General features: G+C 44.2%; 51 protein-coding genes (2 of these 51 cut by a window edge). 14 read left to right on the top strand and 37 right to left on the bottom strand.

The genetic code is table 11. The features are described from left to right. A protein-coding gene (locus ACUUJN_RS22760; protein WP_341063832.1) for an FAD-dependent monooxygenase crosses the window boundary here: on the bottom strand, positions 1 to 559 show its 5' portion. Its footprint begins 548 nt before the window's first position; only the first 559 of its 1,107 coding nucleotides appear in the window; the start codon lies at positions 557 to 559; the stop codon falls past the left edge of the window. Positions 560 to 827: 268 nt separating this feature from the next. Here ACUUJN_RS22760 and ACUUJN_RS22765 point away from each other — a divergent pair, with 268 nt between their 5' ends. Further along, on the top strand, positions 828 to 1,163 hold the full coding sequence (locus ACUUJN_RS22765) for a winged helix-turn-helix transcriptional regulator (RefSeq protein WP_023990392.1): 336 nt from the start codon (positions 828 to 830) through the stop codon (positions 1,161 to 1,163). Between the two features lie 170 nt (positions 1,164 to 1,333). On the opposite strand, the gene ACUUJN_RS22770 is transcribed toward ACUUJN_RS22765, so the two are convergent. Then, positions 1,334 to 1,726: a winged helix-turn-helix transcriptional regulator gene (locus ACUUJN_RS22770; protein ID WP_013312050.1), complete on the bottom strand. Its 393-nt coding sequence runs from the start codon at positions 1,724 to 1,726 to the stop codon at positions 1,334 to 1,336. 149 nt (positions 1,727 to 1,875) lie between these two features. Here ACUUJN_RS22770 and ACUUJN_RS22775 point away from each other — a divergent pair, with 149 nt between their 5' ends. Further along, entirely contained in the window at positions 1,876 to 2,394 is a 519-nt protein-coding gene (locus ACUUJN_RS22775) for a DJ-1/PfpI family protein (protein WP_075154781.1), read from the top strand. Between the two features lie 194 nt (positions 2,395 to 2,588). Next, complete coding sequence (locus ACUUJN_RS22780; RefSeq protein WP_075154782.1) at positions 2,589 to 3,290, top strand: YoaK family protein; 702 nt, start codon at positions 2,589 to 2,591, stop codon at positions 3,288 to 3,290. Positions 3,291 to 3,302: 12 nt separating this feature from the next. On the opposite strand, the gene ACUUJN_RS22785 is transcribed toward ACUUJN_RS22780, so the two are convergent. From ACUUJN_RS22785 to ACUUJN_RS22800, 4 genes are all read right to left on the bottom strand, one after another. Then, positions 3,303 to 4,478: an alanyl-tRNA editing protein gene (locus ACUUJN_RS22785; protein WP_053326139.1), complete on the bottom strand. Its 1,176-nt coding sequence runs from the start codon at positions 4,476 to 4,478 to the stop codon at positions 3,303 to 3,305. 331 nt (positions 4,479 to 4,809) lie between these two features. Then, the gene (locus ACUUJN_RS22790; protein ID WP_484668957.1) at positions 4,810 to 5,241 is read right to left on the bottom strand and encodes a universal stress protein; all 432 of its coding nucleotides are present in this window, start codon (positions 5,239 to 5,241) and stop codon (positions 4,810 to 4,812) included. Between the two features lie 2 nt (positions 5,242 to 5,243). Then, a complete protein-coding gene (locus ACUUJN_RS22795; protein WP_484668958.1) occupies positions 5,244 to 6,479 on the bottom strand; it encodes a CynX/NimT family MFS transporter in 1,236 nt (411 codons plus the stop codon). Positions 6,480 to 6,730: 251 nt separating this feature from the next. Then, entirely contained in the window at positions 6,731 to 7,297 is a 567-nt protein-coding gene (locus ACUUJN_RS22800) for a helix-turn-helix domain-containing protein (RefSeq protein WP_075154785.1), read from the bottom strand. Positions 7,298 to 7,632: 335 nt separating this feature from the next. Between ACUUJN_RS22800 and ACUUJN_RS22805 the strand changes: the two genes are divergently transcribed. The 3 genes from ACUUJN_RS22805 (at position 7,633) to ACUUJN_RS22815 (ending at position 10,854) form a co-directional block, all read left to right on the top strand. After that, on the top strand, positions 7,633 to 8,166 hold the full coding sequence (locus ACUUJN_RS22805) for a MarR family winged helix-turn-helix transcriptional regulator (RefSeq protein ID WP_075154786.1): 534 nt from the start codon (positions 7,633 to 7,635) through the stop codon (positions 8,164 to 8,166). Positions 8,167 to 8,300: 134 nt separating this feature from the next. Then, positions 8,301 to 9,620, top strand: a complete 1,320-nt coding sequence (locus ACUUJN_RS22810; RefSeq protein ID WP_023990400.1) for an HlyD family secretion protein — start codon at positions 8,301 to 8,303, stop codon at positions 9,618 to 9,620. Then, a complete protein-coding gene (locus tag ACUUJN_RS22815) occupies positions 9,604 to 10,854 on the top strand; it encodes an ABC transporter permease (RefSeq protein WP_023990401.1) in 1,251 nt (416 codons plus the stop codon). The genes ACUUJN_RS22810 and ACUUJN_RS22815 overlap by 17 nt, the downstream gene beginning before the upstream one ends. A 122-nt stretch (positions 10,855 to 10,976) precedes the next feature. On the opposite strand, the gene ACUUJN_RS22820 is transcribed toward ACUUJN_RS22815, so the two are convergent. Next, positions 10,977 to 11,537 carry an NAD(P)H oxidoreductase gene (locus ACUUJN_RS22820; protein WP_028541776.1) on the bottom strand — a complete coding sequence of 187 codons (561 nt, stop codon included), beginning with the start codon at positions 11,535 to 11,537 and terminating at the stop codon, positions 10,977 to 10,979. Positions 11,538 to 11,696: 159 nt separating this feature from the next. Between ACUUJN_RS22820 and ACUUJN_RS22825 the strand changes: the two genes are divergently transcribed. Then, the gene (locus ACUUJN_RS22825; protein WP_023990403.1) at positions 11,697 to 12,092 is read left to right on the top strand and encodes a winged helix-turn-helix transcriptional regulator; all 396 of its coding nucleotides are present in this window, start codon (positions 11,697 to 11,699) and stop codon (positions 12,090 to 12,092) included. 59 nt (positions 12,093 to 12,151) lie between these two features. Here the strand turns inward: ACUUJN_RS22825 and arsC are convergent, their stop codons facing one another. The 4 genes from arsC to ACUUJN_RS22845 all read right to left on the bottom strand — a co-directional run bounded on the left by arsC (position 12,152) and on the right by ACUUJN_RS22845 (position 16,002). Next, complete coding sequence (arsC, locus tag ACUUJN_RS22830) at positions 12,152 to 12,571, bottom strand: arsenate reductase (thioredoxin) (protein ID WP_430179677.1); 420 nt, start codon at positions 12,569 to 12,571, stop codon at positions 12,152 to 12,154. 25 nt (positions 12,572 to 12,596) lie between these two features. Beyond that, positions 12,597 to 13,886, bottom strand: coding sequence for an arsenical efflux pump membrane protein ArsB (locus ACUUJN_RS22835; protein ID WP_023990404.1), 1,290 nt, complete (start codon positions 13,884 to 13,886; stop codon positions 12,597 to 12,599). Between the two features lie 88 nt (positions 13,887 to 13,974). Then, positions 13,975 to 14,328 carry an ArsR/SmtB family transcription factor gene (locus ACUUJN_RS22840; protein ID WP_023990405.1) on the bottom strand — a complete coding sequence of 118 codons (354 nt, stop codon included), beginning with the start codon at positions 14,326 to 14,328 and terminating at the stop codon, positions 13,975 to 13,977. Positions 14,329 to 14,409: 81 nt separating this feature from the next. Further along, complete coding sequence (locus tag ACUUJN_RS22845) at positions 14,410 to 16,002, bottom strand: alkaline phosphatase family protein (RefSeq protein ID WP_484668959.1); 1,593 nt, start codon at positions 16,000 to 16,002, stop codon at positions 14,410 to 14,412. 185 nt (positions 16,003 to 16,187) lie between these two features. Here ACUUJN_RS22845 and ACUUJN_RS22850 point away from each other — a divergent pair, with 185 nt between their 5' ends. Both ACUUJN_RS22850 and ACUUJN_RS22855 read left to right on the top strand, forming a co-directional pair. Then, positions 16,188 to 16,961 carry an alpha/beta fold hydrolase gene (locus ACUUJN_RS22850; RefSeq protein WP_028541773.1) on the top strand — a complete coding sequence of 258 codons (774 nt, stop codon included), beginning with the start codon at positions 16,188 to 16,190 and terminating at the stop codon, positions 16,959 to 16,961. A 430-nt stretch (positions 16,962 to 17,391) separates the two neighbouring features. After that, a complete protein-coding gene (locus ACUUJN_RS22855) occupies positions 17,392 to 18,897 on the top strand; it encodes an alpha/beta hydrolase family protein (RefSeq protein WP_023990408.1) in 1,506 nt (501 codons plus the stop codon). Positions 18,898 to 19,093: 196 nt separating this feature from the next. Here ACUUJN_RS22855 and tnpB read toward each other — a convergent pair whose 3' ends face one another. Together tnpB and tnpA are read right to left on the bottom strand one after the other, a co-directional pair. After that, entirely contained in the window at positions 19,094 to 19,345 is a 252-nt protein-coding gene (gene tnpB / locus ACUUJN_RS22860; protein WP_071558214.1) for an IS66 family insertion sequence element accessory protein TnpB, read from the bottom strand. A gap of 215 nt (positions 19,346 to 19,560) precedes the next feature. Further along, a complete protein-coding gene (gene tnpA, locus ACUUJN_RS22865) occupies positions 19,561 to 19,698 on the bottom strand; it encodes an IS66 family insertion sequence element accessory protein TnpA (protein ID WP_397344732.1) in 138 nt (45 codons plus the stop codon). A gap of 244 nt (positions 19,699 to 19,942) precedes the next feature. Between tnpA and ACUUJN_RS22870 the strand changes: the two genes are divergently transcribed. Continuing rightward, positions 19,943 to 21,169, top strand: coding sequence for a sugar efflux transporter (locus ACUUJN_RS22870; RefSeq protein WP_484669770.1), 1,227 nt, complete (start codon positions 19,943 to 19,945; stop codon positions 21,167 to 21,169). Positions 21,170 to 21,176: 7 nt separating this feature from the next. Here the strand turns inward: ACUUJN_RS22870 and ACUUJN_RS22875 are convergent, their stop codons facing one another. Next, entirely contained in the window at positions 21,177 to 22,394 is a 1,218-nt protein-coding gene (locus tag ACUUJN_RS22875; RefSeq protein WP_023990410.1) for a macrolide family glycosyltransferase, read from the bottom strand. A gap of 189 nt (positions 22,395 to 22,583) precedes the next feature. Then, complete coding sequence (locus tag ACUUJN_RS22880; protein WP_341063828.1) at positions 22,584 to 25,892, bottom strand: pectinesterase family protein; 3,309 nt, start codon at positions 25,890 to 25,892, stop codon at positions 22,584 to 22,586. A gap of 188 nt (positions 25,893 to 26,080) precedes the next feature. Between ACUUJN_RS22880 and ACUUJN_RS22885 the strand changes: the two genes are divergently transcribed. Then, entirely contained in the window at positions 26,081 to 26,920 is an 840-nt protein-coding gene (locus ACUUJN_RS22885; RefSeq protein WP_023990412.1) for a helix-turn-helix transcriptional regulator, read from the top strand. A 223-nt stretch (positions 26,921 to 27,143) separates the two neighbouring features. Here ACUUJN_RS22885 and ACUUJN_RS22890 read toward each other — a convergent pair whose 3' ends face one another. The 17 genes from ACUUJN_RS22890 to ACUUJN_RS22970 form a co-directional block, all read right to left on the bottom strand. Next, a complete protein-coding gene (locus ACUUJN_RS22890; protein WP_028541770.1) occupies positions 27,144 to 28,181 on the bottom strand; it encodes a threonine aldolase family protein in 1,038 nt (345 codons plus the stop codon). Beyond that, a complete protein-coding gene (locus tag ACUUJN_RS22895; RefSeq protein ID WP_028541769.1) occupies positions 28,168 to 28,629 on the bottom strand; it encodes a MarR family winged helix-turn-helix transcriptional regulator in 462 nt (153 codons plus the stop codon). The genes ACUUJN_RS22890 and ACUUJN_RS22895 overlap by 14 nt, the downstream gene beginning before the upstream one ends. A gap of 167 nt (positions 28,630 to 28,796) precedes the next feature. Beyond that, the gene (locus ACUUJN_RS22900) at positions 28,797 to 31,907 is read right to left on the bottom strand and encodes an efflux RND transporter permease subunit (RefSeq protein ID WP_023990415.1); all 3,111 of its coding nucleotides are present in this window, start codon (positions 31,905 to 31,907) and stop codon (positions 28,797 to 28,799) included. Further along, complete coding sequence (locus ACUUJN_RS22905; RefSeq protein ID WP_034095099.1) at positions 31,904 to 33,295, bottom strand: efflux RND transporter periplasmic adaptor subunit; 1,392 nt, start codon at positions 33,293 to 33,295, stop codon at positions 31,904 to 31,906. The genes ACUUJN_RS22900 and ACUUJN_RS22905 overlap by 4 nt, the downstream gene beginning before the upstream one ends. Before the next feature lie 201 nt (positions 33,296 to 33,496). Next, positions 33,497 to 34,147, bottom strand: coding sequence for a response regulator (locus ACUUJN_RS22910; RefSeq protein WP_023990417.1), 651 nt, complete (start codon positions 34,145 to 34,147; stop codon positions 33,497 to 33,499). After that, positions 34,144 to 35,382, bottom strand: a complete 1,239-nt coding sequence (locus tag ACUUJN_RS22915; protein WP_028541767.1) for a sensor histidine kinase — start codon at positions 35,380 to 35,382, stop codon at positions 34,144 to 34,146. Before ACUUJN_RS22915 ends, ACUUJN_RS22910 begins: the two co-directional genes overlap by 4 nt. A 186-nt stretch (positions 35,383 to 35,568) precedes the next feature. Beyond that, on the bottom strand, positions 35,569 to 36,036 hold the full coding sequence (locus tag ACUUJN_RS22920; protein WP_028541766.1) for a hypothetical protein: 468 nt from the start codon (positions 36,034 to 36,036) through the stop codon (positions 35,569 to 35,571). Further along, the gene (locus ACUUJN_RS22925; protein WP_028541765.1) at positions 36,029 to 38,053 is read right to left on the bottom strand and encodes a S9 family peptidase; all 2,025 of its coding nucleotides are present in this window, start codon (positions 38,051 to 38,053) and stop codon (positions 36,029 to 36,031) included. Before ACUUJN_RS22925 ends, ACUUJN_RS22920 begins: the two co-directional genes overlap by 8 nt. Positions 38,054 to 38,098: 45 nt before the next feature. Next, a complete protein-coding gene (locus ACUUJN_RS22930) occupies positions 38,099 to 39,103 on the bottom strand; it encodes an ABC transporter ATP-binding protein (RefSeq protein WP_053326145.1) in 1,005 nt (334 codons plus the stop codon). Then, positions 39,100 to 40,077, bottom strand: a complete 978-nt coding sequence (locus tag ACUUJN_RS22935; RefSeq protein WP_484668960.1) for an ABC transporter ATP-binding protein — start codon at positions 40,075 to 40,077, stop codon at positions 39,100 to 39,102. The genes ACUUJN_RS22930 and ACUUJN_RS22935 overlap by 4 nt, the downstream gene beginning before the upstream one ends. 23 nt (positions 40,078 to 40,100) lie before the next feature. Next, positions 40,101 to 41,033: an ABC transporter permease gene (locus tag ACUUJN_RS22940; RefSeq protein WP_023990422.1), complete on the bottom strand. Its 933-nt coding sequence runs from the start codon at positions 41,031 to 41,033 to the stop codon at positions 40,101 to 40,103. Positions 41,034 to 41,050: 17 nt separating this feature from the next. Then, positions 41,051 to 41,968: an ABC transporter permease gene (locus ACUUJN_RS22945; RefSeq protein ID WP_023990423.1), complete on the bottom strand. Its 918-nt coding sequence runs from the start codon at positions 41,966 to 41,968 to the stop codon at positions 41,051 to 41,053. Between the two features lie 85 nt (positions 41,969 to 42,053). Further along, the gene (locus ACUUJN_RS22950; protein ID WP_023990424.1) at positions 42,054 to 43,601 is read right to left on the bottom strand and encodes an ABC transporter substrate-binding protein; all 1,548 of its coding nucleotides are present in this window, start codon (positions 43,599 to 43,601) and stop codon (positions 42,054 to 42,056) included. A 69-nt stretch (positions 43,602 to 43,670) separates the two neighbouring features. Continuing rightward, complete coding sequence (locus ACUUJN_RS22955) at positions 43,671 to 44,855, bottom strand: M20 metallopeptidase family protein (protein ID WP_023990425.1); 1,185 nt, start codon at positions 44,853 to 44,855, stop codon at positions 43,671 to 43,673. A 48-nt stretch (positions 44,856 to 44,903) separates the two neighbouring features. Next, entirely contained in the window at positions 44,904 to 45,629 is a 726-nt protein-coding gene (locus tag ACUUJN_RS22960) for a FadR/GntR family transcriptional regulator (RefSeq protein WP_023990426.1), read from the bottom strand. 247 nt (positions 45,630 to 45,876) lie between these two features. Then, a complete protein-coding gene (locus ACUUJN_RS22965; RefSeq protein ID WP_007432293.1) occupies positions 45,877 to 46,047 on the bottom strand; it encodes a hypothetical protein in 171 nt (56 codons plus the stop codon). Between the two features lie 19 nt (positions 46,048 to 46,066). Continuing rightward, positions 46,067 to 46,261: an H-type small acid-soluble spore protein gene (locus ACUUJN_RS22970; RefSeq protein ID WP_484668961.1), complete on the bottom strand. Its 195-nt coding sequence runs from the start codon at positions 46,259 to 46,261 to the stop codon at positions 46,067 to 46,069. 199 nt (positions 46,262 to 46,460) lie between these two features. Here ACUUJN_RS22970 and ACUUJN_RS22975 point away from each other — a divergent pair, with 199 nt between their 5' ends. After that, on the top strand, positions 46,461 to 47,648 hold the full coding sequence (locus ACUUJN_RS22975; protein ID WP_484668962.1) for a macrolide family glycosyltransferase: 1,188 nt from the start codon (positions 46,461 to 46,463) through the stop codon (positions 47,646 to 47,648). 75 nt (positions 47,649 to 47,723) lie between these two features. Here the strand turns inward: ACUUJN_RS22975 and ACUUJN_RS22980 are convergent, their stop codons facing one another. The 5 genes from ACUUJN_RS22980 to ACUUJN_RS23000 form a co-directional block, all read right to left on the bottom strand. After that, positions 47,724 to 49,139, bottom strand: coding sequence for a glycoside hydrolase family 32 protein (locus tag ACUUJN_RS22980; protein WP_484668963.1), 1,416 nt, complete (start codon positions 49,137 to 49,139; stop codon positions 47,724 to 47,726). Positions 49,140 to 49,222: 83 nt separating this feature from the next. Beyond that, positions 49,223 to 50,050, bottom strand: a complete 828-nt coding sequence (locus ACUUJN_RS22985) for a carbohydrate ABC transporter permease (RefSeq protein WP_025723176.1) — start codon at positions 50,048 to 50,050, stop codon at positions 49,223 to 49,225. Then, entirely contained in the window at positions 50,050 to 50,934 is an 885-nt protein-coding gene (locus ACUUJN_RS22990; protein ID WP_028541756.1) for a carbohydrate ABC transporter permease, read from the bottom strand. The genes ACUUJN_RS22985 and ACUUJN_RS22990 overlap by 1 nt, the downstream gene beginning before the upstream one ends. Positions 50,935 to 50,993: 59 nt before the next feature. After that, positions 50,994 to 52,319 carry an ABC transporter substrate-binding protein gene (locus ACUUJN_RS22995; protein ID WP_484668964.1) on the bottom strand — a complete coding sequence of 442 codons (1,326 nt, stop codon included), beginning with the start codon at positions 52,317 to 52,319 and terminating at the stop codon, positions 50,994 to 50,996. A gap of 164 nt (positions 52,320 to 52,483) precedes the next feature. Beyond that, positions 52,484 to 53,461, bottom strand: a complete 978-nt coding sequence (locus ACUUJN_RS23000; protein WP_023990435.1) for a LacI family DNA-binding transcriptional regulator — start codon at positions 53,459 to 53,461, stop codon at positions 52,484 to 52,486. 499 nt (positions 53,462 to 53,960) lie between these two features. Between ACUUJN_RS23000 and bglS the strand changes: the two genes are divergently transcribed. Further along, complete coding sequence (gene bglS, locus ACUUJN_RS23005; RefSeq protein WP_341063820.1) at positions 53,961 to 54,674, top strand: beta-glucanase; 714 nt, start codon at positions 53,961 to 53,963, stop codon at positions 54,672 to 54,674. 780 nt (positions 54,675 to 55,454) lie between these two features. Next, positions 55,455 to 57,671, top strand: partial view of an alpha-amylase family glycosyl hydrolase gene (locus ACUUJN_RS23010; RefSeq protein ID WP_484668965.1) — the 5' portion only. It continues 633 nt past the right edge of the window; the window shows 2,217 of its 2,850 coding nt (coding positions 1-2,217); the start codon lies at positions 55,455 to 55,457; its stop codon lies beyond the right edge, outside the window.

The raw sequence follows: 57,671 nt of genomic DNA on the forward strand, positions 1-57,671 counted from the left end.
GCAGATCATAGCCGTGTCGAATGTTTGTCACAGGCATCTGCGCCAGCTTGCGCACAGTCGAATAGCGACCGTCTGCCCCTACAATCAACGAACTGTCAATCGTGATCTCATGACCGTTCTTATCGCGGGCGGCCAAGCCCGTGTACCCCTGCTCGCTCTTACCTTCCAAGGTAGTCACAGTTGTACCCGCCAGGTAACGGAAGGACTCGTAGGTTGACGCCTGCTTGAGCAGAGCCTCCAAAAATCGAGGCTGTGGAATATGAACCCCCACATTACCATCTACTGATGCTGGCTTGACCGTCTTCACTTGCTGCTGATGCTCCCAATATTCGATTCTTGTAGAGGCGAGAACATAGTCCTTATGAATTTGTTCGAGCAGCTTATGCTTTTGGATCACTTCCTGACCCTCATCATTCAAGATTTCACCGCGGAAAGCCTTTCCCGCTATGCTCTGCCGCTCAATCAATATCGTGGATACACCCTGCGCCGCCAGTAGACAGGACAACAAAGTTCCTGCGGGTCCCCCTCCAACTACGCACACTTCACATTCCAACTTCATCTGACTTCCCCCTACGCCCAAACCATCACCATAACGATTAGTTCGTATCTGTTCATTTAATTACATCATTAATAATATCAAAAATAATATCAAATTAAGTTCAAATTTTAAGTATTCATATCTCAAGCTCCGTATCAAAGCCAACAAGTTACTTTATGTAACAAAGTATATTTATATCACACCATTTCGTCAAGTAATAAATTTATGTAAAGTAAAATCATTTACTTTTAACAGTGGATCGTTAATAATAGGAGCATGAGGTGATCACATGAACATTCCGCAGATGTGCCCACGGTTTGAAAAAGCTATGGAGCTACTGAGTAAGCGTTGGACGGTGTTGATCGTATTTCAACTAACTAATGGTCCGCAACGTTTCGTCGCTATTGAGAATTCAATCCCTAATTTAAGTGGAAAGGTCCTTTCCGACCGTCTAAAAGAGCTGGAGGAAGAAGGAATCATACAACGTATGGTTTATCCTGAGAAGCCTGTACGGATTGAATACTCTCTTACAGATAAGGGACGCGATTTAGCTCCTTTGTTTGACCATATCGGTACTTGGGCTACACGCTGGATTGAGGTTCTACCAGCACTTGAAAAGCAATGATCCATATGGGCTACAGCTATTTTTCCTAAACTAACATGATAAAAACACACAGACTGCTAACATGCCAAAGAACGCCTTTGCTCTAAGTACAATTTGTACTCATAGTGCAAGGCGTTCTATTTTTCATATGAAGGAACTTTATTGATTCACCTACATATCGATTCCATTATTTAAACGTTTCCCTCACCGCTACGTTGCATTTCCTCACGAATGGATTGCACCCGTTTTTTCCCCCAGTCATACATCATCTCCACAATGGGTAAAATCGTCATTCCCAGCTCGGTCATCGAATACTCCACCTTTGGAGGTACCTCGGGATACACTTCCCGGTGCACAATACCGTCCTCCATCAACTCCCGCAGTTGATTGGTCAGCACTTTATGCGACAGCTTCGGAAACAGCCTTTGCAGGTCACTGAAACGGTGCGCCCCTTCTACACCCAGATGCCATAAAATGACGACCTTCCACTTTCCGCTTAAGACCGAAAGGGTCAGTTCCTTTTCGCAGTTATAGTCTCCGTTGACGATCTTCTCCCGTATTTCTTCTCTTAGCGTATCGGACATATATCAATTAACTCCTTCTAAATCATCATGGTCTTGCACTCTAATAGTAACCTGCAGGTAACCTCCGTACTTGAAAGTGCATTCTTCACAGCCTGACGAAGCCATCCTACAATAGTAGATATCGTTTCACATTCAAGGAGGAATGAAGTATGAGTAAAAAAGCTCTTTTTATTATACCCCCAGAGCGCTTTAATGAGGATGAATTGTTTAAACCGAAGGAAGCGCTGGAGCAAGCAGGTGTTACTGTGACGCTAGCTAGTACAAAAACAGGCGAAATCATAGGTGACTACAACGGTAAAGCGACAGCTGATCTTGTTTTTACTGACGCTGTGCTGGCTGATTATGATGTGGTATCTGTGATCGGCGGATCAGGAACGAATGACTATCTTTGGAATAACGCGGATCTCCAAGCTCTGCTGAAACAAACTTATGAGCAAAAGAAACTATTGGCTGGCATCTGCGCAGGCTCTGTAGCCGTGGCTCAAACTGGACTGCTCTCCGGCAGAACGGCTACATGTTATCCTGTGGATGTACAAAAGGACCAGCTCCAATCGCATCAAGCCGAATATGTGGCACAGCATGTCGTTGCGCATAGCGACATTATTACAGCCGACGGTCCAGATGGTGCACAGGACTTCGGCGCAGCACTTGTCAAAGCCCTGCAATAAGCACATCTTTGAGGTTCTAGGTGGGCACTTTAAACAGCACTCCAAAAAGCCGCATCGCGTCCTTTCTTTTGTATGGGACCCGATGCGGCTTCTTTGTGCCATTTTCATGCTTAAGTGATTAATTTAATTGTATGGTCCTGGATTTTCGTGTTAGCTTTAAAAAATCGACGTTTAGTATAGGAGGCTTATATGCCGTGTTTATGAAAGGCAAAATCCATTTACATCAGGTAACGTCCGAATCGTTGCGACTGGGCGCCTTACTATCATTAGTAGGGGGCTTTTTGGACACATATACCTTTGTTGGGAGAGGCGGTGTGTTCGCCAACGCACAGACAGGTAATATCGTGCTGCTGGCTGTCAAAGCCATTGAAGGGCACTGGATTCAGGCGTTAGCCTTTATCCCGCCCCTAATTGCCTTTTCACTGGGCGTTTTTGTTGCAGAATGGATTAAAAGAAAATCAACTCACCGTTTAACTCCAGACTGGGCCCGCGCTATTCTTTTACTGGAAATTGCAATTTTTTTCATCGTGGGATTGATTCCACAAGGAGTTCCCAATACGGTAGTGGTGGTGATCGTCTCGTTCGTCGCTTCTGTACAAATGACTTCCTTCCGCAAGCTCATTGATGTGCCGTACACCTCCACGGTCAGCACCGGTAACCTTCGATCAGCTATCGAGGCTGTGTATGTCGCTGTAACGACCAAGGACACGAACGCTGCCATTCGAGCGATGCGTTATGGTGTCATCCTGGCTGCCTTCTTGGTAGGAGCCTTGCTGGGGGGATTTCTGACTTTGACGATTGGGGATAAAGCCGTTTGGGGCGCTGTTGTTGCACTTATTTTTTCTTTTATTTTATTTACAGAAGAGGAAAAGTGGAAGCTGCCGCTTCGTCACTAATCCTCCATTACATCAGCCCTGAATGAACTGCCGCTGGGCCGTTTCGAAGAAATTCAAGAGGTCATTGCGGGACGAAAATGCTGCCTGAGCAGATTGGTTGCTACCGCCCCCTTTGCCCTGAAACGCGCCCAGATTTTCCTTTAAATACGCTCCGCAGCTAATGGAATGGGTACCATTATGTGCAAGAATGATTTTGTTTTCGGCTGTTGTGGCAAATAAAACAAGCAGATCATGCTCAGCGGTCAGCTTGGCAGCCAATTGCTGCATCTCCTGAATGGATTTTTGTTCGAATACATGAGCAAGAACATGCCCCTGCACAGCAGATAGCAACTCTTTCGCCTGGTACGATGCATTTTCCTCTTGCAAGAACTCCACTTGCGCCTTGAGCTGCTTATGCTCCTGCTCCCACTTTTCGAATCGAGTCAAAATATCCTTTCGTCCAGTATTGAACTTCGTAGATAACACGTCCAAAATCCGAACACTCTCATTAAAGTCCTGGAGTGCGCGAGCACCACATTTGAAATGGATTCTCGCCATCCCTTTTTGCTTTTCCCATTTCAAGCATTTAATCATTCCAATTTCCCCGGTCTGAGCTACATGAGTACCGCCGCAAGCATTATATTCAATGCCCTCGATCTCGACAATCCGAATATTTTCCGTCACTTTGGGCGTTTTCACCAGCGGAATATCCTTCAATTGCTCACTGGTTACAAAAAAACTTTTTATGTTGCGATTACTATAGATTTGCTGATTTACTTCCTGTTCGATTGCCGATAGCTGCGCAGGTGTTACATCCGAACAGTTCACATCAATCGTGGCATATTCTTGTCCCAGATGAAAGCTTTCAGTACGCGCACCCAACAACTCCAGACAAACCGCTGACAGCAAATGCTGTCCGCTATGCTGCTGCATATGGTCAAATCTGCGCTCCCAATCCAATTGGCAGGCTACTTTCCTATCCTCCGGCAAACGCTCTACCTGATGCCAAATATCCCCATCTTCGAGAACAACATCTAATACACGGACGCCCTGAATTGTTCCTGTATCACAAGGCTGGCCTCCGCCATGCGGATAAAAGGCCGTTTCCTCCAGCATAACCAAATATTTTCCGTCTCTTTCCATGCTCTGTGTAATATGAGTGTCCCACTCCGTAAGATTTGGAGCAGTGTAGTATAATTTTGTCGTCATTCCAGATTCCTCACTTTTGGGTTCTTTGTCTCGTACGATATCCACTTATTATCAAGCACTTCATTGTAAATATCAATGTAGGGAAAAGCTTGAACCATGGCACGAACAACTGTAGAAAGAAAATAAAGTACTAGACTGGATATGTTGGTCCCACGCGACATTTCGAATTATAAAACCGTCAGATCTCGTAAAAAAAGTATTAGACTGGCCCCAGCTATAAAAACAGCGGCAGCCGTGGACGAGAAAATAAAGTCCTAGACTGTCGCTGTTTTATTGAACTAAAGTTCTCCGTTAGTATAACAATGCATCATCTTTACGGTTCCCGAAGGAGTTAATGCACAATGAGGACTGGGCAACTTGATAGCTGTGAAACCTTGTGGCTGACACTTCCAAGCATCATTTCTTTTATGCCACTTAGCCTACGGCTTCCAATAATAATGAGTTGCTGCTTGGAATCTCTTGAATAATTTAATATTTCATGTGCAGGATCTCCCTTAAGATGAAGTGTTTCCGGGTTAATCCCCGCAGATTCTAATTTGGATTTGGCTTGTTGCAACTGTTCCAAACTCGCTTTCTCCATTTCGTTCAATATTTCTTCCAAGAAATGCCCTGGTAAATATGTCATGCCATTCGATACATATTCCTGGCTGACATTAACCAAGGTAACTTGAGTTTGTTTGTTTCGAGCTATTTCAACGGTTGCATCGAGGAGTTTGTTCGTTATTTCAGCTTTATCAATTGCCACAATAATTTTGTCAAACATATTTATCGTCCTTTCCGTGGCAGCTCGTAACTATTTCGGCTACCTACAAAACGGTTTCTTGCTGCTCCTATACCGACTAAAAAGAGTAAGACCGAAGCGCCAAGCAGAATGAAAAGTGGCAGATTCCAACTATTTGTCGCATCATGCAGAAATCCTATAAGGGCAGGACCGATTGCGGCAAGAAGATATCCGATCGATTGCGCCATGCCAGACAGTTCCGCTGCTTGATGCGCATTTTCAGTACGTAAACCGAAAAACATCATGGACAAACTAAAGGCGCAGCCTCCACCAATTCCGAGTATTATAATCCACACCAGAATGATATTGGAGCTTCCGTATAGAAGTCCGAGCGTTCCCGTTAAAAGCAAAATGATTGTGATGACCACTAACAAATGTTGGCTAGACATGCGCCCAGCAATAACGGGGACAATAAAGGTAAATGGAAGCAGAGCTAACTGCATTATCGAGAGGTACCATCCTGATTGGTTTGAGCCAATTCCTTGCTGCTTTAAAATTTCAGGCAACCATGCGATCAACACATAGAAAACCATGGACTGTATACCCATAAACAAGGTTACTTGCCAGGCAAGAGGGGATCGCCAAACATTCACATCGTTGCTGGCCATCTGTTGACTCGTCGTGGTTGTTTGCTTCGTTTGATTTCTTAATTGAGGTAACCAACAGAGAATCGATACAAAGCTTAGAATCCCCCATATTCCCAATGCTCCCTGCCATTTTAGACCTGCGTTCACGGCTAGCGGTACACTGATTCCCGATGCGATTGCTCCAAATAAACTCATTGAAATTGAGTAAACACCTGTCATGGAGCCAATTTTATTTGGGATATCCCTTTTGATTAAACTTGGCAATAATACATTACATACGGCAATTGCGAATCCAAGAATTGCTGTCCCAATATATAGATTAGCTGCGCCAGATAAAGAACGTATTACAATGCCAACAGTCAGAAAGATTAGGGCAATCAAAATGATACGTTCAATCCCATACCTTCGTCCAAATTTGGGTACTAGAGGTGATAATAAAGCAAAGGCAAGCAAAGGTAGCGTTGTTATCAGGCCTGCTACTGTATTTGAAATACGAACGTCATCCCTTATGAGACTCACTAAAGGACCGACTGAGGTTAAGGGAGCACGTAAATTAGCTGCAATAATAATAATGCCGAGAATTATCAGTCCTATAGAGGATGGTACGGCTTTTATATTTTGTTTGTTCGACATTCTTCATTTCTCCTTACTAAATTCATACGTAAAATTTGTTTCCTGCTGATTGAAAAACTATGAAATAACATCCGCGCGAACAATAAAAGTATATTATAATATATTATTTTTAACAATAATTATTTTATAATATATTATTTTTAACAATAATTATTTTATAACACACATTAACTCATCTAAAAACAAAAATACAACTCTGAATTCCCGTCATGGAATTCGGAGTTGTATTTAATAAGTGGAATTTTCGACTTTTAGAAACCATACTTTAAGGATATATGGAGCACTGTTTCGCTATTCGTATGATTGGTATAAGAGTGAGGACAATCTGCACGAAAACTGATCGTATCATATTGATTCAATGTGTAAATCTCTCCATTGACTTGAATTTCAATGGAACCAGTCATTACTGTCGCAATTTCAGTTGTATTCACATGATGACCTTCAGGGTGATACGAGCTATTCGGCTGTAAGTAAGCCCGACACATTTCAATATCGTTGCTTGCGTTTTTAAAGACCGGTTCAATGATCCAATTTTTTTGATCATTAGAAAACCGCAGTCCTTCGCCTGCTCGATACAAACTAACAGGGTCTTCTGATTTCAACAAAGCTAATAGCGGTAAAGATATGCCTTTTGAAATTTTCCATATAATCGCCAAAGTTGGATTTGTATCGCCACGTTCGATATTCCCCAGAGTAAGTTTGCTTACACCCGTTAATTCCGCTAAGTCGTCTAAGCTCATGTTTTTTTCTTTTCTGTACTTTTTCAAGACACCGCCGATTTGTAATACAATTTGTTTTGATTCATCGATTTCATCCATTTGATATGCACCTCAACAAAAAACAATTATAGCTAGTATACTGTTTATCTAGACTCTTTTCCATACAATTAGTATGGGATGGTGGACTACACTCCTATGCAAAATTCTGACGTCTATGTAACTAATCTGCCAGTTAGCTTAATGAAGCATCGTCAGTCTAACACTTTATTTTTCAGTCTAATACTTTATTTTATTTTTACAACAACCTCCATATAGTGAAAAATATACATGACGATTAACAAATTTTAGCTTGAAATTCATTTTTGAATAGATTAAGATTAGTCGGCTAACTAATTTGTTGATTGGAACATACTGTAAGAAGAAAGGAGAACCCTATGGATTTTGATTTACGGGACTTGCCCACTCGTGAGGCGCTGCAAGAATTTTCTAAGCGTATCCCCGAGATTGATGTAAGAGCGACAGAAGCTATGCTATTTTTTATGCGAGTATCTTCCAGTGTTTTTAAAGTCAGTTTTGAGGGCTTTGAGAAGTTCGGTATATCTCATGGAAAATTTTCAATATTAATTCTCCTGTACCGCAACATCCAAACAGGATTGCTGGCTACAGAGCTTGCGGAGAAAGTAGGAGTTAGCAAGCCTACCGTTACCGGTCTGCTTGACCGCCTGGAACGGGATGGGCTTACTATGAGATCCGTACACCCTTCCGACCGCCGTATGAGCATTGTTAAACTGACCGAACAAGGAACAGAAATGATGGAAAGACTGCTGCCTACACATTTTACAAGCACTTCCACACTGATGAGCCACCTATCCACCGATGAAAAAGAGCTGCTCCTGATGTTACTGAAAAAAATAGAAAGCGGCATCCCTCAAGCAAAAGAGATATATAAAGCAGCAAAGCCAGAATAAGTTTTAATTTTGTATTTTAGTTAGCCGGCTAACTTTTTAATTATTAAATAAAAGAATAAATAAAATGTACATATCAGGATATTTATTCGAGTCTATGTTTAACTCATTTTATGAATGTAAGGAGCGTATTACTCATGAATCGCACACAAGTCGCCAGCCTCATCATCCCTGTCATTTCTATTGCCTGCCTTATCGGCGGGGGGTTCCTGCTTCAGACTAACGGACAAGATCAAGTCAATGCTTCTCGATCTGTTAAAGGCACAACACTAAATGCGGATAGCATTCATGTATCGTTTGAACAAGTAGGCGGCAAAATCCTGAACATCCCGGTAACAGAAGAAACTAAGGTGAAAAAAGGAACTGTCCTTATGACTTTGGATTCCAAAGATGTGGATCTGCAAATTGAGCAGCTGCGGACACAAATCGCCCAGTTCAATACGCAGATCAGCCAACAACAACAATCCATCCATTTAGGGTATACACGAGCAGCAACTCAGGAAAAACAGGCACAGCTAGATATCGCGCAAGCTCAAGTGACTGAGAGTAAAAGTCAGGCCGCATTGCAGCGGGCACAAGCGGCTGAACGTCAAGCCACTGCTGCGGAACAACAGGTCAATAACGGGGCTCGGGATGAAGATGTTCAGCAGCAACGAATTGCCGTAGCCTCAGCCACCAAAAATGTTCAGACGGCTCAGACCAACTATAAGCGTAATAAAGCACTCTATGATGCAGGAAGTGCATCCAAAGCAGCGTTGGATGATGCCGAATCCTCCTTGACTTTAGCGACAAATCAGTTGAGTCAGCAAAAAGAGTCTCTTCAAAAGCTACTTCATGGTGCCACTTCTGAAGAACGTATGCAGGCCAGTGAACAGACGACACAAGCAGCCGTTTCGGTAAAACAAGCCGAGGAAGAAATTCGCGGTGCCCAATTGTCCGTCGATCGTTCCAAGACCCAACTGGAAACCATTCAGCAGAGTCGTCAACAGTTGGCAGATCAGAAGCTGGCTATTGACCTCTTAAAGCAACAAAAAGACACACAGGAAGTTCAGCTTAAAACGTTGCTGCTCAAAAAAGAACGCCTGGTGTTAAAAGCACCACAGGATGGCAAGGTTACTTCGATTAGTACCAAAGTCGGCGAAAATGTGGCGCAAGGGGCTCCTGTGATTACCCTGGAAACCAATGATTTATATTACGATCTCTATGTGAATGAAGAACAAGCGGGGAAATTCAAGGCCAATCAAGAAATTAAAACTCATATCTCTGGTCTCAATAAGGACCTGAAAGGTACGGTACGCTATGTAACTGCTGCACCACAATTCGCTAATGTGAAGATGTCCCGTGAAAAAGGAGAAGCAGATACCGCTACATTCCAGGTACGTGTATATGTAACAAGAGAAGCAGCTTTGCTACCAGGCATGACAGTTGAGGTGAATACAAATGAAATCTCTTCGTGATGAATGGTCGTATCTGGTTCACTCCAAGTATCCGATCATAGCTATCATCTTCCCGTTGATTGCCGTACTGGGGTATTCACTGTTGCTCCCAAGCAGCCAAATTAACGACGCTAACGTGGTAGTGGTGGATCAAGATAACACAGCTTACAGCCGTGAGTTCATTCAGAAAATAGATGCTTCCCCGTATATGAACGTAGCTGAGATTGTTTCGTATACGGACAACCCTGAACAGTATTTTTATCATGAGCAATATTTGGCTGTTATTTCCCTGCCGCATGGTTTAGAGGATAATCACAATCGTTCCCTTTCCAGCCGCGTGGGTCTCATTCTCGATAATACCAATGTTCAATCTATTACTTCGATTCGTACAGCTATGCAGGAAATTAGCGTTTCCGAGAATATGGAACTGTCTGTTCCAGCTATGTTGAAAACCGGGATGAACGCAGAACAGGCCCAAGGGGCCCTCAATGGTATCGCCTTGGAAGTGCGTTCCCTGTTTAATCCAACGAATGACTATCAGAATACGACGATACTTGCATTCACTTGTATGTTCTCTTTTATGATACTCAATATAAATAGCTTACCTCTGGTCGCTAGACTCCGGGTTTCCAAGAGGCTGGCTGCTGAGCTGCAAAATCCGTTCAACATACTACTGCGTATGCTTCCTTATACGCTGTTTTCGACGGCTGGCTTAATCTTCTCTCTCGGGATGCTTAAAGTGTTTGGAGGAGGCCGTTTCGAGGCCAATCCGATTCTCTTTATAATTCCGGTTGTCCTGTATGTATTCGGTACCGTTTGTATCAATGTCCTGGTTGCATGGGGCGCTGCACATCCAGGAATAGCCATCGGCAGAATGGTGATGATACTCATGCCTGCTTTTGTTTTATCAGGGGCTGTTCTTTCCAGATCACTGTTTCCACCTTTAGCGATTCAAATCGGTGATTTCTTCCCCTTTGTATGGATGTACAAATTCCTTCGTACCATGGGTCTGCGTGGTGCACCTTTGCAAGAGATGCTTCCCGAACTCGGTTCTCTGTTACTATATGTGGGTGTACTCTCCATGCTGGTTATCGCCAGAGCACTGTGGGAAAAACAAAAGCTGGCCAAGCAAACTGCTGGCAATGCTTCTGAAAAGGGATCACCACATCCCGTTGTTCCAGCAAGCTCAACTGGCGGCGGGTTATCTATGCAAGGGGCACCATCAGCACCTATGCATGAGCCTATAAAAGGATAGAGTCTCGTCTATAAAATAAAAAAGGGTTAAGTGCCGTCTAACGAGCCTTAACCCTTTTTCAATAATCAGGATTTTGCAAAATTCTCAATAATATTAAATTGTCATTGTTATCAGAATAAAATTCACTTATATGCCCGACCTAATTGATAAGCGTGCTCCAGTAAACCTTCAATGTATTCTTTCGATTCGGACAAAGTATCATAGAAGAACTCCACCTTGGACTCTCTTACTCTTGCGTAACCAGCAATGGCTTTATTCAAATAATTAGTAACTAAATCGTGATATTCATACTTGATCAGATGTTCTTTCGTTCCTCCCGCCAAGCACAGCCACAAGACCTGTTTTGTCTTGAACTCCTCAAGTAAACCTATGTTCCACACTTTATCCAGGTACCCTTTTAGCATGGAAGGAACACTGTACCACCATAGAGGAAACACAAAGACCAGAGCATCCGCAGCAGCAATTCTGTCCATCTCTCTCCGTGTTTCAGGAGCATATTGTTTATGAGGCGTATTCCAATCCAGCTCATCTGCCGCGCTATATACCGGATTAAACCCATCCCGATACAAGTCCAAAATATCTACCTCGTGCTTATTCTCTTTCAATCCCTCTACAAAACGATTCATGACCGCAAGGGTAAGTGAATCTTCTCTAGGATGCGTGACGACCAATAGAACTTTCATGTATCCGTAACCTTCTTTCTCCTCGTGATTGGTGTACCCTGTTTACAGATGCTATTATGGTTGATATATATAAAAGTGTGAAGTACGCACTTCATTGTACCGTAGGTACTTTAAGGTTCCTTAGTGCTTTTAGAACTACAAATTGGAGGGGGAAAGTTTATGGAAGATAACGCCAAAACCTATATGCTCGGGATCGAGGCAACTTTGGAGGTCATCAGTGGAAAGTGGAAAGGCATCATCCTACACCATTTAATCAGCGGCAGAAAACGTACATACGAACTTCGTCAACTCATTCCGAAAATCACCCAAAAAGTGCTCACCCAACAGCTTAGAGAGCTTGAAAAGGATGGAATCATCCACCGTATCATTTATAACCAGGTTCCACCCAAAGTGGAGTACGAGCTTAGTGAATATGGATGGGATTTTAAAGATCTGCTTGATCGTTTTTGCTTATGGGGAGAAGATCATTTGGATAGGATCTATGGAGATAAAACAAAGGTGCTGGAAGAGTATACTGTGAGGGAAAAAAACGCCAAACAAGCACCACCTCTTTAAGGAGGCGTGCTTGTTTGAAATACTATACTACATGCCTCTTCCTAAACTGTGCACCTTGTTTATTCACCAGTCTCCGAAAATTTCCGAATACGAGCCCCTACTTCATCCCGTACACGCTGGAACACGCTCCATTTCTCTTCTTCTGTTCCTTGTGCTTTAGCCGGATCATCAAACCCCCAATGTTCACGACGAACGTGCGGAGGTGTGATAGGACATTTATCAGCAGCATCTCCGCACAAGGTCACAACGAAATCCGCGCTGTTCAGCAAAGCAGGATCTATAATATCTGAAGTTTGACCGGAGATATCGATCCCTATTTCATTCATCGCTTGCACCGCTTTAGGGTTAAGGCCGTGTGCTTCAATGCCCGCACTGTATACATTCCAACGGTCTCCCAAGTATTTTTTGGCCCAGCCTTCTGCCATTTGGCTGCGGCAAGAATTACCAGTGCATAAAAAGTAAATTTTCTTCTTTTCCATCATTAATGTCTCCTTCAATGTTCAATTATGAAATGACTAACCACAGGTATAAGCCCAGTAGGGTCATAAAAAGTGTAGGAATGGTTAAGACAATGCCTGTCTTAAAATAAGTCCCCCAAGAAATTTTTACGTTTTTCGAACGGAGCACATGCAGCCACAACAACGTGGCTAATGAACCAATCGGAGTTATTTTCGGCCCCAGATCCGATCCAATCACGTTAGCATAAATCAACGCCTCTTTGACCATACCGGTTGCATGGGTGGCATCAATGGCAAGCGCATTAATCATGACCGTAGGCATGTTATTCATGACCGACGAGATAATCGCTGCAATAAAACCCATGCCCATGGTGGCCACAAACATACCTTGATCGGCAGCCGCTTGAATCACATGGGCCAGCAGATCCGTCAAACCGGCATTACGTAGACCATACACCACAACATACATTCCGATGGAGAAAAATACGATAGCCCATGGAGCGCCCTTGATGACTTCTTTCATCGGCACTGCAGGGCTTCTACGCGCCATCAATAAGAAAAAGATAGCAATAATACCGGCCACCACCGAAACGGGAATATTAAAAAATTCGCATGCAAAGTAGCCAATGAACAAAACCGCGAGAACGATCCAGGACATACGGAACATCTTTGGATCTTTAATCGCTTCCGCAGGCCTGATTAATTGTGTCGCATCAAACGTTTTCGGAATCCTTTTACGAAAAAAGAGATACAGTACTCCTATACTGGCTGCTAAAGAAAATAAATTAGGTATAATCATGCGACTCGCATATTCCATAAAGGTGATCCCAAAGAAATCGGCTGACACAATATTAACCAAGTTGCTGACCACAAGCGGAAGCGACGTCGTGTCTGAAATAAAACCGCTCGCTATGATAAAAGGAAAAACCATTTTCTCATCCAATTTAAGTGCCCGAACCATCGCCAGTACAATCGGTGTCAGTATTAAGGCCGCACCGTCATTCGCAAAAAAAGCAGCAACAACGGCGCCAAGAATGGTCACATAAACAAACATCCGGGTTCCGCTTCCTCGCGCAGCTCGTGCCATGTGAAGCGCCGCCCATTCGAAGAAGCCTATTTTATCAAGCACCAACGAAATCAGAATAATGGCTACAAAAGCCAGTGTCGCATTCCAGACAATATGAGTAACTTCCCAAACATCATGCAAATCGACGACACCCACCAGCAAGGCGAGTATGGCACCGCCGCAGGCAGACCATCCGATGGACAAATTTTTAGGCTGCCAGATCACCAACACTAAAGTGGCTAAGAATATAATGCATGCCAACAAAATCAATGTTTTAAACCTCCATTACATCACCTTATAAACATATACTTATATTAAAAACATCTTTATCCCTGCAAGGAGTTAAACGGAGCAGCCTTTAGGATGAGCAGCAAGCCGATGAATCCGGTCCACAAGATGCGATCGGCTCCTCTTTATTCAGCCATTTTAAAATCTGCTTAGAGTCTGGCATACTCTCAAGAACAGCTTGAATATGCGGCTTGTCGTCTACATTTAAGGAATAGTATACCCACTGACTTCGTCGTTCTTCTTTTACAATCCCTTGCGACTTTAATTTTCTCAAATGTTGGCTAATTGCTGGCTGCGACATATCAAAGATATCTACAAATTCGCAAACACACCATTCTCTCTCTCTTAGCAGGGAAAGCATGGCCAGCCGAGTTTTATCCCCCAATAGCTTTAAATGATCGGCTACATAACCAAGTTGATCCAAGGTGTGCCCCCCCTTCCACTTATATAACTATATGCTTATATACTAATGTAGTACGGTTTTAATATCAAGCACGAATAATACTTATTCGTTCACCAATTGCATAATCCAGTCTTTTATATCCACGATTCGCAGTGTTTTGGGACGTGTATTCGTTCCGAAAATAATTAATGGGACAAGGGAATCTTTTTCATGCAGCGATCCATGAGCTCCCCCTCCGATGTGAGTAGGGGAACTTTCGCCGACGAGTTCATATCCAGGTTGGACCGTGACGACAACATATCTTCCTTCATGTGAATTCATTGCCCCGTGTAGCCTCGCCAAAACGTCTGGATATTTTCCATATTGGATCCGGTTGTTATTCACCGTAATATCCACAAGGTCCTCTTCGCCCGACAAGGTCCACAATTGCCCATATTCATCGATGAATTTTCCACCAGGATGATAAGAAAACAGCTTACCCTTTTTTCCCTTTGTAACATGAATATTGTTTTTACCATCTTTCATAGCGATAATGTCGAGCTTGTCCTCATGCTGTAAAAGCTTCGCCACGTTGGACAGCTCTACGTTATCGTTTATCGCATAGATATAGGCCATCCGTTCATTAGCGGTAATCACAATTTGGTCATCACTTCTTACAGGTTGATTTAATTTTGCAATACGGTAATGATTCAAAAGCGACTTTAAATCAACAGTGGCAACCTGTCGATCATCATAAACAGCGCTTTGCGCACTGTCACCCATGACAACCCATATCGCATCGTTTACAGCCTGTTCCCACGAACCATATGCATTCAACACAGTTTGCAGTGCTTGATCTGCTTTTTCGATTCCCTCCAGTTGAGTCGGGCCCTTTCTATGCGCTAAATTATCATTCTCTGGAAAGTATGTGATGGTTACGTCTGGAAGTTTCTTCTGGCTTATTAGAAAAGCGGTATCTTTTGCGGAAAATTCGTCGTTCATCCCAAATTTTTTCCACAAAGGAGTATTCCAGCTATTTTTCGGATTCAATTGTGCCAAAGCTGCATAAGATAACCATTTAGGCCCTGTTACTATCATTTTTTCTGGCACCCTGCTGCTATTCGCTATGAAGTCAGGCACTTTTAAGGCATGTTTCGTTTTCCCTCTGAAGACAATAGCATTGATGGACGCGGATTCTTTTCCTTTGTCAGCCAATTCCTCATGTATGGTTTTCGTTTTTTTATTCAAATGAACTTGGTTTAATTGGTAAATTGCGTCTAAGAATACTTGCAGTTGGTCTATCTTCAAGGCTTCTTTGGCACCATTGCCGTAGAGAATCATGCGTTTCTTTTGGTCGCTGTACCAAACGAGTCCGGGCACATGATGTTGGTCGGCATACGTTCCCGTTAATAATGTACTGTCGATTGTCACAGACATCGTGGGAAATGAACTCACTACTTGCGGGAAATATTGCCCTTGATGAAGGAGATATTGCATCGCGGGTGCACGGCCTTCTTGAATCGCATCTTGCAAAGGCTTATCCATTAATGAATCAATCAAGATCACAATGACAGGTTTTTTGCCCATTTGATTTACTATGATAGGTGACTTCACACTTTGTTGTTTTAGCTGTTGACTGGAGTCCGCTCTACAGCCCAAGATCATCAACAATAAACTTAGCACTAGTGCTATGGTAACTTTATTTTTCATGCCCATGTATGTGTCCCTTTCTTAGAAAAACTTGATCCTCTTATTTTTTTCTTGTACTAAAAATATTATTCCTGTATTGGATCATCGGGACAAAGGTATTTCATACAAGCAATTAAAGTTACGCCTCCATGAATTTTTTGGATCTAATAGGCCAAATTTAAGATCAAACCATTCAGGGAGGGAGCATAACCATGGCTAATACAAACATAAACGAATACTCTATGCATTACATGGATTCTGGTGAAGGAATGGCCATCCTATTCATTCACCCTCCAGTACTCACAAGCTTAAATTTTACACACCAATTCCAAGAGTTATCATCCGATTTTCGAACTATAGCTTTTGATATCAGAGGACACGGTAAAAGTCAGCCTTCCGAACAAACGGTTACTTATCCTCTCATCGCCCTGGATATTAAACATTTGATGGACCGGATGAGCTTAGATAAAGTATTTTTGTGTGGATATTCTACCGGAGGCTCGATAGTACTTGAGTTCCTCTTGACTTATCCAGATCGGGCATGGGGAGGCATTGTTATCAGTGGAATGTCGGAAGTAAACGAATGGCGACTAAGAAACAAAATTTCTTTGGGCCTTGCTCTTTCCAAAATCGGCGCAGTCGGTACGCTTGCCCTTTCTATTGCTTGGTCACAAACGAAACAGCTATCTTTGTTCCGTAAGTTATTCAACGATGCGAAGCAGGGAAATCCCAGGAATGTCGAACAATATTACCGTTACAGCTTGAAGTACAACTGCACCTCTCGGCTCAAGGAAATCCAGCTTCCTGTCCTGCTCGTTTATGGTGAAGAAGATAAGCACTTTCATCCCTATGCCAAAATATTGCATCAACAATTACCAAATAGTGAGCTGGTTTTCCTTAAGAAAGCTGATCATCGCCTTCCTACGAAGGCCGCCGGATTATTGAATGAACTGATCAAGCAGTTCGTAGATCGCTTCAGTCTTTAAGGTAAATCCTACAGGAAAATTCCACATACATATCTACATCCCACTCCTGTTACGTAAGCGTCAAGTAGCCCCCACCTGTTCAACTAAATGAGGGCTAAGTTATGCTGAATTATGATTTAACAAGTTAGCGGAAGTGATGCTGACCGAGGTGTTTCGGTCAATCTCGCCTTTGAACCCTTCCATAAACGAAGCAAGAAGCTGAGTTCTGAAAATCATTTTATCGGAGATTGGAGATTGAGCTGTCTTCACAATTGTGAAACAAACAACCCCGGCCGAAAGGCAGGAATCAGCACATTACATGCCGTTTTCTGCGCCATCGTCGCGCAACCTTACAAGAGTGTTAGGCAATTGTCATCTAGATCAATGGTATCAACCTAGCTGCTCCTCTATACTAATCCATTGATAGGATTATTTTTAAGGGGGAGTTGGCGTGAGGTTTTTTGAAATGCTGCTATTCTTTTCAAGTGCTTGTTTGTTGGCACTCCTGTTCATTATCAATCAACGTATTCGAAAACCAGCTTTGCTCCTGACAAGCGGAGCAGGCTCCATTTTTTTAGTGATACATTTGCTTGTCGAAGGATACAGGGTTCAGCTTTTATTTTTATACGGATTTACGATCCTGATGCTTATGCTCTCACTTATAGACGTTTTCATAACGCTGAAAGTCGTTCGGACTGCCTCGCGAATCCGTAGGGTGCTGGGCCGCCTTTTTATCGTGATTGGGCTAATCGCAACGGGGTGCTTCCTCTATGTGTTTCCCGTATTCGACTTTCCGGCGCCAACCGGCGAGTTGAAGGTAGGTACGCAAGTCTTTCATTTCATCGATCCAAGCCGGGAGGAGACATTTGGCAAAACCACGACAGGCAAAAGGGAATTGATGGTTCAGGTATGGTATCCAGCTCAAGCTGGCATCGGCAAGTATGCTCCCTTTATTCCCGAAACCCAGATTTTACGTTATATGGCCGCGGACTATGGCCTTCCCGGGTTTACTTTTCAACACCTGAAGTACGTACCCAGTCATGCTTATTCGGGGGCCGAAGTCTCTTGGGCACAGACTTCATACCCGCTGATCCTTGCGAATCCCGGCAACGGCTCTTCCAGGTACCTCCACACGTCGCAAGCCGAAAATCTCGCGAGTCATGGATATATCGTGGCAGTGATCGACCACACCTACAATACATTTGCAACCGAGTTTCCGGACGGGCGAATCACGACCAGCACAACCAACGACTTATTCTCGCCCGACCATGATTACCAGACGAGTAGAGGAAATCGCGACAAATTGGGACAAGTTTTAACCGGCGATGTGGCGTTTGCGCTGGACCAATTCGAGCTCATCCAATCGGGACAGATTCCAAGTCATCTAAAAGGGAGAATTGATCTTGGTCATGTCGGGGTGTTCGGTCATTCCATCGGCGGAGCGACGGCCTATGACGCTTCTTACGATCCGCGAATCGCGGTTGGAATAGACCTTGATGGAGGGCTTTATCGACTGCGTGACAGAGAGGGTCTGCGAAAGCCGTTTTTGTTCATCAACTCGGAAAGCTATTTCGAAAAATTAAAAATGGTGATGGATAACCGGGTCTACACGGATGCAGAGCTTAACCATATGGGCTCAACAAGAGAGTGGGAGGATCAAGTAACGGAAGATAAAAAGTTGGAGCTTGAACGGATGCGCGAAACGGTCGACGAAGGAGGACAAGTCCTCTATATCGAAAATACGGAGCATTTGAATTTTGCCGACGTACAGTTCATTTCTCCGATTTTCAAAATGCTGGGCATTACAGGAAAGATTGCGCCCGAAAGAGCGAACTCCGTTATCAATGCCTATATGCTGGATTTCTTCGATAGGTATCTGAAAAATCAAGGCGGAATCTTAATGAAAGGACCGGATAGCCGCTTTCCGGAGGTGAAGTTCGTAACCTCGCTATTATAAATTACGGAACAGGCTACCGATTTTGATATGCTCCCCTTCAAGTAGACAGGTTTAATAAATAAACCGCTACTTGAAGGGGAGTTTTCCTTTGTCTAAGAAGAACGAATACAATGCGATTGAGAAACTAGCCATCATACAGGAGTTAAAAGCAGGACAGAGCAGCCGTGTGGAAGTAGCAAAAAACATAACATCAGCGTTACCACCTTAGTAAAATGGCTACTACTTCTTCCTTGCCTGTAGGCCATTGAAATCTGCCACGTTCTAGGCTGCGATAGTAAAGCCAGAACCCATTGTGATCCCAATATAGAATTTTGAGCTTGTTGCATGCCCGGTTACAGAATACGAATAAGCCGGAGGAGAACGGATTCAGACCAAAGCTTTCCTGAACGATGGCAGCAAGTCCGTCGATCGACTTGCGCAGATCGGTGGAACCACAAGCAAGAAACACACGCTGATGCTTGGAAAGGTCAGCATGGTGAAGTAAGCGCGTGAATCACTTCGCGCAAAAGCATTGGGTCAAAGCGGGAATGAAGCTCGATACTGGCTTCACCGATATGAAGGATTAGAGAAGGAGAAACGCTGCCAGGTGGATCTACAGTGGCAAGAGGTACAAACTGTACGGGAGAAGTCTTTGGATCTGGAGTAGCTGAGGATGATACCGCTTTATTTTGTACAGCAATATTTCAATTGTTCGACAGAACAATGATTTGCGGAGCACCAAGCTTTCATCGTGAGGCCACTTGCCCGATAGGCTGCGATACGTGTATGCCAATCTTGTCTGCGTTGTTCTTTGGCATTCATGAGTTACCCTCCGTATTCAGGTTAATCTCATGATCTCATAGCTAGGTTAGTAGTTGAAGGTATGGAGAGTTTGACTCTTAGCCTGTTACTGTATCTTTGCCTGTATATTGACCTGGTCCTCAAAGTGAAAAATAATATATAATATTTCACACCATGTAAATATACATTTTATACTAAAATCATATATAGTTTAGGAAGGATAGAAATGTTTCTGCTACTAAATCCGAAGGGGTGTAAAAAAGAAATGCTAAAGCGTATTCAAAATCTTTTCGTTATCCCTAACTACCCATTGTTCATGATCTGCATGTTATTGCAAGGCATGGCTATATCCATCAGCGCACCTTTTTTAGCTGTATATTTTACAAGTACACTTGGCGTATCTGTGGGAACCTTTGGTGTGTTTACAGCGGTGACTTTGATTTGTGGCATATGGATAAGCTCTCTGATTGCCAAACGTTCTGATACCGGATTAGATCGTAAACAAATTTTGGTGATTTGTACGTTATTTAATGCCGTAGCATTTGCAGGATATCTTGTAATCCAAAATTTTTATGTACTTTTTGTTTATATGACGATCTTTACGGCCATTGGTGCTCCTGGGATGCCGCAGTTATTTGCCAGTGCACGTGAAGCAGTAGATCGCAGTAAATCTGCGGATCACGCCTTTGCTAATTCAACGCTTCGGTCTATGTTTTCTCTTGGCTTTATTACCGGGCCGCTTTTTGGTTCCTTTTTGATTGCACATACGGGCTTTAAGGGTATCTTTATGGGAACGACCTCTATTTTTGTTCTTATTGCTGTTCTTTTATTCTTTTTTATCCAGCAGCCTCCCGCTCAGCTTAAACATAAGAATCAACTTTCACTTCATAACATTACATTACATAAAAATATTGAGATTCTGATCCCCTTTTTAGTTCTTACTCTGCTCTATACGTCTCACTGGATGAACAATTTAAATATTTCTTTGTTCATCATTCACAATTTAAAAGGTGACACGAGTGACGTTGCTCTAGTATCCAGTATTTGCGCCATTTTAGAAATCCCATTGATGCTCATGCTAGGCGTACTAGCAGCTAAATACTCCAACCGTTTGCTTGTATTTTTAGGGGCATTAACAGGAGTTGTCTATTATATCCTTGTTATTATGTCTACGGAGATGTGGCAGCTATTCGTGGGGCAACTTCTTCTAGCCTTCTTTGTTGCAGTGATTTCTGCCATTGGCATTAGTTACATGCAGGATTTGTTGCCCTCTCTTCCAGGGTACGCATCGACGCTATATTCCAATGCGACAACCATCGGAAGACTGGTAGGGAGCTTGATGGGCGGATTAACCGCTCAATGGATTGGTTACCGAAACACCTATTGGGTATGTTTGGCCCTAATCATCTGCTCCCTTGGTCTCCTGGCAATTTCGAAGAAATTAGAGTTTGAAAAATCTGCTGCTTTAAAAGAAAGGAATCACAGTATATAGACTGCGCTTATTTTTCTATGGTGGAGAAATGACTCATAATTGTATCTGCAGCATGTCTATACCCACCAGCCTGGCGTAATGATTCGCCGATCACATGAGCCTGTTCTTTATAGGTTGGATGACTCAATACCTCTAATAAGGCAGCTCTCAAACTAGCGGGTGTAAGCTCATTTTTATCCACAACAACACCCGCTCCCAGTTCCTGCACCCGACTGGCTACGATCGGCTGATCCGATGTTAAAGGAATCATGACCTGCGGTACATTGTAATATAGGGCTTCACTTGTACTGTTCATCCCCGCATGTGTAACAAAAGCGTCCACATGCTGAAGCATTTCCAATTGCGGAATATAAGGCTTGATTATAAAATTGTCAGGGATACACGGGGCCAATGGCTCCATGTCTGTATAATTGCCTGAAGACAGCACAAACTGCACAGGCAAATCGCGAAATGCTGCAAAACAAAGCTTATAAAATTCCAAGTCTTTATTCAAAATAGTACCCATTGAAATGTAAACCGCCTGTGGATGCAGAACACGAAGTTGTTCGAACGGGAAAGATGGAGCATCTTTACGCGGTACAATAGAAGGACCTGTAAAAATAAAACTGTGATCCAGTTTTTCGGCTTGCGGTTGAAAATAGCGGCTTGTATAAACTATTCTTAAGCGCCCGCCATGAGGAGCAATCTCTTCTATAGCCGGAGCGTCAACCTGAAGCTCATTAGCTAGTTGATGCGTTATTTGCATCGTAGCCGTGTACAACTTTTTTACCTCCGGATCATTGTCATTCATGCCTTGTCCCGATCCCAACGGCTCTACGAAAGCAAAAGAAGCGATAGAGCACACAGCAGGGATTCCTAGCTTCTGTGCAATAATCGTGCCTCCCCAGCCCATCAAAGAATCATAGATTAAATAATCATAGGTTCTGTTTTCAATAACTCTCAAAACCTCTGGAATAATCGGAAGAATCATACCTTTTACCATCATGTACACAAATTGATAATGATGTTTGTATTCTGCTGGCTTTAAATCAGAGTCTTTAGAAAAAGCATCATCAACAAAAGGGTAGGTGATCATCTGTGCTCCTGTCTGTTGAATTCTCGTACGATATTCTTCCGTACACACATAGTCAACATCCTCCCCACTGTCTACCAACCTTTTCACTAATCCTAGTGTCGGATTAACATGGCCTTCAGCAGGCGTGATCACTACTAACACACGTGCCATACCTTACACCTCCAAATCAATAATAAATTACAATTTGAAATAAATGCACTTTTAACATAGCAAACATTTACCATATAAACAAGTATTTTCAACACCGAAAATTAAGTATGTATCCTCTACTCAAACTATAGAAATAAGCGAGGCTGAACGCTAGAAGCGCTTGCCCCGCTTAACCATTGAACATCAAATTTAAAGACGCCAATCCCAATGGTCTGTCCCGCTCAGAACAGCTTCAACGGTGTACTGGCTTGCTTCATCGGCGGTAAGCTGTTTGGCCCAAGGTACACGCCCGCTACTTTCTGCACCTGGCCCAAAGTTGTCAAACTCTCCAAATCTTGCGGTCTGCTCATTGGATTCCTTGCCCCAATTGTTCCAGCCGCCCGGCTTGATATGGTCATCCATATAGGTCTTCAAAAAAGTAACATGAGCGTAAGGGCGCCATGGCCGTCCGAGATCCACCTTGCCTGTCAAGCCATTTTCTGTTGTCAGCCGACATTGAATAAATACAAAGCCCGGCTTGTTCTCTTCTGTTGAAGCTGCTGTCACATATCCAGCACGCAGGCTGTGTATGATCGAATTATCAAACACGGCAGGTGCATTGCCAAATATAAAATCTACACTGCCACTGATGTAGCTGTCCTTGAAATACTGTCTGCCACGGTTCACAAGCAACGTATCCTGTAGGCCGGTAATTTTGACATTGTGATACTTACCACGATCGCCTTCGGCATATAACGCTACAGCCTGCACCTGCCCAGTTCCTTCTGTATTGGCAACCGTGACATTCTCCAACACAAAATCGGGACTTTGCACACGCATTGTATAGCTGTTGCTTGTTCCTAATTCTTTTCCGTCCACCACGGTTTTGGCCGTATCATCAAAAGAAATGATCGTTTTGTCGCGATCTTCTCCGATAATGCTCAGATTTTTTTTGGAGGAATTCACCTTTATTTTTTCACGATACGTACCGTTTTTGAGATGGATAACTGTCCTTGTGTTGCTGTCGTCAGGGACTGCGTCAATAGCTGCCTGAAGAGATCTAAAGTCAGCAGGGCCATAGGTCGCTACCACCACACTAGTGGGATGAGTTCCTCCTGAGTCTGTCAGGTTGCGGATGGTGACATTGCTGAATTCCGACGTATTGTAATTCCATACATCGTTTTGTTGTTTGGATGCATCGGTAGCCAACCCGATCAATAGCGGCTGATTATCCGGCACATCTATAACAGTTTCACCAACCTTCTCCCAGTTCGCCACACCATCTGCGGATACCCAGCCGGTAACCTTTTGTCCTTGTCGTACAAGACGAACCGAATATGGCGTTGTAATAAAAGCCTCCATTGACGCACGTTTCGTCTTACCATCCGTTTGATCACGACTGATAAGAATACCCTGTTTGCCATATTTAACAAATGCTAAAGACATAAAAGCCATTTTTGATCCAGGCTTCAGCGATTCACGAATCATTACACCCGCTTCGGCATTATCATCCACCGGGGTAATTTGTTCCACACGGGCTGTGATCTCAGTGTCACCTTCCCATTTTTGATAAGCATAATGGAAAATATCTGCCTTACCGTCAACGTCTCCCGCTGACTTCAGTCGTATGCTGCTACCGCTTGCATCTTCTTTTAAGACCTGAGTATGCCCTTTTATATAACCATCGTTGCCCTCAGAGCCAATCTCTTCGCTGAGCCAACTTCCCGATGGCGCAGTCGTATTGACGTGAATGGTAACAGGATTGGAAAATACAGCAGTCCCCTTGCGGTCAGTCACCCGTACAATAATATTGTGGGTACCGTCTGTTACATGATTCCAATCCAGATGATAAGGTGCGGTCTCTACTTTACCAACAAGTTTGCCGTCAATGATAAATTCAACGTGAGCAATACCATCTTTATCCTTGGCTGTTGCTGTTATGGTCGCATCCCGGCCTGCTTCCAAAATATCGTTATGCTTTAGTGGACGTCCGTCTGCATCCGACACCTGAACGACGGCCTCTGGATTATCCACCTCATTTCCATTCGCTAGCTTCTCAATAAGATCATTTAAATAGACCTCAAGATTCGTATAACCCTTGGCAAAATGAGCATACGCCCCTGTACCGGCAAGCCCCTGACCGTTACGGTCATCTGCATTATTGGGGTCCAGCCCATTGGCACGTTCCCATTCATCCGGCATTCCATCATGGTCACTGTCAGAAAGCTCCGTCGTCGTTACGTTATAATCGTCATAAATCCACCCTGCTTCACGCGGAGAGTTAATAAACGCACCCGTTCCATTGTTCACATCATTCATAATTCGAGCGTCCACCGCATCTCTTCTTGGCAGCGTGGCTCCTGAGCCGGCAAGCACCTCAGTATATGCGGTTTGTGCATCTGTCGCTTGATATGGACCATACGCATCTGGTGAGATTCCGTTGTCGTATTCCCCTCTAACTTCAATCGGCTCCGCCAAACGGGTGGAAGGATCAATAATTGACCCAATGGATGTTCCAAGCTGCCAGTTGTCTTTTGTAACCGAGTCATTGCCGTACATGTAGTTACCACCAATAAAGATGCGTGTTTTATATTTTTTACTACCCACGTCCACAAAGATTTGACCGCGAACGTCCTGATATGTGTTGGGGCCATACTTATAATAGTTATTTAGCACATTATACGATCCTTCACCTCCGCCGTACGAAGAGAAAAATCCCCAGTTATAAATGACATTATTAGTCATTTCCACAGCGTCTATTTGTTTTTTATCGGTTGGAAAACGCGGATTACGGCTTGCATTGTGAGCCAACAAGTTATGATGATAGGTGGAATTTCGTCCGCCCCATATGCCGCCATAGCCGTGGCGACCTTTCTGGTGCGTGGTCATTAGCATACTCTCCGACGCAATAGACCATTGTACCGTTGTATTGACGTTGTCATACAGGCTCAGTACCTCATCCACCGACCAGCTAAAGGAACAGTGATCAATCATTATGTTTTTATGGTATCTGGCCCCTAACGCGTCATCCTCACTGGGGTAACGGTCGGTCAATCGGAAACGCAGGTAACGGAGAATGACGTTATCTGCATCAATCCCTGTTGTGTAATCGCTTACAGTTATACCGTCGCCAGGAGCTGTCTGACCAGCAACCGTCAGGTTGTTTCCCAAGATTTTAAGTGGCTCCTTGAGGTGAATCGTTCCACCCACCCGGAATACGACCGTCCGATTATCGGAGCTGACCGCTGCGCGAAGAGATCCGGGTATTATCTGTTCCCCTTTGCCGTAGTCTGCCAGCGTGGTAACCTCATACACTTCACCTCCGCGTCCACCGGTAACATATTTACCGCCACCCTCAGCCCCCGGAAACGCCGGAATATCCGTCGCTACTTTCGACACCTTTGCATTCTCTGTTCCTACCGCAGTCTCCGCTTGGATTAGTGGTGGGCACAAGGTCAACAACAATGAACCCACAACCACATTACATAGCACCTTTTTCCATGTACGCTGCTTGCTCATATTCTGTTTCCTCCCTAAGATTTTCTTCCACATCAGCGCATATTTTTATAAAAACACGATTCGAGACGTTCAGAAGCGCCTTCACCTCCTTTCATCAATCTTTTCTGCTTTTATCATTGGCAGGTTGTCATATATACTGTTGGTATATGAATGCGCTTACTTATCTTAATTTGTAAAGGAAGAAGCACATGAATGAAATGAAAGAAGATAAATATGTCATTGGCGAACAACAATTCTCCATTCATCACATCTATCGTACCGGTTTCACAGTCATGCCCCGGCCTCATGTCCATGAGAACTATGAGCTGTATCTCTTACTGCGAGGCGAACGCATCTATTTTATGAATGGCAAGGTATACACCGCTCGCAAGGGGGATCTGATATTCATCCTTCCTCATGACTTGCACTCTACCGCCAGTACGCAATTGCAGGAAACAGAGCGCATCTTGATTCATTTTTCTCCGACGTTTCTCCCACAGCAGGATCATGACATTCTTGACCTGCCGCCGTATCAGCAATCCGCGTTGCTTCGCTTACCTGCGAGAGAGCAAGTGGAAGTTGAACGTTTATTCCTACAGATGAATACCGAATGCAGGAATAAGCAGCCTCTGCATGACCGTTGCGTACAGCATCTACTGCTGGAAATGCTGATCCTGGTGCACCGATCGGAAGCGATCGAGCGTAGTGAACCTGTTTCCTCTCATCCCATGCATCAGAAAATCACGGAAATTTCTTCTTTTATTCAGGATCATTACAATGAACCGTTAACTCTCGAACAAGTGGCCGCCTGCTTTTTCATTAGTCCAGCGTACCTAAGCCGTATCTTTCTAAAGTTGACTGGTTTTCATTTCAGCGAATACATCCGCGTAGTGAGGGTCAGGGCGGCCCAAACCAGACTTCGAACCACCAAGGACAAAATCCAGCATATTGCAGAGGATGTCGGGTTCGGTCATGCTTCCCACTTTAATAAAATCTTCAAAAAAATAACTGGGCTCTCCCCTCTTCAGTACCGCAAGCAGGTTCGGTAGATATTCAGTGTAAAGAATTAGACGCCGATTTTATACCTCCGCTCTTGTCTTGTTTTTCCATTTTTATATCCACTTGCTCTTTCATGGAACTAAAGACAAGCCACTTTGGAATAAGTAAAATGCACAAAAAAAACCATACTTCGCTGCAATGCATGCAACGAAGTATGGCTATTACATAGTCATTCTACATCTTTAAAATTATAAATTACTCTTTCTATGACCTTTATCGCAATGCTTTAATATCCTGAATTAGCAATTCAACATTTTCTTTCTTCGTTGCCCAACTGGTACAGAATCGAACAGCACTATGTGCATCATCAACCTTTTCCCAAAAGGAGTAAGTATATTTTTCACTCAATGCCTTTAGTATACGATCTGGTAAAATCGGAAACTGCTGATTGGTTGTAGAACGGTATTGAAAAGAAAACCCTTGCTCAGATAATCCGTTTTGAAGCAGCATGGCCATATCTATAGCGTGTTTGGAAATTTCAACGTATAAACCGTCTTCAAACAAAGTTTCGAATTGAATGCCCAACATTCTTCCCTTAGCCAGCAGCCCTCCTTTTTGCTTGATCATATATCGAAAATCTTTTTTCAATGTACCATTTAGAATGACTACTGCTTCTCCCATCAAGGCTCCAATTTTGGTTCCACCAATATAAAATACATCGCATAGCTTCGCTATATCTGCTAAAGATACATCGCTATCTTCGGCCACCAAGCCATAACCTAATCGGGCTCCATCTATAAACAGTGGTAAACCACACTCTCGACAGACTCTACTTAATGCCTCCAGCTCTGATTTACTATAGATCGTTCCATTTTCAGTAGGTTGGGAAATATAAACCATACCGGGCTGTACACTATGCTCAGGAGCGGCATCATTCCAGTGAGCGTCATACAAATCTTGTACCTGCTCGGCCCGGATCTTCCCATCCCCGCTTGGCAAAGTAAGTATTTTATGTCCAGTAGCTTCAATTGCTCCGGTTTCATGAACAGCAACATGTCCAGAAACTGCCGCAACGACGCCTTGATGTGGACGCAGAATAGAAGAAATGACGGTGGTATTGGTCTGTGTACCTCCAACCAAAAAGTGTACATCCGCATTTGGGGAGTCACATGCTTCTTTAATATATGCTCTGGCTTTTTCACAATGATCGTCCACACCATAACCTGGAGTTTGTTCATCATTAGTCTCCAGTAGTCGCTTTAATATGCGCTCATGGGCACCTTCGGTATAGTCGCATTCAAATCGTATCATTCTGTATCCTCTCCAAATTATCCAATTTCTTCTGAATTAACAACATAGAAGCATGTAATTCCTTTATCTCTTCTTCTGAAAGTCCTTGAACTAATTTTAGAATTTGTTCATCAGACCTTTCATTCAGTTGGTTATAGAACTCCTTTCCTTTAGGAGTCAAACGAATCAGATTTGTTCTATTATCCAACGTTGAATTTTCCTTAACAAGAAAGCCCTCTTTGCAAAATTTAGCAATGATCCTACTCATATAGCTGCGATCAATTTTAAGAGATTCGACAAGAGTATTCGCAATACATGGCTCGATCAACCCGATCTCTATAATGACACGGGCCTCGGTAAAGGAATATCCGCTATCCAGCACATGTCTATCTAAAACCCCCAGTATATTCGTATAGAACCGATTAAAACGCCTCATATCCGCTATCATATTAGCATTTATATTGATCATAACTCCCCCAATTTAGTGGACTTTTGCAACAATTATAGTAATGATTTTTGTGGACTCTGTCAATGAAATAATAATCACAAAAGAAAAAATCGTACATTAAGACACTCGTCTAATGTACGATTTCATAATAATAAGGAAAAATGAAGTATATTCTTTTCTATATTTACCTACAAGGTCATTGAGCTATCGCTATTTATAGCCTTTTCCTTCTTATGCTTCCGTTTCAGCTTCAGATGAGCTACGACCATATAAAGAGTCGGAACTACAAACAACGTTAAAATGGTTGAAAAAATCAGTCCGAATATAATGGTCGCTGCCAATGGCTTGAATAGAATTTCTCCCATCGTAGCAATCGGTATCATTCCGACGATCGCAGTTAGCGAGGTGAGCAAGATCGGACGGAAACGGGCAGAGCATGCCATTAAGATGGCTTCTGTTAATTCTGCGCCTTCACGCCGCGCATCTTCAATAAACTCGATCAATACAATACCATTGCGCACGACGATACCGGCAAGTGAAATGATACCCATAATACTCATAAAACCAATTGGCATACCTGTAATAAAGCTACCAAGCACTCCTCCTGCTGCTGCCAGGTACACAGTCGTCATTATAATGATCGGTGTGGAAACCGAGTAAAACTGCATGGTGATCAAGAGCAGAATGAGAAAAACAACGATAACGGCTAATTTGCCTAAATCCTTAAACAAATCGGTCTGCGTAGATGTTTCCCCGTCCATTTCCCAAGTGTACCCCGAATCGAAATGTGTACTTGTAAGCTTGCTACGGATGTCCTGGGTGAGCTCCGTAGCCGTACGCCCTTTTGCATTGGCGGAGATCGTTACCGTCCGTTCCAAATCATAGCGGTGGATTTGCTGAATGGAAAAGTCCGGTTTCATCGTTGCTAACTGGGATAACGGGATCTGCTCTCCTCCCGCATTAGTGACACTTAGCTGTTGGAATAACACCTCAGGATCATGGTTAGGTTTATCCATGTACATATTGATATCCAGCAGTTCCTTACCCGTGTCAAAATCCGTGACCTTCACTCCGTCACCCATTAGCAACAAAGTGCGGGTTAAGTTGGAATAGTTGACCTGATATTTATCCAAGGCCTGCTGGTTGACTTGAAAATTCAAATTATAGCTTTGCATCCCCATATTATCGGTCACATCTACAGCTCCAGAAGTTCCCGCAACAATTTCTTTTATTTTTGTGGTCATCGTTTGCAACTTTCCAAGGTCTTCTCCTTTAATACGGACAGATACTGCACTACCGACTGGGATGCCTAATTGAGGAACACGTATACTTATTAATGCTGCTGGATATTTGGCTTGCAGCGTACTTGTCCAGCTGTCCACTGTTTTTTTGATATCAAAGACTCCCTCTTTACCAACAACAGTAAGTTGTCCGTGTACCGCTCCCACGGAGCCACTACCAGCTACTATATCGCTGTACATTTGAGGTGCTCCACCACCTGCCGTTGCTGCCAAATGTTCGGTTTCTGGCTGCTTTTTAACCCAGTTCTCAATCTCGGTTATAACCTGATTGGTTGCCTGCAACGACGTTCCTTCTGGCATCGTTACGTTGATTGTGGCATCCGGTTGGTCCGATTCAGGAAATAATTGAATGGGCACAATAGCAAGCAGTCCATAAGCTGCCGTACCAATCATAAGACCAATAAGCGCAGTGAAAAGTGGTCGACGCAGTATTCTCGGCATCCAGTTTTTAGCGTATACATTAGAGAGGGACTGAATTTGATTGCCAAGAAGCCCTGGAGGCTTGGTCGGTTTGCTACGTTCTTTACCTTTATGACGGTTATCGTACCATTGACGGAAAATAGGAATGATCGTAAGCGACATAATCATGGAGGCCAGCATCGTTAACGAAATAACGGTAGGGATCGGTTTAATAAAGTCTCCCATATTGCCCGGTAGAAATAAAAGCGGGGCAAATGCTGCAACCGTAGCCAGCGTGGCTGTAATGATCGATAAGGATACTTCTTTCGTTCCTTTAATTGCCGCCTCCGTAGCATCTTCCCCAAATTCAGAGCGTCGGCGTTCAATGTTGTCGTTTACCACAACGGCATCATCAACCAGTATCCCCAGTACGATGATTAATCCGATGACTGAAATTTGATTCAGCGTCGTTCCTGTCATCGGCAAGACAATAAAACCGATGGCAATAGAAACAGGGATAGCCAAGGCCACAAATGCAGAGGTCAGCAAGTTCAAACCTAATGTACAAATCACAATAACCGATGCAATAGCAATCATCATCTCTTTGGAGAGATTACCAAATATTTCACTTACACGGTCATTTTGAGCGAAAAGTAGTTCAAAATGTACATCCTTAGGTAAACTACTCGCAAGTTCGTTGATTTTGGCTGTTGCCGCTTTGGATACCGTTGGTACGTCTGTGCCTTTATCTCCACTCAAACTGATTGAAATAGCAGGCTTGGTATTCACATACGTATAACTCCCCGTTTTTTTTAAAACAAGCGAGGCTGAACCTATATCCTTCAAGGATATAGGGAACCCTTCTTCGTTGCTTGAAATCTGAACATTATTTAAAACATTGGGATCAGTTGAAGCATCTACTGTCAACTGATACGTACGCTGATTGAAATCCAGACTTCCTGTAGGCACTCTATCGTTTTCATTTTTAATGGCTTGAACGACCTGTTCCCAGGAGATGTCATATTGCTGCATTTTTTGAGTGTTCAGGCTTATCCGTACTTCTTGTTCTGGAATTCCTTGAATATTAACTTTTGAAATTCCTGAGACCGTTTTTAATTGATCTTTCCATTTATTCATCAATTCATTTAACGCATATAAATTTTCAACTTTATCAGAAGTGATTGCGTATGACCCGATGAAGGAGCCTGCCATACTATCATTGATAATGGGCTGCATCGCATCGTCCGGAAGTTCAGACTGCGCATCCTGTACCTTTGTACGAAGATCGGCCCACACTTTTGTCGGATTTGCCTCATCCAAAGCTTCTATACTTATACTAGATTGGCCCTTAGATGAAGTGGAAGAAATAGTTTTGACACCCTCCACTTCTTTAATTTTCTGTTCCAATATCTTCGTAATGGTTTGTTCGATTCTTTCAGGTGAGGCCCCTGGATACACAGTTGTGACACTGGCTGACATAGGAATAACGTCGGGCATCTCCTGTTTAGGTAACGATGCAAAATTGTAAATCCCTAGCAAAATACACATGCCAAAGAAAATAAGTGTGATTTTCTGCTTTTTAACGATATATTTAATCATTCGGACGACTCCTCCGATTTCCCAAGTACATCATTCCCAATTAAATCACCATTAAATAAGGTTCCTGCTCCTTGCGTAACGATTTGATCGCCTGCCTGTAGCCCAGAGACCACTTCGAGTAGATTATTAGTCACTTTCCCCAGTTTAATCGCGGCTTTTACGGCCTTTCCATTCACAACTTTAAAGACATACGGGTCATTTTCCGTACTAATTACAGCCTCTACGGGTACTAAAAGCGCTTCGTTTTGATTCATGCTTTTAGAAGCACTAATGACTTGACCAGGCTTCCAATTCAGTTCAGGATTGGGAATGCTAACTTCCACATTGATGCTTCCCGTTTTGGAGTTAGTCGATGGATAGATCTGGGTAACAGTCCCTGTTCTAATTTCATCATAGAGAGACATATTTACTTTTTGGTTTTTCTTCCAAGATAAGATTTCACTGTCCGGTACGGGGAGGAGTACTTTTAAAGTCTTGATATTCCCGACAACAAATGCCTCACTCCCGCTGGAGCCCAGTTGACCATCAGATATCTTTTTTTCAATCACAACACCTGTGATCGGGGAGGTTAAAGTAGCTTTTTTCAGTGACAAGGATGACTGTTCATAAGCAGCCAATGCATCCTCATAGGTAGCCTGCGCCTGGGCTTTGCTGGCTATCCCTTGTTGCCTAGTAGCCCTAGCTGACTCCAGCCCTGCTCTGGCCTGATCTACCCCAGCCGAAGCTTGTGCACGTTGTTCTTGGGATGCCCCTGCAAGCAAAAGAGACAATTTCTCTTGCGCATCACTTAAACTTTCTTGTGCGTTCGTTAATTCCAGCTGTGCATTCTCATTTTCCGTTAAGGATACTGCACCTGCCTGGAATAGACTTTGGGACCGTGCGGCATCCGCTTTCTTCTTGTTGTAATTATTAGTTGCTACAGTAACCGCATTTTGAGACTGTGCAATCTCCTGCTTTTTGGCGCCATTGTTCAATTCCTGTAATTTGGATTGGGCCGCATTGACCTGGGATTGTGAACTATGAATGCCCGCCTGTGCCGATTGAACAGAAGCCTCCGCTTGGCTAACACCAGCCTTTGCCTTTTCCATGGTTGCCTTTGCCCGATCCAGCTGTAACTGATAAGCAGATGTATCTAACTTCGCAAGGACACTCCCTTTTTCTACTGAATCTCCAACCTCGACCATGGTGTTCAATATACGTCCATCCGCTTCAAAGGAAACATTGGCCTCATTACTTGCCTGCAATGTCCCCGCCAAATTAAAATCATTGGCCAAAGGTTTCATTGCAAGTTTCTCCACTTTTACCGGGTGACTGGCTTGTGTTACAGAGTTCTCCGTTGCACTGGAGCAACCAGAAGCTACTATAGCTAATGCAACCCCTGCAATCATTATTCTGATTCCTTTTCTCTTCAACTAATGTCATCCTCTCTGATTCTCTCTTCTAAAGGTGCTATCAGCAACCCGTGGGTCAAGTAAACTTTTTCATTCTTTTTTCATGTTATAACAATGAACAAACAAAAAAATCGTACAAAGGGGCAAGCACCTTATGTACGACTGGGCAAATAAATAACATATTTTCAGTTATTATTTCTAAAGCTGTAAAATACCACGTTCCAACGAAACAGCAACAGCTTCGGATCTGGAATCAACACCAAGCTTGTTATAAATATTCGTTAAATGTGCCTTTACGGTACGCTCGGAAATTCCCATATCAAACGCAATTTCCTTACTTTTATAACCATGTGCAACAGACTTTAATATGTGCTTTTCCTTATCAGTCAGAACTAAGTTTCTTTCGTGTGACTCTATCTCAGCTTCTCTCTTATTCGTGGCAGCGAATACCCTTGCTGTTATTTCTGGCTGAAGCAGCGTTTCCCCCCTTAGCGCAGACTCAATAGTGCGAAATAAATTTTCTCGACTGGTATCTTTTAATAAATATCCTTTTGCTCCCAAAGAGAGTCCTTTAATCATTAAATCATCTTCGTTATAGGTCGTCAGGATAATGACTGGTGTTTCATTTTGTTTTTCTCTGAGGGCTTTCATGGTTTCCAAACCACTCATTTGTGGCATATATAAATCCAACAATATGACATGCGGCTGAAGTTCTTCAATCAATTTAAGAGCCGTTACACCTTCTCCGGCTTCACCAATAACCTCATAACTGTCATTGGTCTCCAGCACCAGCTTTAATCCTTCTCTAACTACCCAATGATCGTCGACAATTAAAATCTTGTATTTCATGATAGGTCTCCTTTAGTAAGAGGCGCCTCTATTTTTATAGCTGTACCTTCTTGAAATATACTGCTAATATTGATTTTTCCACCCAGTATCCGTACACGTTCATGTATACCTATTATTCCGTAATGCCCTGTTTGCTTGGCAATAATATCCGTATCAAATCCTTTTCCATCATCGCGAATCTCGATTTCAATCTTGCCTTCGTTATCTAAAATATTAATCCATACGGTATTAGCATGTGAATGCTTCGCTACGTTGGTTAAACACTCGCTTATAATAAACAATCCATGTTCGAACACCAGTCTGGGAACCGAAGCTTTAATTTTGATGTTGCGTATTACACGAATGCTCGTAGCCATCGTAAATCGCTGTATTTCTTCCTCCACTGCTTCTGCAAAATCAACTTCCGAGATGGTTTTCGAACGCAGATTGTCTATAGCTCGCCTTGAATCAGACAATGTTCTTCGCACTTGTGACATCGATTGTTGGACGATCTCCTGAGCTCTTTGCGTACTTCCTTTTGTCAGATGGGCATCAATGGCTTCAAGTTGCATGATTAGCCCAGCAAGCCCTTGAGCCAGCGTATCATGAAGATCACGGGCCATACGTTGTCGTTCGTTAGCAATTGTAAGTTCTTCGACCTTTTGATGTGCAATTTCAAGTTCTTTAAGAACGTTTTGCGTTCGGATTCGTGCTTTGACTTGTTTGAGAAAAAGAACGGCATAAGCTACTATAACAACTGCAATTAGAAAAAATAGCGGGATGAACAACACAAATTGCTTGCCATCATTATGCCAGACCACAGCCACACAAAAAAGTACATAGGAGATCAAAAATACAAGAATAACCTTAAGCGGCTTGTAATAAATGCCTATACTCTGACCCACCAAAACTGGCATTAACCCAACCAGTACAATGGAGAAACTTTCAGGTAGAAGAAATGCACTTGAAAAGATCAATCCCCCTTGCACAACAAAATAAGCCCATGAAAAATATTTTGCAACTCTTTGAGCATGCAAGTACAAGAGGATGTGCAATATGATGATTACAGTGAATAAGACACTTTGCGGCAGATTTAGACCGCTGGACAAATGTTGAAGAATGACAGACTCACTATAAATTATAAAAATCCATATTATAGTTAACACTTTTGAAATATCTTTCTTCTCAAATTCACCTTCACTTTCACTTATTTCTGGATCTAGATTTTGAATCTGTTCATTGAATACATCAATCATAATTCCCTCCTACAATTCTGAATTCGGCTTTTCAACTTATTAGAGACAACGCCGCTATGAGAGCGCCTGGTCCATTTAGTTTGAACAGAAATCATTTATATATTATTTTACAAAAAAACAAAAAGAAAAAAACGTACACATGGGCAATATCATTTGTACGTTTGGGCATTAAATACTATTTGCTTTTTAAGAATCATCTTCATTTCGGTATAAAAGCTTAATGCTGACTCTCCTCTGCACGTTACCTGCAGCTTCATTGTCTTCAGCAATCACCTGCCACTGTCTGCCGATGAGCCCTTGTAAAGTATCAATTTCGATAGGATCAAGATACAGATTTTTCAACGTGATCCCATCTTGCTCATAATCGCGATCTAGGGCTCGATCCAAACGAAAATAAAGCAGCCTTTTCAATCCATTGATGTGTAAAAACTTAAATTCATAACCACTAAGGATCGCTTCTTCCCACTCGTCTCCTATGTCTTCTGCCGTTTGACAACGTTCTTTGAAATCCATTGTTTTTTCTTTAACCTTGTCGAGCAAAGGAGTGAAATCCTGTTTTTTGATACATTCAATGATGACGTCTTTTGGTTCACCACTCGTACATAAGTTCTCGATCAGAAAGGCCACTGGGATGGACAATTTCACTTTACTCATTGGAGTATACTCCTTTACTCAAGTAGGAATTGAACCAAGCCACCACTTGTTCAAAGTTATCCACACGAAGGGACGGTTTACCGCTCTTTAGCAATGAATGATTGGACCCGGGATATCGAATGAGGCGTGTTATTTTACCCAACCGCTTAAGAGCCGTAAACAACTCATCCCCTTGGCTAACAGGACAGCGCAGGTCTTCCTCGCCGTGTAAAATCAGCAACGGAGTTTCAATGCTATTTACATGTGCCAATGGGGATTTGAACCAGAGTAGCTCAGGATCTTCCCACGGGTTAGCCCCAACGATTCCCTCTGTGTAGGAAATACCAATATCGCTCAAGCCATAGAAGGAGAGCCAGTTGGAGATGCAGCGTTGCGTAACGGCAGCTCGAAATCGGTTCGTGTGAGAAATGATCCAGTTGGTCATCAGGCCGCCATAACTGCCGCCAGCCACCCCGAGCCTGGTTTCATCTATACAATCAAACTGGTTCAGCGCAAAGTCCAAGGCGTCCAGCAGATCACGATAATCTCCTCCCCCAAAGTCCCCCCGGCAGGCCTGAGCAAAATCCTGACCATAACCAAAGCTACCGCGCGGATTGGTCATGAGCACGGCATATCCCTGCGCAAGGAGCGTCTGCATTTCATGGCTATACGTGCCGGTATACATCGCATGGGGTCCGCCGTGAATTTGTAAGATCAAAGGAACCTGATCCCCCGGTACCATTCCGGCCGGTTTGAAAATCCATCCTTGTACCTTGAAGCCATCCGAAGCCTCAAACCAAAACGTCTCTGGTGAACTCACTTGCAAGGAAGCCATATGATCGTCGTTATGGTGCGTAAGTCGCTTCTCTTCCCCTGTCTCCAGATTCATTTGATACAGCTCGCCTGGCCGGTCCACATCAAGTGCAGCAAAAACCAAATAGCGGCCGTCATCAGATAGCGTGTACTGATAGATATCTCTATCACTTCCGCCAGTCACCGCTTGAACATCCCCGTCCATTGTGATGCGGTATATATGAACAGCACCCTGCAACGTCCCGAGCACATACATTTCTGGCTTCAATCGTGCAGGAGCATATAACGGAGATGGAGACGGACCAAATGATTTCATATCGCTTAAGGCGAAGTTGCCGATTTTCATGTCTAATTCAGGAACCAATAGTTCCGGGGCTCCCCCCGTAACAGGCACGGTGTATAGTCGATTCTGGCTACCACTTCCATAAATGCGATCACTGGCGATTAGAGTCAAAGATTTGCCGTCTGGGGCATACGAAAATTGGCTAATCGCCAAGCTGGAATCCGTAACTTTCACCAGATTACCGCCGTCGCAATCGATCGTATACACATCCGAAAACGAAAGCATGTCTGCATCCTTCATGTCGTCGTCTACACGTTTGGACAAGAAGGAAATCTGCTTGCTGTCCGTGGACCATACAGGGTAAGATGCATTCCAAGGTCCCGACGTTATTGGCGTGATCCGGCCGTTTTCAAGCTCCAATACATATAAATGACTAAATAGACCATTCCACCAGCCCGATCCTTCAGCTTTGGGAGTGGTACGATCCACGATACGTCCCCGCTCACCGGATTGCTTGCTATATTCCTCAAGCCCCATGGCTTCCCGCTCAGCGTGTATACTCACCATACTTGTGAATACAATATACTTTCCGTCCGGTGACCAGACGAATGCACCCACTCCCCGCTTCACCTCCGTCTGCTGCTGTCCCTCTCCACCTTCAGCCGGAACCGTCCATAGCTGTTTGCTTCCATTCGCCAGACGTAAAAAAGCTAGCTGTAATCCATCGGGTGACCAAGCTGGAGCCGAATCCTTGTGGCCACCGGTCAACGGCTGATCGTCGTTCCCAAGAAGGGATGCGACACGGATGTGTGTTTGGTAGTCATTCTTTGGGCGATCTATGCTTTTATTGACGTAGGCAATCGTTCCATCGGGGCTTATTGTGGGATCACTGATCCACTGATATCCGTACAAATCCTCCGGTACAATTGATCGTTTATTCATGAGTAGCCTCCTTTTTTTGGTTAACGCCTACTTCCAAAAGTTCATCTATTCGTGAGCCACCTGCTCATGCAGGGGAAAATGACAGGCAGCAATATGTCCTGGAGTATGCTCTTCGAGCAATGGACTCTGTAGTCGGCATATCTCTTGTGCATAGGGGCAACGCGTGTGAAAAGTACAGCCCGAAGGCGGATTGGCAGGATTGGGGATTTCCCCCGTCAATGTGATCCGTTCTTTACGCAGCCTCGGATCAGGAACAGGCACTGCCTCAAGCAATGCTTTTGTATACGGATGTTGCGGTCTTGCAAACAACTCGTCACGATCTGCAAGCTCCACGATTTTGCCCAAGTACATCACCGCGATGCGGTCGCTAATATGCTTGACGGAGGGCAACCCGTGGGCAATAAAAATGTAGGTAAGCTGGAACTGCTGCTGAAGCTCCTTTAACAAATTCAAAATCTGAGCCTGAATTGACACATCCAGCGCGGATACAGGTTCATCACAAACAATGAGCTTCGGTTTCATAGCCAGTGCTCTCGCTATGCCAATCCGTTGACGCTGCCCGCCACTGAATTCATGGGGATGCCGATCCGCTAAATGCGCGCCTAACCCTACCGTTTCCAACAGTCGAAAAACTTCAGCTTTAAGCTCCTTGCCTCTAGCAATCCCGTGTACCTGCAGCGGTTCCGCGACGATATCAAAAACCTTCATTCTTGGATTTAAAGAGGAATACGGGTCTTGAAATACAAATTGTAAATCTCGTCTGACTTTACGGACTTCTTCGTCTGTTAAATCAGACAGGCTTTGCCCTTGAAAACGAATTTCGCCTGCCGTGGGTTCTAGCAGTTGTGTAATCATTTGTCCTGTTGTTGATTTGCCACACCCTGATTCCCCTACAATACCTAAGGTTTCTCCTGGCATCACCTTAAAGCTCAAATCATCAACCGCCCGTACATAACCGCTCTTTCTGGAAAACCAGCCCTTGTTCATCGGAAAATATTTCTTGAGCCCATTCACTTCGAGAAGCGGTGTTTTCTGTGCTGTCTCGTTCATACTGACACCTCCTCCATCCGTAAACATCTGACATAGTGTCCTGGATTCTTGGCCTGTATTTCAGGATGAATCCTTGTGCACTGTTCCTGGGCATAAGGACAGCGGGGATGAAATGGACAACCATTCGGCATCTGCATCATATTAGGAACGGTACCGGGAATCGAATCCAGCCATTCCCTCTGTTCCGTAAGCTTAGGGAGTGATCCTAGCAGTCCGATCGTATAGGGATGGCCCGGCTTTTCGAACAATTCAAATACGTCCGCTTCCTCGACTACTTCCCCGGCATACATCACGACTACCCGGTCAGCCATTTCCGCGACGACACCTAAATCGTGGGTAATAAGAATGATGCCTGTATTCTCTTCCTTGCTCAGCTTGTGGATTAAATTCAAAATTTGAGCCTGTATCGTTACATCCAGAGCCGTCGTCGGCTCATCAGCGATGAGCAGTTTTGGCTGGCAGGCCAAGGCCATTGCGATCATCACCCGCTGACGCATTCCTCCCGACAACTGATGTGGGAAATAACCTACCACTTTCGACGCGCCAGGTATACCTACCCTTTCCAGCATCTCTATACTTTTCTGCCGTGCTTCGGATTTGCTCAGCTTCTGATGCTGCCGGATGACCTCACTGATTTGGTTGCCAATCGTAAATACAGGATTCAACGAACTCATTGGCTCCTGAAAAATCATGGATACCTCGTTTCCCCGATATTTGCGCATTTCTCCCTTGGACAATTGGAGCAAGTCTCGTCCTTCAAGCAGAATCTCCCCGCCCACGACTTTACCTGGTGCTGCCACTAAACCCATAATAGACAAGGAGGTTACACTTTTACCGGAACCGGACTCTCCAACAATAGCTACTGTTTCGCCTGGATTCACAGTGAAGCTGACACCGTTGACTGAAGGAACGATGCCATCCTCCGTTTTAAAGTAGGTTTTCAAATGATTCACTTCAAGCAATCTCGTGGTCATCTTTTCCGATCCCCCGCTTTCTGTTATTCTTTCGCTTTCATATGGGGATCTAACACGTCGCGAAGCCAGTCACCGAGAAAAATGACGCCCAGGACTGTGATGGTAATCGCCAGACCGGGAAACGTTGCCACCCACCAGCTCGTGGCTATATACTGTCTCCCATCGCTCAGCATGCCACCCCAAGACACTGCCGGCGGTGTAATCCCTAACCCGAGAAAACTAAGAGAAGCTTCCATAATAATCGTCGTTGCTACATTCATACCGGAAATGACGATAAACGAAGACAGGACATTCGGTAAAATGTGCTTCAACAAAATCCTACTATTTTTAGAGCCAATCGCCTTGGCTGCTTTAACAAAGTCTCGTTCCTTGATACTCAATACCTCGCCCCGGACAACTCTCGTATAAGAAACCCAATTTGTAACCCCAATGACGAAAATGAGCGTAGTCATGCCAGGCCCTACCACGGCCAAGACAACCAGCATCAGCAGAATAGCCGGAATAGCCAAAAAGGCGTCGGCAACTCTCATTATGGTGGCATCCACCCATTTACCATAAAACCCGGCGAGGAGGCCGAGGATTGCGCCAATGGTGCCTGAGACCAGAACTGCACCAATACCGACGATAAGCGAAACTCTCGCTCCATATACGATACGACTCCACATATCTCGTCCTAGGTTATCTGTACCAAGCCAATGTTTCGGCAATCCACCATCCAGCCACATAGGCGGCTTCAGACGGTTAAGCGGGTCAATTTCCGCAGGATTGTGACTGGCCAGCATAGGGGCACATAATGCCGTTAAACTAACGAGCAGTAAGATTACTGCGCCGACTGTTCCGGTTTTACTTCGTAACAGTTGCTTCCATATGCGTCCGATACCGGACGGTTGTGTCTGCTTTTTGCCATCCAGGTTTAGATCTGGACCAAGGGCTTGTACATCATGAATGCCTGCCACGCTTCCCCCTCCCCTCTCTAGTTGTATTTAATCCTTGGATCAAGCAGTCGGTAAACGACATCGGTTAAAATATTGCTGACCACCACAATAAAGGCAATCACAAATACAGCAGCCTGAACGATAGCCATGTCGTGCGTATTCACAGCGACGACAAGTAACTGTCCCAAACCCGGCCATGCAAATACCGTCTCTGTAATCAGTGTACCGCCGATCAAGCTCGTAAATTGCAAGCTCATAATCGTAACGACCGGAATCAATCCATTACGGAAAGCGTGTTTTCCGATAACCACGATTTCTAGAATCCCTTTACTTCGGGCTGTTCGAATATAGTCCTGATTCAAAATGTCCAGCATACTGGAGCGAATGAGTCGGGTCATCTGTGCAGAAAGCCCGACACCCAGTGTAAAGGCCGGGAGTATTAAATGATCCATCCCGCCCCGGCCGGACACCGGAAGCATCCCTAACATGACGGAAAATAATAAGATGAGCATAATCCCCATCCAAAAGTTAGGCATGGCCTTGCCGACTACGGATAAACTGGAAATGATTAAATCGGTAAAGGTATTCCGTTTGACTGCTGAGATGACGCCCAACGGCACAGCAATGATGACCGCAAAAATCATGGCGGCTACTGCCAATTCAAAACTGGCAGGCAGCCGTTCCAATACTAACGGCAAAGCCGATTCACCATAGCGAAACGAGGTACCAAAATCTCCTTGTAAGGCACTGCCAATAAATTTAATGTATTGCGTATATAAGGGCTGATCTAGCCCCAGCGCCTGCGTTAACACTGCACGATCCTCAGCTGTAGCGGTCTCCGGCAGCATAAGGGCCACAGGGTCCCCAGTTACCCTCACCAGGATGAATACAATAAGGGAGACAATCAACAGTACAGGGATAACCTGAAGCAGTGATTTAGCGATATACGTTTTCAATCTGTCACCTCCATAACCAGCAGGCTTTTTTTAAAAGGACGGGCAGGAACCTTCATTGAGGTCCCCGCCCGTTCATTTCTCTTCTTTATTTAGCAGGTGTAATATCCTGTGCATAGAACATCTCATCGCTTCTCGGTTGGAAATTCACACCGTTACCGGTGCCATAAATCCCTTCCATTTGGAACAGATATACGGCTGGACGATCTTCAGCCAAAATCTGTTGCACTTGCTGATACTCTTTTTCACGCGAGGCTGTATCCAAATTCGTCAGCGCATGCTGCAGCAGCTTCTCTACCTTCGGATTGTTATAATCCGTTTCGCCTTTTGCCTCTTCTACCAGATAGCGATTATAGTTATTGGAAGCATCAAATAGAGAATTACCAATGCCGATCATAAACATTTCTTTGAAAGATTTGGAACTGTAACGCTCACTGAAAGCACTTGGCTCCAGCACGTCCAATTTAATGTTGAATCCTTCTTTATTTAACATCGCGGCTACGACCTCGGCATACTCTTTGTATATTGAGGATACTGAAAGGGTCAATGTCGGGCCTGCGCCAGCATAACCGGCCTGCTTCAGCAGTTCCTTGGCTTTAGCCGGATCATATAATGTTTTCTCATATAAGGAAGGATCGGCACCAAAGTTGCCTGGTGTAACCGAAGTACGGGTTACAATCCCAGCACCGCCTGCGATGCTGTCTACGATTCCTTTTTTATCAATCGCGAGATCTATCGCTTCTCTCACTTTGGAGTCAGCCGTAACACTGCCCTGACTTTGACGTAAAATCAATTGCAGCACACGCTGGATCGGAGCCTTAACGATTTTTTTACCCTCTTCGCCTTGAACACGTTCTATATCCGTGGAAGGGATACCAGATGCAATGTCAATCGAGCCTGCGAGCAGTTCAGATACACGCGTAGAGGCTTCTGGAATGGAGCGAAAAACAACTTGATCCCATTTGGGCTGACCTTCGTAATACTTATCGTTTTTAACGAGTACCACCCGGTCATCCTTGATCCATTGGCTAAATTTATAAGGGCCCGTACCTATCGGATTCTTAAGGAATGCCTCTATCCCATTTTTCTCAATATACTTGGAAGGTAAGATGCCAGCACCCATTTTGGATAAACGATTCAACAGCAACGGATCAGGTCCATCGGTGATGATGTCTGCCGTATGTTCATCTACCACTTTCACTTCTTTGATATTTTTAAAGTAGGAATTTTGTTTGAGTGTGTTATCCTTTGCCACTCTTTCTATCGTGTACTTCACATCTTCGGCTGTGAATGGATCACCGTTATGGAAGGTTACCCCTTCGCGCAGATGAAAACGCCAAGTGGTATCATCTACCTTTTCCCAGGAAGTAGCGAGTCCAGGTACTTTCTTTTGCTGACTATCATTTTTCAATAAGTAGTCAAATACGTTAACCAGAACAGCTTCACTCGCCGTATTGTTATTGTTATGTGGATCAAAACTTTCAATATCCGTAGCATTAGCAATTGTCAGTACTTTACTGTCGGTCGATGTTGCGCTGTCTTTACTATCGCCTGTGGATTGGGTACCGCAGCCTGCCAGGATCATCGCAGCAATCAGTAACGTAATCCCGCCTCTAAACCACTTATGTCTATTCATCTTGTCCACTCCACTCCATTAAGGTTGTATATTGCCACACAGCTGCATTTGAGCGTCTTAATCCCAATTTTATGTTGTCTTCAAAAAATTCAGCGCGATGGCCGACATCATGGCTACCCCATAAGGCAGTACCATTTCATCTAAATCAAATCTGGGATGATGTAATGGATAGCTAGTATCTTCATCACCTCTCCCACATCCCAGCCGGAAAAACACGCCGGGTACCTGTTCACAATAAAAAGCGAAATCCTCCCCGCCTGTTGACGGTTTGATGTAGTCCCACTCCTTGGAGCCAAACAATTGCTCACTCGTTTCCGTCATCAGATCGACCATATCCGGGTCGTTCTGCACAACCGGGTAGCCCTGCTGATAACTCAGCTCATATCCAGCCCCGAACGACTCACACACCCCACGGACCACCTGTTCGATCAGCTCAGGCATCCGGTTACGCAGTTCCGCAGATAGGGTACGCACGGTACCGATCATCTCTACTTCCGGTGCAATGGCCGCTCCCATATAACCGCCACTAATTTTGCCAATCGTAATGACCATGGTTTCAAGGGGATCAACCATACGACTTGGAATGTTTTGCAGGGCAGAAATAACCTGCGCGGACACGGCAATGGCGTCTATTCCCTCGTGTGGACGGGCAGCATGACCGCCTTTGCCTAGAATCTTAATGGTTAAGCTATCTGCCGATGCAAAAGCGACCCCTTTGCTGACCCCCAGTGTTCCTGTCTTCAGACCCGGGAACATATGTAGTCCTGCCATCGCATCCACTTTTGGATTCTCCAATACACCGTCATCGATCATAGCCTTGGCCCCTGCCAAACCTTCTTCAGCCGGCTGAAAGACAAATTTGATATTTCCTCTTTCAGGTCGTTCCAAATGAGCAAGTAACTGTGCAGTTCCCATCAGTATGGCTGTATGGGCATCATGCCCACATAAATGGGCCTTACCTGGGATCTCCGAACGATAGGGAACCGTTTTTTGATCCTGAATCGGTAATGCATCCATATCTGCCCTTAGACCGATGGTAGGCCCTGGGCTCTTTCCCCGTAACAGACCCACAACCCCGGTTTTCCCTACCTGGGTTGTCACCTCCAACCCGAGACTACGCAAGTGCTCGGCTACAATGCCCGATGTTCGAATCTCTTCATAACCCGTTTCAGGATGGCGATGAAAATCCCTTCGCCATGTGATCAATTGCTCTTGAAGTGGTCTAGATAAAGCCAAAAGCTCGTGTATGTTCATGTTTTCACCCTCCCCACTCGAATCGTATTCTTTTTCTGTATGATATCGTTAGCCTTTTGCAACTACTCTTGCATAAATGGCATCTGCGGAATGTCCGATATGATGCTTCATCATTTCCCGCGACTTCTCAGCATCTCGTGCCCGAAGTGCACTCAAAATTTCTGTATGGACGTCGTAATTCACCGTCCGAATCTGATCATCATAGGGCATGAGATCAAGTGCCGGGTTAATCTTGGTACGAATCTGCCTAACCGCATCTTCACAAAATGGATTGCCAGATGCTTTGGCAATGGCCAGATGGAATTTAACATCCAAGGCCCGAAACCATTCTCGGGTACAGTCCGCTTCAATACTCTGTTCCAGGTAATGCTGAAGCAGGTCCAGTTCATCCGTGGTGATCCGCGCAGCCGCTAAAAAAGCACCCTCTGGCTCCACAATCATCCGATATTCAAAGACCTTCAGCATGTGCTCCCAATCTTTTGCAATTTCTTCCCGGGTACGTTTATGAGAGTTTGCTGTCACTGGAAGAACAAAGGTCCCTCCCTTGGCACCTACTCTCTTTTCAATGAGTCCCTTGGATTCCAATTGAGATAACGCCTCACGAACTGTAATTCTACTGGCATTAAATATTTCTGCGAGTTCCCGTTCTGTCGGTAGTTGCTCCTCGCTAAGCAATTCCTTTAAAATAATAGCCTCTTCCAACTGCTCTCTAATAAAATCACTCACTTTTTTAGCTGATACTTTTTCAAAGCGCAGAGGAGTTTGGATTAACATATGAACACTCCGATCATAAATCTTTAAGGTCTAAACCTTATACCATTGTAAAAAACAAAAAAATATAAATCTGTTGTTATCATAATACCTAGTAAACCTATATGCAATACTTTTTTTAAAAATATTTATGATGCTTTCGAAACAATAAAAAGAAGCAGCCCCTTACAGAGCTGCTAAATCTTTGGTTATCCTTATGCATCATATAAAAAGCACGCAACAGGTTATCCTGTGCGCGCTCGGTCATTCTCTATTTCTCCTCCAACTCATCCGGTACATCGTATTTATTGATATGTGAGGTCATTGCTGCAACTGCTTCGCTGGCATCCGTCGTGGCCGGCACTTCTCTAACCACATCATCCGTCTGGTCACGAAAATTCAAACGGTCTGCCTCGACTACTTTCTGTTGATTTGGTTTCATTTTTCATATCGCTCCTTTCTTATTCCAGTACCTGATCTCTTTCCGTTAACGTGTACAAAGGTACTTCCCGTTCCTCTTCTGGATGGTTCAGCGCATAAATGCGTGCCGTCTCTCTCTGCTCGTTCACATGCTGAATATAAATGGGTAACCCATCACACAACACATTCGCCATTATGGAAGAGGACGCTATTTCTTGCGCTCTTTGAACATTCATTTAGAAAAAACCTCCCTTGCTAAGTAGAGTTCCCCCTTACTATGCACGAGGTAAATATTTGTTATACACATTTCATGCCAACATGTGTTTTATGATCATGAAAGGATATCATTTGAAAAAATAAATATTATTGTTATTATGGATTGAGAGATTCAGTGAAAACTGCGATCTTAATTGTAGAGAAAAGGAGTAATGATGAATGTTAAACATATTAATGGTTAACTTTCCGGCAGAAGGACATGTAAACCCTACGATCGGGATGACGCAAGCCTTTGCAGCACGAGGGGACCAAGTACATTACATTACAACTGAGAAATACAAGGACAGACTCGAAGCCGTTGGAGCAACGGTTCACCTGCATACCGATCTGATCAGGACTGCTTCTATTGATTCCAGTACTCCGGCTGGGTTGAGTGCATTTATGAATATTCATATTCAGACTTCGATGGACATATTAGCAATCACTAAGCAACTGTCTGAAAGCACTGATTTTGACTTTGTATTCTATGATAGATTCGGAGCTGGCGAGTTAGTTAGAGACTATTTGAAAATCCCTGGTATTGCTTCCTCCCCATCTTTTCTGATTTCGCAGAATCGGATGGCTACCAATCTCTTTCGCTCTAATGGAAATGAGCCGTTTCAACTTGATGAACAGGCCACGACCTCACTACATCTCATGAAAGAAAGATTCGGTGTTGCTCCCAAAGATATGGTTCAATTTATGAACAATACAGGGGCTCTAAACGTTGTATACACCAGCCGATATTTCCAACCAGACGCTGACAGCTTTGGTGAAGAGAATCTCTTTATTGGTCCCAGCTTCCCAGAACGCAAAGGGGAAAATTCATTTCCTTTGGACGCACTACAAGATAAAAAAGTTCTGTATATTTCGATGGGAACGGTTTTGGATCATGTTGAGGACTTTTTCAACACCTGTATTGAAGCTTTTTCCGATTTTGAAGGTATCGTCGTGATTGCAGCTGGCGAGAAAGCTGACTTTACGAAAATCAATCCAGCCCCAGAGCACTTTATCATCTCGCCCTATGTTCCCCAATTGGAGGTACTACGTCATTCAGATGTATTTATTACTCATGGTGGAATGAACAGTGTGAATGAAGGGATTCACTTTAATGTACCCTTGGTTGTACTGCCTCAGGACAAGGATCAGCCCATGGTCGCGCAGCGGTTAACAGAACTTCAGGCTGGCTATCGAATAACCAAAGACCAAATCAATGTCCAATCGTTAAGAGGTGCCGTAGATGAGGTAATGTCGAACGCGGCGTATAAAGAGGGCGTACAAAAAATAAATGATAGCTTCCAGCAATCTGGCGGTACAGAAGTAGCCCTCGCAAAAATTGATGCCTATCTTCAAAATAAGCTTGTGTAAATCACACGATTACAATTCTACAAAAAACAGGAGCCCTGACCATCAATGGTCGGGTTCCTGTTTGTCATGCATTTCCTATGTGGATATATCCCACTTCTGAAACGAAGCCATCGTACACTTTCCGCTCGCGAACGCTCGAATGCCCGTAGATTCCACTCCCGGATACACTCTTCCTGTGAGGACGTATTCACCGTCGCCGATGAATATTTCCACCGAGCTTTTATCGACAAAAACCCGAAGCTCCAGACGGCCCTCGTGTAAGTCCAAAGGCACTCTTCTCTCTCCTCCTGGGCCTATACCAGCACGTTCACGGTTGAAACGGAACAGACCGTCATCGGGACGATACGACAGTACAGTCTCCTCTTCGCTACCCACCCGCAGTTTCAAACCGAATTCATCGGTGTTACTGGCCTCAAACTCAAATACGACCTTCAGTTCGTAGCTATCTCCGCGCGTGTCCATAATCTGCTCACCTGTCAGTAAGATATCCCGCTGCTCGAACAGATTGCATCGGTAATTCTTTACCTCTTCAAGCGGACGGAACAGCAGCCTGGCGCCGTCGATAACCACTTCCCGCGGAAGACTCATCGCACCAGCCCAATGGTGCCCCTGCTGGGTCGGCATCTCCGACTCCCACATATCCATCCATCCGATGACGATACGCCGCCCTTTATCATCCAAGGTTGACTGTGGGGCATAGAAATCGAATCCGTGATCCACCTGAGCATACCGCTCTGCCGTAAATGTTCCGGCAGCGGAATTGAAATCACCTATACCGTACATGGTGGAATGCAGATTGCGGTAAGCCTCCCCCTGCGCAGGCATGCGCTGCGGGGACAGCATAAATACGTGCCGACCACCGAGCGGGAACAGATCCGGGCACTCCCAATTATCGCCGAAGCGTCCGTCACTCACGGCTAGTACATTGACATACGTCCAGCTTTTCAGGTCTTCAGAACGGTAAAGCAGTACAAGTCCGTTCCCTTTCGCATCATTAGAACCGAGAACGGCGTAATATTGACCTTCGTGTCTGAACACCTTAGGGTCACGGAAGTCTTTACGGCTGATCGTGTCCGGTATGGCGTCATAACCGATGACCGGGTTGCCCTCCCACTTTTCGAACGTTACTCCGTCTTCTGATACTGCGATTCCCTGCGACTGCTTGTAATCCTGATCTTTGTCAGGCCCGGTTACAACATGTCCGGTATACATCAGGACAAGCTTCCCGTCCTGCTCAATCGCACTGCCAGAGAAGCAGCCATCCTGGTCGAACTCACCGTCCGGTGCCAAAGCGATCGGCAGATAATCCCACTTCATAAGATCGCGGCTGACTGCATGTCCCCAGTGCATCGGTCCCCATACTGATTTATACGGATAATGTTGATAGAACAAGTGATACTGCCCGTTATATTGAATGAAGCCGTTCGGATCGTTCATCCAGCCGAATTCAGCCATTAAGTGGTAGTTCAGCCGATAATCCGGCCGAAGCATATGCTTCGATTGGGAAATAAATTGATCTGCACGCTCTCTCGTATACGCTTTAGTCTGTTTGATAAAGCATCCTTCCCCTGCAGTTATTTAATCGAACCTTGCATAACACCCTGAATAATATACTTCTGGGCGAACAGATAGATGATAATGATCGGAAATATCGTCAGTACCAAACTTGCCATCAATGGACCATAATCCACTGTATAGGTTCCATAAAAGTTGTACGTGGACAATGGAAGTGTCCTTTGCTCCGGATCGACCAGAATGAGGGAAGGCAGCAGAAAATCATTCCAGATCCACAGCACATTGAGAATGGAAATGGTGGCCGTCGTGGGCATCAGTACCGGAAACACGATCCGGAAGAATGTCTGAAACCGCGTGCATCCGTCAATTAGCGCCGCTTCCTCCAGTTCCTTTGGAATACTCTTTACAAAACCATGATAAATGAAGACGGCCAGCGAGCTGCCAAAACCGATATACATGTAAATCAGCGACCACTTACTGTTCAGCAGATCAAGGGACCCGTAGATTTTCACCAATGGAATCATGATAGCCTGGAATGGAATGATCATGGATGCAACCATCAGCATAAATGTATATTGGTTGAACTTGGTGTTGTTTCTGACAAAATAATGAGCCGTCATCGCCGCGAACAGTGAGATAAACAGAACACTTAACACCGTTATGACCAATGAGTTGGTGAAGGCAGCGATATAATTCATTTTATCGAATGCATTCATATAATTGACCATACTGAAGCTCTCTGGAAGCGATAACGGATTTGAGGTGATGGCCATGTTTTCCTTGAACGAATTGATCAGCAGAAAGACGAACGGTACGATGAACAATATGAGTATGACTGTCAACACAATGAATTTGATCACGGAGGAAGCAACTCTTTTTCTTGCCATTACGCCTCCACCTCCAACTTCTTGCTAAAATAAACCTGAAGCAGAGTGATGAGAGCAACCATCAGGAACAACACGAATGCTTCTGCCTGCCCCACACCATAATCACGGGAAAGGAATGCCTTTTCATACACATGCATCGACACCATTTGAGTACTGCTGAACGGCCCACCTTTCGTGAGCGCAAGGTTCACGTCATAGACCATAAAACCGCGCTGCAGGGACAAAAATATACATACGATGAAAGAAGGAACCATCAAGGGCAGCACCATTTTCCGCAGTCTGGTCCAGCTGTTCGCCCCATCAATGCTTGCGGCCTCCATAATATCATTCGGCACACCCGTCAATCCCGCGATGTAAATGACCATCATGTAACCCGCGTTCTGCCACACGGTTACAATCACGAGTGCCCAGAACGCTTTGTCGGGATCAGCCAGCCAAGTCGTGCTGAGCGACTGTATGCTGGCATGTTGTCCCAAATAGACAAGCACGTTGTTGAATATAAACTGCCATATAAAACCGAGTACAATGCCGCCGACAAGGTTGGGCAGGAAAAATCCCGCCCGGAAAATACTCTGTCCTTTTAACCCTTTTGTCAGCACATAAGCCAGCATAAAAGCGATCACATTGATAAGAACAACGGTATAAAACACATACTTGAGCGTCAAGCCGAACGATTTCCAAAACTCAATATCTCTAAAAACAGCCAGATAGTTTTGGATGCCAACCAGCGATAGTGTGGTGGAAATACCATCCCAGTTTGTGAACGTCAGATAGATGCCGTACAAAAATGGAATGATCATTACTGTTATGAAGGCAAACAAGGTTGGTCCGGTAAACAGCAGCCGCGTCCGCAGCCGATTCCATACTCCTTTTTCCGCAATCATGATGATCCCTCTCTTTGTCCCTGATTTCTCTCTCTATTCCGGGTAATTTGAAAACAACCTTATTTTGCGGTCTTCCAGTAGTTTTCGATTTCTTTAACCAGTGTTGCGCGATCACCCTGTTTCGCCAGATACTTTTGCATGGAAGATCCTGTCTTGGACCAGTGGTCGGCAGGCAGCATGCTCATCGACTGCTCTGACTTGCCTTTTGCGATATAATCCTGGATGGACTTGCCAAGCGGATCGGCCGCAGGCAGTGTAATATTTTTGAACGCCGGGATAATGTTTGCTTGGTTCACGAGGAAATCCTGGCCTTTCGCTTCATAGACGATCCAGTTCAGGAACTTCTTCGCCGCCTCTTGCTGTTCTGGAGTAGCCTTCTCCTTGTCAATAACAATGCGCTTGGATACAGCAGACGAAATCTCCTGATTGCCGTAGTCATCGGCATTGTTGCTGATTGGTACAGGCAGAAAACCATATTCTTTGTTAGCGGTATCAAAACTGTTGATTTGCGGCCATGCCCAGTTGCCCATGAACCAAATGCCAACTTCACCTTTGCCGAGCAGTTCCGGTCCGCGTTCATAAGTTCCTGCTAGCGGAGAAGCCTGATCGATATTGTATTTCATCATGACGTCAAATGTATCCATAAGTCCGTTAAATACAGGATTATTAGCCAAGTCCGCCTGGCCCGCTTTTAGTGACGCCATGAATTTGTCCACTTCAGCCATGTCTTTGTTCTGGCCTGCATAAGCAAGAGGCAAATAATGAGCGCCCAGGGACCAGTCCATTGATGAAATCACCAGTGCTTTCTTTCCGGATGTCTCGATTTGCTGAAACAGTTTTTCAAGGTCATTTCGGGTTTTAATTGTGGTGGGATCAAAGCTTCCGCCTACCGCTTTATCTACAACGGCTTTGTTGTAAATGAATCCGTAGCCTTCAACAGCCAGTGGAAACGCGTAATTTTTACCATCAAATGTCGTAGCAGTGGTAGCGTTTTCAACAGTGTCCGCATTCCACTTTTCCCCGCTTAGATCGAGGATACGGTCCTTAAATTTCTCAACATCACCTGTATCTAGCATGGTCATGGTCGGCGGGTTTCCTGATGCATACAATGCAGAGGCACGCTCAAAAGGAGATCCACCAGTCGGAACCGGCTGGATTTCAACAGTAATGCCCGGATTGTCTTTCTGGAACGCCTTCGCGGCTTCCTCCAGCTGTGGAAGGATTTCGCCTTTGGAGTTCAAAAGCGTAATTTTCACATTTTTCGAATCCCCTGATCCCCCTCCAGAAGCCGAATTACCTTCTCCTCCGGAGCCACTGCATGCAGACACCACCATAACCAAAAGAAGCATCATTACCATCCATTGAACTCTTTTGAATTTCCTCATTGTTGTCATCCCCTTATTTATATAATGGCTCTGAACACTTAAATAAAACGCTTACAAACGGATTATATGTCAAAGGTTTAACTTGTGTCAATCGTTTGACATGTTGAATTTTTAACATGTACTAAAAAAAATCTGTTCCCCTTGTTAGAGGAACAGATTTTCATTCAGGTCGTTGCACGCTCAATTAGTTCAACAGGCAGCAGATTGACAGGTTGTACCTGCTCCCCTTCCGCCTGCCTGCGGATCAGCTCGACCGCCAGTCTGCCGATGTCTGCAATCGGCTGTCTTACCGATGTAAGTTCCGGCGTCAGCCAGGAAGCAACGCTTACATCATCGAAGCCTACAATGCGCACATTCTCTGGCACATGCCTTCCAGCGCGAATATATTCTTTCAGCGCAAAAGCGGCAATAATATCACTTGTTGCGAACACTCCATCCACATCGGGATGTTCATGAACGAGTTTTGAAATGATTCGCTCGTACTCCTTCTGATCGAACACATTCAAGTCTGTTTGAACGATCACATGCTCGACACCATTCCTGCCCACGACATCCCGGAATGCTTTGGTCCGCTCATTGGACAGCATGTTCAGCTCCAGATTTCCGCAGATATGCGCAATTTTCTGACAGCCTTTGCGAATGAGCAGCTCCGTAGCCAGCTCGCCTCCGCGATAATTATCCGAGGATATGTAAGGAATATACGGGTCGATCTGCCTATCAAACGTCACGATCGGTGAATTCAAATGTCGGTACTCTTCTACTTCTAATGTATGGCTACCCATAATGATGCCATCCACCCGGTTCCGCTTCAACATATCGATATATACTTTTTCCTTCACGGGATCCATATGTGAATTGCACAGCAGGACCTTGCAGTCATGCTGATAGGCATAATACTCGACCTGATTGGCAAGCTCACCGAAGAAAGGATGCGAGACATTGGGAATAATAAGGCCAATAATATTGGACTGCTTACGTAGCAGAGATCGTGCTATTTCATTCGGTTGATAATTAAGCTCCTCCATTGCGTCAAACACTTTTTTGCGTGTAGTTTCGCTGATATATCCTCGGTTATTCATTACACGGGATACTGTAGTGACTGACACGCCCGCTTTTAATGCTACATCATGAATTGTCGCCATATTAACCTCTTCCCGCACAAAATAAATACATACAAACTATACTCTCTCCTCATCATTTCAACAACCTTACATAACGGAAGGCCTCAAAATGGCCGTAAATGTTAGGTGACTGAACTTTGCGAATCCAAAATTAAAGGTCACAATTGCTCTAAACCATAATGATAGCAAGGCCCCCTTAAAAAGGTCTTGCTATCTTTTCTTTAACCATCCTTCTTGGATTCAACTTCCCCGCCGGACGTAAGGGCTCTAGTTATCGGGGTGAGTAGCGTAGCGGCCCAGCGGTGCATTTTTAAACCACAACTTGATAAAATTTAGGTTTTTTTAAATTATGTTTCAAGCGTTAAGTTTGCTATAGTCTACGCCTCAATTTCAAGCTACAATGAAGATACCAAATATGGAAGCGTTTTATATTTTTTCGGTAAGCCGGTCAATACTTGAAATAATGTATCATTGTCAGCCGCTTCTTTCATGTTTGGTCAATCTTTTATGGAGGTGTAAAATGAAGAAGAAATCTTGGTTTACTTTACTGGCAACTGGAATTGTCTCTCTGTTTTTTTCAGTAAGCGTTTATGCGGGGAATGTTTTTTGGGAACCACTTAATGGTTTCAATTCTGGTGCATGGCAAAAAGCGGATGGATATTCCAATGGGAACATGTTTAATTGCACTTGGCGTGCCAATAATGTCAATTTTACGAACGATGGCAAAATGAAGCTTGGCTTAACAAGTTCTGCGTACAATAAATTTGACTGCGGAGAGTATCGATCGACGAACACTTACAGATACGGCTTATACGAGGTCAGCATGAAGCCGGCTAAAAATACAGGGATCGTATCTTCCTTTTTTACGTATACGGGACCTACTGATGGCACGCAATGGGATGAAATAGATATTGAATTTTTAGGCAAAGACACGACAAAAGTGCAATTCAACTATTATACAAACGGGGGCGGTGGTCACGAGAAGATTGTAGACCTGGGCTTCGATGCATCAAAAGGCTTTCACACCTATGCATTCGATTGGCAGCCAGGATACATTAAGTGGTATGTTGACGGGGTTCTAAAGCATACGGCAACTACAAACATACCAAGCACGCCAGGCAAGATTATGATGAATTTATGGAATGGCACTGGCGTTGACGACTGGCTAGGTTCGTATAATGGAGCAAATCCGCTATACGCTGAATATGATTGGGTAAAATACACGAGCAATTAGCCCGTAGTACAAAAGCAGCCCTGTAGTGGCTGTTTTTTTGATGATGCATTGATTCAGCCATGTTCCGGCCATGAAGAAAATCGCTGGAAATCTATTCAGAGCTGGCGACACCGATGCGCAACTTGAATATAATCAGGTATTTAATAAATCCCCTGTTTAACCCATATGTTTGCGGATGGTTAGCATTTTCCTGCTTCAATTACTTTAAAGATACCAATACAGGAAAGGGGTTATGTAACTCCAAACGGTTTATAACTCAGGAACCAACTTTAATGAAGGGAAGTCAGACAACAAGTATTGCGTTTGAAGGAATCATCCCCGGTTCAGCTTCAAGTTCAAGCTTATATTGCTGTCCATTCCACCTTAGGATACTCACGCTCGCGTTTTCTATTTTCTTTCCTGACCATATACTGCTTATTGACATCTGCTTAGCGACTCGCTTTGATACATTAACATGTGCCTTTCAAGGCTTTTTGGACGTTGGCTTCAATTATGAACAGGCTAGCTTAGGTTTGAAATATGTTCCTAGCAATTCATTGACCAGTAAAAGTATGGATGATATAATCATAAAAGGAAAAAATCATTGGTATAGAGCCATGCGTGAATGGGCTTTTCTCATAATTTCTTTTGTAAGCGCGTACAATGATTATTTTCCATATATACCACGGAGGAGGCGATCAAAGAATCCATTTTATCAAAATAAATGTCTTCTTTTTTTTTATTTTTAATGCAACCGGTTGCATTATCTATTCCACTAAATATTATCAGGAGGTTGTTAACTTGCTAGGAAAAAAAACTGGGAGTTTTATTTCTTGGTTGATTATTTTGTCGCTTTGCTTCAACTTCTTCGGTTTACCCGGCGTAGCTTCGGCCAGTAGCACCGATTATACAGCCACCTACACGAATTCCACAGCGACTACCCTTCCCTCTACAACCGCTTCGATCACGTCTATCGTTACCGCAACGTATGCACCTACCACAATACCTAAATCAACTCAAACTGGGTTAACGGTTCACTTTAAGAAACCTTCAAGCTGGAATTCAGCGATTCGAATCCATTACTGGAATCTGAATCCGACAACCGTTCCGATAAGCGGAGCGTGGCCGGGAATCCTGATGAAGTCGGATGGAAACGACTGGTACAGCTACACCATTGCCGAGGCCACAGGCTCAAGTCTCATCTTTAATGACGGTAGCGGCAAACAGACGGCCGACTTGTCCCGCAGTGTGAAAGAGGGCTGGTATTACACAGATAACACATGGTATGATACCAGCCCGGAAATGCCTAAAATTCCGGCGATTTCCGCCTCCCCTGTACCCAAAACATATGATTCGTCCCAATCGGTGACGCTTTCCAGCACCAACAGTGACGATAAGATTTACTATACGATAGACGGCTCGACACCTACGACATCCTCGACCTTGTATACCTCTCCAATCCAAGTTGCTTCCTCTTTGACCATTAAGGCCTTCGGTGTCAACTCAATCGGTCAAACTGGAAATGCATCCTCTTTCGCTTATATGATTGACCTGAATTCAGATCTGCAAGCTCCGACAATCACAGCGAATTTGCCTACCAGACATTTCGATTCCTCGGTGACTGTATCCTTCAACCTAAATGATAACAAGGCGGCAACGACCAAGGCATACTACACGGACGATGGTACGGAACCAACCATAAACTCGAAAGTATATATCCTCGGCAACGCTATGGCCGGATTGACCGGACCGTCCATCCTTATTTCCAAGACCACGACATTAAAATTTCTCGTTATAGACGGCGCTGGCAATCAAACCAAACAAAGCTTTGTTTATAATATTGGAAATAAAGGTGATTTTCGGGAAGATACTATTTACTTCGTGATTACTTCCCGGTTCTATGACGGTGATCCGAGCAACAACATGCACGCATGGGATGATGCCAAGGCGCGTAATCCGGATTCGGACCCGGCTTGGAGAGGGGACTTTAAGGGGCTGATTCAAAAGCTCGATTATATCAAAGCCCTCGGATTCAGCGCCGTCTGGATTACACCTGTTGTGCAGAATGCCAGCGGTTATGATTATCATGGTTACCATGCAATAAATTTCGCCAAAGTAGACCCAAGATATGAATCGGCGGGAGCTTCTTACCAGGATTTGATCAATGCGGCCCATGCCAAAGGGCTGAAGGTTATTCAAGACATCGTTGTCAATCATACCGGTAATTTCGGTGAAGAGAATCTGTACCCCATGTTCAAGAAAGATCCGGCTAAACCGGATACGGCTAACAACTTGGTGAAAACTACGGATAAGCTGCCGTCAAACTATGATACTATGACACCCGATCAGCAGTATCAGGCAAGGCTCGCTTTAATGAAGAACGCGGAAACGAACAATAACATTTACCATACAGAGAAAAGCCTCTCCTGGGAATCCTATACTGTTCAAACTGGTCAGATAGCGGGAGATTGCGTGGATTTGAACACGGAAAACCCTGCAGTTAACGAATATTTAATTGATACCTACAATCACTATATAGACATGGGTGTTGACGCTTTCCGTGTCGATACGGTGAAGCATGTGAGCCGGTATATTTTCAATAAATACTATATTCCTGCCTGGAAGACAAGAGGCGGCTCGGATTTCTATATTTTTGGAGAAGTAGCCACCCGTTACAGAGATGTCTGGAACAGTGGAATTCCGGCGATCTCGACGCCATTCTATACTTGGAAAAGCTCGAAATCGTATCCGGGCAATGGAAAGAATGATTACGCCTCCAATAAAGTGTCGGTTGAACAAGAGTGGGCGGACAACTCTACTACAGCAGGACAGCCAACCTCGAACAATGCTCTCTTAAACGGAAATACCTATCATACGCCTGACTATTCAATGAAATCGGGCATGGATGTGATTGATTTTCCGATGCATTGGGCATTCAAGACCGCGCAGGAAGCATTCAATATGAGAAGTGGTGATCAATACTATAATGATGCTACCTGGAATGTAACCTATATCGAC

The sequence above is a fragment of the Paenibacillus sp. LRG-1 genome, assembly GCF_057220305.1.

Coding starts and splice junctions, on each gene's coding strand:
- ACUUJN_RS22775 (WP_075154781.1), top strand. CDS start 1,876: ATGAGTAAAAAAGCTCTTTTTATTATACCCCCAGAGCGCTTTAATGAG.
- ACUUJN_RS22765 (WP_023990392.1), top strand. CDS start 828: ATGAACATTCCGCAGATGTGCCCACGGTTTGAAAAAGCTATGGAGCTA.
- ACUUJN_RS22955 (WP_023990425.1), bottom strand. CDS start 44,855: ATGAACATACACGAGCTTTTGGCTTTATCTAGACCACTTCAAGAGCAA.
- ACUUJN_RS22885 (WP_023990412.1), top strand. CDS start 26,081: ATGAATGAAATGAAAGAAGATAAATATGTCATTGGCGAACAACAATTC.
- ACUUJN_RS22970 (WP_484668961.1), bottom strand. CDS start 46,261: ATGAATGTTCAAAGAGCGCAAGAAATAGCGTCCTCTTCCATAATGGCG.
- ACUUJN_RS22815 (WP_023990401.1), top strand. CDS start 9,604: ATGAAATCTCTTCGTGATGAATGGTCGTATCTGGTTCACTCCAAGTAT.
- ACUUJN_RS22805 (WP_075154786.1), top strand. CDS start 7,633: ATGGATTTTGATTTACGGGACTTGCCCACTCGTGAGGCGCTGCAAGAA.
- ACUUJN_RS22880 (WP_341063828.1), bottom strand. CDS start 25,892: ATGAGCAAGCAGCGTACATGGAAAAAGGTGCTATGTAATGTGGTTGTG.
- ACUUJN_RS22870 (WP_484669770.1), top strand. CDS start 19,943: ATGCTAAAGCGTATTCAAAATCTTTTCGTTATCCCTAACTACCCATTG.
- ACUUJN_RS22785 (WP_053326139.1), bottom strand. CDS start 4,478: ATGACGACAAAATTATACTACACTGCTCCAAATCTTACGGAGTGGGAC.
- ACUUJN_RS22790 (WP_484668957.1), bottom strand. CDS start 5,241: ATGTTTGACAAAATTATTGTGGCAATTGATAAAGCTGAAATAACGAAC.
- ACUUJN_RS22890 (WP_028541770.1), bottom strand. CDS start 28,181: ATGATACGATTTGAATGCGACTATACCGAAGGTGCCCATGAGCGCATA.
- ACUUJN_RS22770 (WP_013312050.1), bottom strand. CDS start 1,726: ATGTCCGATACGCTAAGAGAAGAAATACGGGAGAAGATCGTCAACGGA.
- ACUUJN_RS22900 (WP_023990415.1), bottom strand. CDS start 31,907: ATGATTAAATATATCGTTAAAAAGCAGAAAATCACACTTATTTTCTTT.
- ACUUJN_RS22950 (WP_023990424.1), bottom strand. CDS start 43,601: ATGAATAGACATAAGTGGTTTAGAGGCGGGATTACGTTACTGATTGCT.
- ACUUJN_RS22910 (WP_023990417.1), bottom strand. CDS start 34,147: ATGAAATACAAGATTTTAATTGTCGACGATCATTGGGTAGTTAGAGAA.
- ACUUJN_RS22985 (WP_025723176.1), bottom strand. CDS start 50,050: ATGGCAAGAAAAAGAGTTGCTTCCTCCGTGATCAAATTCATTGTGTTG.
- ACUUJN_RS22850 (WP_028541773.1), top strand. CDS start 16,188: ATGGCTAATACAAACATAAACGAATACTCTATGCATTACATGGATTCT.
- ACUUJN_RS22930 (WP_053326145.1), bottom strand. CDS start 39,103: ATGAACGAGACAGCACAGAAAACACCGCTTCTCGAAGTGAATGGGCTC.
- ACUUJN_RS22795 (WP_484668958.1), bottom strand. CDS start 6,479: ATGTCGAACAAACAAAATATAAAAGCCGTACCATCCTCTATAGGACTG.
- ACUUJN_RS22875 (WP_023990410.1), bottom strand. CDS start 22,394: ATGGCACGTGTGTTAGTAGTGATCACGCCTGCTGAAGGCCATGTTAAT.
- ACUUJN_RS22935 (WP_484668960.1), bottom strand. CDS start 40,077: ATGACCACGAGATTGCTTGAAGTGAATCATTTGAAAACCTACTTTAAA.
- ACUUJN_RS22845 (WP_484668959.1), bottom strand. CDS start 16,002: ATGGGCATGAAAAATAAAGTTACCATAGCACTAGTGCTAAGTTTATTG.
- ACUUJN_RS22800 (WP_075154785.1), bottom strand. CDS start 7,297: ATGGATGAAATCGATGAATCAAAACAAATTGTATTACAAATCGGCGGT.
- ACUUJN_RS22825 (WP_023990403.1), top strand. CDS start 11,697: ATGGAAGATAACGCCAAAACCTATATGCTCGGGATCGAGGCAACTTTG.
- ACUUJN_RS22965 (WP_007432293.1), bottom strand. CDS start 46,047: ATGAAACCAAATCAACAGAAAGTAGTCGAGGCAGACCGTTTGAATTTT.
- ACUUJN_RS23000 (WP_023990435.1), bottom strand. CDS start 53,461: ATGGCGACAATTCATGATGTAGCATTAAAAGCGGGCGTGTCAGTCACT.
- ACUUJN_RS22925 (WP_028541765.1), bottom strand. CDS start 38,053: ATGAATAAACGATCAATTGTACCGGAGGATTTGTACGGATATCAGTGG.
- ACUUJN_RS22905 (WP_034095099.1), bottom strand. CDS start 33,295: ATGATTGCAGGGGTTGCATTAGCTATAGTAGCTTCTGGTTGCTCCAGT.
- ACUUJN_RS22980 (WP_484668963.1), bottom strand. CDS start 49,139: ATGCTTCGGCCGGATTATCGGCTGAACTACCACTTAATGGCTGAATTC.
- ACUUJN_RS22920 (WP_028541766.1), bottom strand. CDS start 36,036: ATGAGTAAAGTGAAATTGTCCATCCCAGTGGCCTTTCTGATCGAGAAC.
- tnpA (WP_397344732.1), bottom strand. CDS start 19,698: ATGAATGCCAAAGAACAACGCAGACAAGATTGGCATACACGTATCGCA.
- ACUUJN_RS22975 (WP_484668962.1), top strand. CDS start 46,461: ATGTTAAACATATTAATGGTTAACTTTCCGGCAGAAGGACATGTAAAC.
- ACUUJN_RS22820 (WP_028541776.1), bottom strand. CDS start 11,537: ATGAAAGTTCTATTGGTCGTCACGCATCCTAGAGAAGATTCACTTACC.
- ACUUJN_RS22895 (WP_028541769.1), bottom strand. CDS start 28,629: ATGATCAATATAAATGCTAATATGATAGCGGATATGAGGCGTTTTAAT.
- ACUUJN_RS22990 (WP_028541756.1), bottom strand. CDS start 50,934: ATGATTGCGGAAAAAGGAGTATGGAATCGGCTGCGGACGCGGCTGCTG.
- ACUUJN_RS22915 (WP_028541767.1), bottom strand. CDS start 35,382: ATGATTGATGTATTCAATGAACAGATTCAAAATCTAGATCCAGAAATA.
- ACUUJN_RS22995 (WP_484668964.1), bottom strand. CDS start 52,319: ATGAGGAAATTCAAAAGAGTTCAATGGATGGTAATGATGCTTCTTTTG.
- arsC (WP_430179677.1), bottom strand. CDS start 12,571: ATGGAAAAGAAGAAAATTTACTTTTTATGCACTGGTAATTCTTGCCGC.
- bglS (WP_341063820.1), top strand. CDS start 53,961: ATGAAGAAGAAATCTTGGTTTACTTTACTGGCAACTGGAATTGTCTCT.
- ACUUJN_RS22810 (WP_023990400.1), top strand. CDS start 8,301: ATGAATCGCACACAAGTCGCCAGCCTCATCATCCCTGTCATTTCTATT.
- ACUUJN_RS22960 (WP_023990426.1), bottom strand. CDS start 45,629: ATGTTAATCCAAACTCCTCTGCGCTTTGAAAAAGTATCAGCTAAAAAA.